The following is a 55,459-nucleotide window of genomic DNA, read 5'->3' as shown; positions in this document are numbered from 1 at the left end:
GGGTCTATCCGAAGGCCGATGGTGCCGCCGCCGCACCGCCGTGTAAGATCCCTTCGCAACGGCCCGGGGTACCGCTGAAGGGGAAGATGCATGGAGATGGCGACGTCCATCGTCGCTCGGCGAGAGGAATTGGCCAGGACCGCTGTGGACCGCCAGTTCGCGCGGCGGCCGGAGCTGTACGCGCGGTACGGCGCGACCGGCCGGAACAAATGCGTTGAGGACGTCGGCTACCATCTGCTGTATCTCGGCGAAGCGGTGGCGGTGGACAGCCCCGCGCTGTTCCGCGAGTACATCGCCTGGGTGAAGGTGCTGTTCGCCGGCCTCGGCATCCCTTCCGACGAGCTGGCCGACAACCTCGTCCTCCTCGGCGACGTGGTGGCTGAGACGGTCGGCGGCGAGGCGGCGGCGCGCACGCGGTCCTGCGTGGCGGCGGCGCTCGCGGTGCTGCCGGCGGCGCCCGACGATCTGCCGTCGCTGATCGTCGCCGAGGCTCCCCATGCCGACCTCGCCCAGGCCTTCCTGGCGGCGCTTCTGGCGGGCGACCGCCGGCGGGCGACGGCGCTGGTGCTCGACCGGGTCGACGCCGGGCTGACCGTGCGCGACGCCTACGTCCATGTCTTCCAGCCGGTGCTGCGGGAGGTCGGCCGGCAATGGCAGACCGGGCGCATCACCGTCGCCCACGAACATTTCGCGACCGCTGCGACCCAGGCGACGATGGCGCTGCTGTACCCGCGCATCTTCGCCTCCGCGCGCGTCGGCCGGTCGATGGTCGCGGCGTGCGTCGGCGGCGAGCTGCACGAGGTCGGCATCCGCATGATCGCCGACTTCTTCGAGATGGAGGGCTGGGACACCTACTACATCGGCGCCAACGCGCCGCCGGCGTCGGTGGTGCGGGCCGTGCGCGAGCGCAAGGCCGACGTCCTCGCCGTGTCGGCCACCATCACCGGGCACATCGGCAAGGTGACCGAGCTGATCCGCGCCGTACGTGCCGACGCCGGAGGGCATCGGCCCTGCGTCCTCGTCGGCGGCTATCCCTTCAACATCGATCCGGATCTGTGGCGCAAGGTCGGTGCCGACGCCTCGGCCGCCGGGGCGGCGGAAGCGGTCGACGCGGCCGGCCGCCTGGTCGCGTCGGCGGCCGCCGGGAACGGCCGGCCGTGAGGGCACGGAACGGCGGGGTGTCCGTTTCGCCCGACGGCGCCGTCCTGGTGTGCGACCGCGACGGCCGGGTGCGCGAGGTGCACGGGGTGGGCGCCGGCGTTCCCGGTCTCGCCGGGCGCCGGGACGTGCCGTTTCCCGTGCTGTTCGGGCTGGAGCCGTTCGGCCGGGCGCTCGACCTGTTCGCGGCCCTGCGCCGCGACGGCGTCGTCACCGACTGGCCGCTGGACGTACGGCTGAACGGCGCCGAGCGGCCGCTGTACGTGTCCGGCCGGGCGCTCGGCAGCACCATCGTCCTGGCCGCCTGCGAAGGGCCGGCGTGCGCCGACCGCCTGTGCGAAGCCCTGAGCCACGACCGTCCGGATCTGGCGGCGGTGCTGGGCGCCCTGCGCGACGCGCCGCCGGCGCCGCCGATGGCGGCGCTGTTCGAGGAGATGGCCCGGCTCAACAGCCAGCTCGCCACGACCCAGCGCGAGCTGGCCAAGGCCAACGCCGAGCTGGCGGCCAGCAACGAGCAGAAGAGCCGCTTGCTGGGCATGCTGGCGCACGATCTGCGCACCCCCCTCCAGGTCATCGCCGGCTTCGCCTGGATGCTGGTGCGTCGTCTCAAGGGAAGGGTGGAGGAGCGCGACCTGGCCGGGCTGGAGCGCATCCGCGAGTCGAGCCAGTTCATGCGCCACCTGATCGAGGACGTGCTGTCCCTGTCGGCGCTGCAGGCCGGCCGCCTGACCCTGTCGCGCCGGCCGGTGGACATCGGCGCGCTGGTGCGGGGGAATGTCGACGGCAACGAGATCCTCGCCCTGGGCCGCGGCGTCGTCATCGACTGCACGGTGGCGGCCGGCCTGCCGCCGGTGCCGATCGATCCGCCGCGCATCGAGCAGGTGATGAACAACCTGCTGTCCAACGCCGTCAAGTTCTCGGACGCCGGCGGGCGGGTCGCCGTGACGGTGGAGCGCGCCGGCGGCGGCGTCCGCGTCGCCGTGGCCGACCAGGGCAAGGGCATTCCGGCCGACGAGATGGATCACCTCTTCCAGCCCTTCTCGCGCACCTCGGTGAAGGCGTCGGCGGGGGATTCCTCGGTGGGGCTGGGGCTGTTCATCTGCCGCAGCATCGTCGAGGCCCACGGCGGCACGATCGCCGCCGAGAGCGCGCCCGGCCGCGGCAGCACCTTCGCCTTCGAGCTGCCGGCGGACGGGCGGGACGCGGCGTGACCGGGTGCGCGCCGGCGCGCCGCGCACGGCGACGCCCGCCCGGCCTCAGCGGCGCACCTCGATGACCAGGTTGAACGGCGTCTCGGCGGCCCGCCGCAGCCGGCGGAAGCCGGCCTGGTGGAAGATTTCGGCCAGCCGCCCTTCGCCGGCCTGGGCCCCGAGGACGTGCGTCGGCTCCTCCGAGATGGCATGGGCGCAGCACATGGTCGTCGACGCCGCGTAGTACAGCCGGCCCACCGGGTTGACGTTGTCCTCGACCCGGTCGCCGGCGAAGGGCTCGATCAGCATCACCGTGCCGTCGGCGGCGAGCGCCCGCGCCGCGTGCTCGGCCGCCTTCACCGGGCGGCCCATGTCGTGCAGGCAGTCGAAGAAGCAGATCAGGTCGTAGCCGCGCTCGGGATAGGCGTCGGCCCCGGCCACCTCGAAGCGGACCCGGTCCGACAGGCCGGCCTCGGCCGCCAGGCGGCGGGCGACGGCGATCGATCCCTCGTGGGTGTCGAAGCCCCAGAACCGCGCGTCGGGGAACGCCTGGGCCATCAGCACCGTCGAGTGGCCGTGCCCGCAGCCCACGTCGGCGACGGTGGCGCCCTCCCGCAGCCGTTCGACCACGCCGTCGAGCGCCGGCAGCCAGGCGCCGACCAGGTTGCCGCTGTAGCAGTTGCGGAAGAAGCCGGCGACGCCGCACAGCAGGCGCTCGTCGTGGTCGCCCCAGGGCACGCCCCGGCCGGTGCGGAAGGCCTCCAGCGTCTTCCCCTCGTCGGCCCACATGGAGGCGACGACCTGCCAGCCGTAGGGCAGGTAGTAGGGGCTGCCGTCGTCGGCCAGCACCGTGGCCTGCTCGGGCGTCAGCTCGTAGGTCCGGCTGCCGGCGTGGTAGGCGACGTAGCCGCCGGCCACCTGGGAGTTCAGCCATTCCCGCACGTAGCGCTCGGCGCAGCCCGAGCGGCGGGCGACCTCGGCCGAGCTGAGCGGCCCCGCGCCGGCCATCGCCTTGTACAGCCCGAGCTTCGTGCCGATGCTGACCATGACGCCGCCGTACCCGGCCGAGAGGTCGCCGAACAGCCGGCCGGCAAGCGCGTCGAGTTCTTGCTGGTTGATCCGCATGATGGTCTCTCCGATGATGTGCAGGCCGGCGCACCGTCGCGCCGGGACCCGGAGAGTGCGCGCGCACTCCCGGGGGCGCGAGAGCGACACCGGCCAGCACCGGTCCGTTCGTGCCATCCGTTCCTTCGTGACGAGGCGCCGCGACGATGGAAACCGCCCGGCCACTGCGCGTCAGCCTGCTCGCATTCCCCGATGCCGTGGTCTCGACGCTGACCGGCATCCACGACGTGCTGGGCGCGTTCGGCATGCTGGCCGGGCTCGACGACGCCATCCCCGACCGGCCGCCCTTCGCGGTCGAGATCGTCGGGGCGGCGCGGGGACCGGTCGGGCTCGCCAGCGGCATGCCGCTCACGGTGCAGCGCGCCGTCGCCGAGGTCGAGGCGACGGACATCCTGATCGTCCCCTCCGTCCTGGTCGGCCAGGCCGGCTGGCGGAGCGGGCGCTACCCCGAGCTGGTCGCCTGGGCGGCGCGCATGCACGAGGCCGGGGCGGTCCTGTGCTCGGCCTGCTCGGGCGTGTTCCTGCTGGCCGAGACCGGGCGGTTCGACGGCCGGCCGGCGACCGTGCACTGGGGCTACGCCGAGCACTTCCGCCGCGCCTTTCCGCACGTTCCGCTGTTCCCGGAGCGCGTGCTGGTGGTGTCCGGCGACCGCGAGGACCTGGTCTCCTCGGGGGCGTCGATGAGCTGGCACGACCTCGTCCTGTACCTGATCGCCCGCCACGTCGGCACGACGGCGGCGCAGGCGGTGGCCCGCTTCTTCGCGCTGCAGTGGCACCACGAGGGGCTCACGCCCTACATCGTCTTCCGCGGGCGCACCGACCACGGCGACGCCCTGGTGGCGCAGGCCCAGGCGTGGCTCGCCGGGCACTTCGCGGTGGCCAACCCGGTCGAGGAGATGGTCCGGCGCTCGGGCATGGCCGAGCGCACCTTCAAGCGCCGCTTCACCCGGGCGACCGGCCACGCGCCGCTCGACTACGCCCAGCGCCTGCGGATCGAGGACGCCAAGCGCCGCCTGGAGCGCACCGAGGCGTCGGTCGACGAGATCAGCTGGAACGTCGGCTACGAGGACCCGGCCTTCTTCCGCCGCCTGTTCAAGCGCACCACCGGCCTGGCGCCGGGCGCCTACCGGCGCAAGTTCCGCATGCCGCCCTTCGCCGGCGGCGCGCCCTGACGCTCCCGGGCGGCGGACGCTGCGGGCCGTTCCCGGGCGGCGGACGCCGCCCAGCGCTCAGACGTCGCCGACGCCCGAGCGCGGAATGCGGATCTCGCGGTGGACGGAGACGCTGAGCAGCAGGCCGACGCCGATCAGCAGCGTCAGCATGGCGGTGCCGCCGTAGGACACCAGCGGCAGCGGGATGCCGACCACCGGGATCAGCCCCATCACCATGGCGACGTTGACGAACATGTAGAGGGCGAAGGTCGTGGTCAGGCCGACGCCGACCAGCCGGCCGAACTGGTTGCGGCACGACAGCGCGATCACGTAGCCGTAGATCAGCAGCAGGCAGTACAGGCACAGGAGCGCCACCGCGCCCGCCATGCCGAACTCCTCCGCCAGCACGACGAAGATGAAGTCGGTGTGCTTCTCCGGCAGGAACATGAGCTGGCTCTGCGAGCCCATCATGAAGCCCTTGCCGAACAGGCCGCCCGAGCCCAGCGCGATCTTCGACTGCAGGATGTTGTAGCCGGCGCCGAGCGGATCGGTCTCGGGATCGAGGAAGGTGTAGACGCGCTGCTTCTGGTAGTCGTGCAGGAACTCCCAGCCGATGGGGATGGCGGCCAGCCCGCTGCCGATGGCCAGCGCGAACTTCCACAGCCGCACCCCGGCGGCGAAGAAGATCGCCCCGCTGCCGAGGATCAGCAGCAGCGCCGTGCCGAGGTTGGGCTGCAGCAGCACCAGTCCGACCGGCATGAAGATGAGGATCAGCGGCGGCACCAGCACCAGCGGCTTGCCGATCTGGTCGAGCGTCAGGCCGTGGAAGTAGCGGGCCAGCACCAGGGTCAGCGCCGGCTTCATCAGCTCCGACGGCTGCAGCACGAAGAAGCCGAGGCTGATCCAGCGCTGCGCCCCCATGCCGATGTGCCCCATGATCTCCACGGCGATCAGCAGCAGCAGCACGCCGAGATAGATGAAATAGGCGAAGCGCATCCAGATGCGCACGTCGACGAGCGCGATGCCCAGCATCAGCACGAAGCCGGGGATGAAGCGGATGAGCTGCGACTTGGCCCAGGGGTCCCATTCGCCGCCGGCCGCCGAATAGAGCAGGGCGATGCCGATCCCGGAGATGATGCAGACCAGCAGCACCAGGCCCCAGTTGATCATGCGGATCTTGGTGCCGAGCGTGAGGTGGGGCCGCTGCGGCGCCAGCCCTCCCGACCCGTGCTGAAGAACGGCGACCATGTCCTGCGCTTCATTCCCTGTCCAGACCGGCGGCGATACTGCACCACCCGGCTGGCCGCGGTAAAGGCGCCGTGCCGGCCGGGCCCACGAAGGACACGGGCGCCGGCGTTCAGCCCCCCACCGCGTGCCCCGCCATGAAGAGGGTCACCGCGCCGTCGATCTGGCGCTCCACCTCGGCCGGCGCGGGCGGCGCGTCGAGGCCGAGGACGAGGCGCAGGTGGAGGTCGCCCTTGAGCATGGCGAGGAACCGCTCGGCCGCCGGCCGCGGCTCCGGCACGCGCAGGCGGCCGCGGCGGTCGGCGTCGGCGAGGACCGCCGACACCAGGGCGAGCCATCCCGCCGGTCCGGCCTCGTAGAAGAGGCTCGCGAGTTCGGGGAAGCGATGCGCCTCGCCGATCACGACGCGGTGCGCGGCCAGCGCCTTGGGCGACAGGATGAGGGCGAGAAAGCGCCGGGCGATCAGGCGCAGCGCCGCGCCGGCCTCCATCCGCCCGACCTCCTCGACCGACAGGCTGGCCATGTGGTGCCGGCACTCGCCGGTGATCATGGCGGCGAACAGCGCTTCCTTGCTGTGGAAGTGGGCGTAGAGCGTGGCCTTCGAGACGTTGGCGGCGCGCGCCACCGCGTCCATCGACACCGCACCGTAGCCCGCCTCCAGGAACAGCGTCCCCGCCGCCCGCAGGATCTGCGCCGGCTTGGAGCCCGCCTCGGGGGCGGGGTCCTGCCCGTGCGTCATCGCCGACCTCCCTCTCGCTCGTCCGGGCACGATGGAAGCACGCTGTCCTCGTCCCGGCGGTCCCCGTCGCCGGTCCAGCCGCACGCCCGCAGGGCCGCCGCCATGTGCGCCGGCGGCGGCGCGGTGGCGGCGGTCTCCGGGCCGTCGGGATCGAGGCGGAAGGCGATGGCCCGCGCCAGCAGGTGCAGGTTGCCCGGCGGCTGCCGCTCCGGGCCGTAGTAGGGCTCCCCCACCAGCGGGCAGCCCACGGCGGCGCAGTGGACGCGCAACTGGTGGGTGCGCCCGGTGTGCGGCGTCAGCTCCAGCCAGGAACGGCTCCCGTCGCTGCCGAGCACCCGGTAGCCGGTGCGCGCCGGCTGGCCGTCGGGATGGGGGACGATGTTCCAGGAACCGGGGACCTTGAGCTTGAGCAGGGGGAAGTCGATGACCCCCTCCGCGGCCTCGGGAATCCCCTCCGCCACTGCCCAGTAGGTCTTGCGCACCTGGCCGGTGGCGAACAGCCGGCCGAGCCGCGTCGCGCCGTGGGCGGTGCGGCCCAGCGCCAGGCAGCCGGCGGTGTCGCGGTCGAGGCGATGGGACAGGCGCGGCGGCTCCGGGGCGCCGAGCGCCAGGACGTCCATGTACTGGCCGAGATGGTGCTCGATGCGGTGCGCCGCGTGGACGGCGAGGCCGGCCGGCTTGTCGAGGATCAGCACGTCGGCGTCGCAGTGGAGGATGCGCGCGCGCAGCTCATCGACGCTGTAGGGGAGGGTGGGGGACGCCATGGCGGCACCGAAGCACGCCGGCCCCACCCGGTGCAACGGTTGCCGTCACTTCATGCGGCGCAGCACGGTGTCCAGCTTGGCGGCGCTGGTGCGGTCCTCCCAGGTCGCCGCCATCCGGCCGTCGTAGCGCAGCCGGTAGCGCAGCACGTTGAGGCCGGGCTCGTCGAAGACGATGCCGTCCTCGACCAGCCGTCCGGTGCGGCGCACCCGCTCGAAGCGCTGGTCGGGCTCGACCCCCGGGCCCAGCACGTACTCCGCCTGGACCCGGCCGTTCGCCACCCGCTCGATGTCGAGCATCACCTCGCGGCCGTTGACGTAGGTGCCGTACCACTGGCCGAGGTAGCTCCGGCCCGGCCCGGCGGTGCCGCGCGGCGGCTCGCCGCGCGAGGAGCCGAGGGCGGCCTCGAGGAAGTCGGTGGTCGGGCTGCGGCCCCAGGCGCCGTCGCAGGGCGGGTCGTCGGACCGCGGCGGCGCCTCGGCGAAGCGGACGATGCAGGCGGCGAAGCGGCGCACGAACAGGCCGGAGCTGGCGGCGCCGTGTCCGGTCAGCGCCGCGGGCTGGTCGATCACCAGATGGCCGAGGCCGCGCGCCGCCAGGATGGCCTGCGCCGTCTCGCCGCGCCCGCCGGGATCGAAGTCGTCGCCGTGGAAGAAGAACAGCATCACCCGTGCCGAGCGGACGTTGCGCAGGATGCGCCAGAGCTGGCGCGCGTTCTCGCGGAAGCTGTCGTAGCTCTCGGTGAAGTTGCCGTAAGCCGCCGGTGCGGTGCCGATCACCGCGTCGGCGGCGTCGGTGCTGCCGGCGGCGATCAGCGAGATGAAGGCGCCGAAGGACTGGCCGGCGAACACCACCCGGCGGTAGCCGCGGCCGCGCAGGGCCTCGGCGTGGCCGACCAGGGCGGCCGCGCTGTTGGAGAGGGTGTCCGACACCCGCATGCGGTCGAGGCGGTAGACGTCCCAGCCGGCCTCCCGCATGGCCCGCAGATAGGTCGGGGTCGGCGCCTGGGAATCCTCGGAATCCACCGAGCGTCCGTGGCTCCACACCACGGCGCCGGCCGCCCTCTGCGGCCCCTGGAGGGAGGCCTCGCCGTAGGCCGGCACCAGGCGGATCTGCGCCGCCGCCGGCAGCGCGGCACAGGTCAGAAGGAACAGCAAGGCGAGCCCGAGGGTGCGAATCATCCTGTCACGCTCCGAAGGTCTGTGGCCGAAGGTTGCGGTCGTCCGATCGCGCCGGTCCAGGTTTTTTGAGGCGTGCTTAATGCGAACTTTATGGGCGTCCCCGGTCTCAAGTTTGTCACCGGCCGCGCTCACGCCGGTGCGCGCGGATTGCGACGCGGTGCCGCAATCATGCAAATGAGAATGACTCGCAATATTGGCGGGAACGCGCTAGGATGCGCCATCACCGGATTGGGGAGGACGACGATGAACCGGACGAATCGGTTGACCGTGGAGGCGATGAGCGAGGGCGAACGGGCTCTGCTGGCGGCGGTGCGCCTGTGGTTCCGCTCCGGCACGGCCAAGGCGATGATGCCGATCCGGCTGTCGCTGGCGGCGGCCCGCATCCCGGCCGACGCCCTGCTGCCCCTGTTCGCCCTGCTGGGCGTCTTCGCCTCCGACTTCGACAGCGGCCGGCGCCTGCGTGTCGAGCGCCCGGGCGCCGACGACGTGAACGCCGACGAGCGCCATCTCCTGGAGGCGCTGGGCGCCTTCCAGCACGGCGAGGACGCCGCCGGCATGGACATGCTGGACCGCTGGCTGCCGCTGGTCGCCCTGTGCATGGCCTCGGCGGCGGCGCGCGACCTCGGCCGCGTCCTCGGCGCCGCCGGCGTGTTCCTGCCGTGCCGGGCGGCGGCCTATCCGGTCGCTGCGGAGTAGCGGGAGACGCCGCTGCGCACGGCGGGCGGGGCGCCCGCGGACGTGCGCCCCGGGCGGGACGACCGTCGCGCGGCGGGCGGCATCACTTCCGGTCCGCCACCAGCCGCTCGGTGAGGCGCTCGAACTCGCGCTCGAGCTGGGCGTTCTCGAAGGCGCGGGGCGGCGGCAGGTCGAGGGTCATCAGGGTCTCGAAGGTGCGGCCGCTCTCGCTCATCATCGCCAGCATGTCGGCCGAGGCGCGCACGGTGCGCCAAGTGTTGACCGCGACGTCGCGCTGCCGGGCGACGCGCTGCCACGCCGCCGACACCGCCGCCGCCTGCTCCTCCAGCGTGCGGCGGTAGAGGGCGGCGGCCTTCAGGGTGGTGTCCAGCGCCGCCAGGTTGGCGTCGAGCTGGGCCGTCAGCGCCGGGTCGCGCTCGCGGGCCTTGAGGCGCGCCGCCTCGTCGCGGGCCTGGCGGGCGTCGGCCTCGATGGTCGCCAGATGCGGCAGGTGCTCGTAGCGCACCGTGTCGACGAAGCGCTCGTGCATGTGGAGCGCCACCTCCAGCAGCACCGCGTAGGTGCCGTAGTAGCGCCGCGCCACCTCCAGGGATTCGTCGCTGGCGACGGTGGCGCGCTGCAGCTCCTCGTTCAAGTGGCGCAGGTTGTCGTAGACGGTGTGGGCGGCGACGATGTCGTCGGCGGTGGCGAGGCGCATCAGCCCGTCCACCTGCTGCGGCGTCAGGTCGATGCCGATGGCCTGCAGGGAGGCCGCGAACTCGCCGGTCAGCCGGTCGATCTCGGCGCCGAGCCGGCCGATCTCGCGCTGGGCGTCGGCGATGCGCGCGACCTGGTCGTCGCGCGAGGTGGCGAACAGGCAGGCGACCTGCCGCGCCATGAACGAGGCGTCGGCGCCGGCGGCGTCGCAGCGCTCCGCGGGCAGGGCGGCCAGCTCCGCCCGCAGGCGGGCGACCTCGGCCTCGCGGCCCTCCCGGTCGCGCCGCAGGCCGGCGATGCGGCCGCGCAGCTCGGTCGCCCGGCCCTGCGACAGCCGATCGACCGCCTCGTCGAGCAGGCTGTTGAGCGAGTACGAGCGGCCGCCGGCCGGCTCGTAGCGGGAGCCGGCGGCGCGCCAGTCGCTCTCGCGCTTGTCCAGGATCGCCTCGGCGGTGCCGTCGACGTCGGCCCACAGCTGGTCGACGCGCTCGCCGGCGCCGGTGGCGCCGCGGGCGCTCAGCGCCAGCATCACCCCGCCGGCCACCAGCCCGACGGCCAGGATGGTCCGCACCATCGCTCTCTCCTCGATTGCGCACTGCTAACGGAAGGTGGGGACGCCGGCCGCCGCGTCGCCTGCCCGGATGGAGGACCGGCCGGCCTCTTCCGACGCAGCGCCGCCGCACCGGGCGGCGGCGGCGGACCACTTTCGAATTTGCCTGTCACCCCCGGGTCACAACGCCATTGCGGCATATGGGGAAAAGCGCCTAGAACTTTCCGGCGAGCCCGCTGCGCTTGACGGAATGTTAACCCTGACGCGGCATCGTCGGGCACCCGCGGCGCTTTCCGTCGCCCCGCGGCGGCGTCGTTCCCGCCACGCGTCACTCCTGAGCAAGGCACAGCCGAGGACCCGAAGCGCATGACCCATTCCTCCAGCGACCGCGCCGGCGACACGGTCGTCATCTTCGACACCACCCTGCGCGACGGCGAGCAGTCGCCGGGCGCCTCCATGAACCTGGAGGAGAAGCGGCGCATCGCCCTGGTGCTGGAGGAGATGGGGGTCGACGTCATCGAGGCCGGCTTCCCCGTCGCCTCGCAGGGCGACTTCGAGGCGGTCCAGGCGATCGCCGGAACGGTCACGCAATCCACCGTCTGCGGCCTGGCCCGCGCCACCCGCCGCGACATCGAGCGCTGCGCCGAGGCGCTGGCGCCGGCCCGGCGCAAGCGCATCCACACCTTCATCTCCACCAGCCCGCTGCACATGAAGTACAAGCTGCAGATGGAGCCGGACGCGGTGCTGCAGGCGGTGGCGGACAGCGTCACCCTGGCGCGCTCGCTGGTGGACGACGTGGAGTGGTCGGCCGAGGACGGCGCCCGCACCGAGCCCGACTTCCTGTGCCGCTGCGTCGAGACGGCGATCGCCGCCGGCGCCCGCACCGTCAACATCCCCGACACGGTCGGCTACGCCGTGCCCGACGAGTTCGGCGCGCTGATCGCCATGCTGTTCGACCGCGTGCCCAACATCGACAAGGCCATCGTCTCGGTGCACTGCCACAACGACCTCGGCCTCGCGGTCGCCAACTCGCTGGCCGGCGTCGCCGCCGGCGCGCGCCAGGTGGAGTGCACGATCAACGGTCTCGGCGAGCGCGCCGGCAACGCCGCGCTGGAAGAGATCGTCATGGCCCTGCGCACCCGCGCCGACCGTCTGCCCTACCGCACCAACGTCAAGTCCGAGAGCATCATGAGGGCGTCGCGCCTGGTCTCGGCAGTGACCGGCTTCGTGGTGCAGCCCAACAAGGCGATCGTCGGCGCCAACGCCTTCGCCCACGAATCGGGCATCCACCAGGACGGCATGCTGAAGCACGCCCAGACCTACGAGATCATGACGCCGGAATCGGTCGGCCTCAACCGCTCGACCCTGGTGATGGGCAAGCATTCCGGGCGCAACGCCTTCCGCTCCAAGCTGCGCGAGCTCGGCTACGAGCTCGCCGACGCGGCGCTGGACGAGACGTTCAAGCGCTTCAAGGATCTGGCGGACAAGAAGAAGGACGTCTTCGACGAGGACATCGTGGCGCTGGTGGACGACGGGATCGGCCACGAGGACGACCGCATCCGCTTCGTGTCGCTGGAGGTCATCGCCGGCTCCAAGGGGCCGCAGACGGCGACCCTGGAGCTGGAGGTCGACGGCGCGCCCAAGGCCACCACCGCCACCGGCAACGGCCCGGTGGACGCCACCTTCAACGCCGTCGCCGCCCTCGTCCCGCACGCCGCCCGCCTCCAGCTCTACCAGGTGCACGCGGTCACCGCCGGCACCGACGCCCAGGCGGAGGTCACCGTGCGGCTCGAGGAGAACGGGCGCACCGTCAACGGGCAGGGGGCGGACAGCGACACGCTGGTCGCCTCGGTCCGCGCCTATGTCCACGCCCTGAACAAGCTTCTGGTCAAGCGGCAGAAGGCCGCACCGGATGCACTCTCCGCTTGAGCGGAAATCGACGTTCGTCTATGGAACCGGGGACCGCAGCGGTCGATCCCAATCGTCTCCGGTCAGGCCGTCTCAACATCAAGAGCTAGTCGGGTCCATGCTTTCCAAACTGCTCGGCGTTCTGTCCGCCGACATGGCAATCGATCTGGGGACGGCCAACACCCTGGTCTACGTCAAGGGCCGTGGCATCGTCCTCAACGAGCCCTCGGTGGTCGCCATCGCCAACGTCCGCGGCAAGAAGCAGGTGCTGGCCGTCGGCGACGAGGCCAAGATGATGTTGGGCCGCACGCCCGGCAACATCCAGGCGATCCGCCCCTTGCGCGACGGCGTCATCGCCGATTTCGAAGTCGCCGAGGAGATGATCAAGCACTTCATCCGCAAGGTGCACAACCGGCGCAGCTTCGCCAGCCCGCAGGTGATCATCTGCGTGCCGTCGGGCTCCACCGCGGTGGAGCGCCGGGCGATCCAGGAATCGGCGGAAGCGGCCGGCGCCCGGCGCGTCTTCCTGATCGAGGAGCCGATGGCCGCCGCCATCGGCGCCGGCCTGCCGGTGACCGAGCCGACCGGCTCGATGGTCGTCGACATCGGCGGCGGCACGACCGAGGTGGCGGTCCTGTCGCTGGGCGGCATCGTCTACTCGCGCTCGGTGCGCGTCGGCGGCGACAAGATGGACGAGGCGATCATCGGCTACATCCGCCGCGCCCACAACCTGCTGGTGGGCGAGGGCTCGGCCGAGCGCATCAAGAAGGAGATCGGCTCCGCCTGCCCGCCCGAGGACGGCGAGGGCCGCATCCTCGAGATCAAGGGCCGGGACCTGATGAACGGGGTTCCCAAGGAGCTCATCATCTCCGAGCGCCAGATCGCCGAATCCCTGGCCGAACCGGTCTCCGCCATCGTCGAGGCGGTCAAGGTCGCGCTCGAGCACACGGCGCCGGAGCTGGCGGCCGACATCGTCGACAAGGGCATCGTGCTCACCGGCGGCGGCGCCCTGCTCGGCAACCTGGACTTCGTGCTGCGCCACGCCACCGGCCTGCCGGTGTCGATCGCCGACGACCCCTTGAGCTGTGTCGCGCTCGGCACGGGACGCGCGCTCGAAGAGATGAAGACCCTGAGAAACGTCTTGGTCAGCGCCTATTGATCGTGTAATTCTCGGGTGTGATACCTCCGGTCTTGCGGTTACAACGCCGCCGCAAGATCAGAGGAGGCCGCATTCCTGGACGGGATCATCCAGTGAAGCCACGAACCTCCGGATCCGTTGTGCGTCTTGCGGCACCGCTGCGGGCCCTGGCCCAGCGTTTTTCTTTCCTTCTCCTTCTGCTCGCCTCGGTGGCGCTGATGATGACGGGGAAGGTGGACGCGGTGTTCGTCGACAATCTGCGCACCCGCGTGACCGACGCCTTCGCGCCGATCCTCGAGGCGCTGTCGCGGCCCGCCGCGACGGCGGCGCGGGCGGTGGAATCCGTCGTCGAGATCCAGAACGTCTTCGAGGAGAACCAGCGCCTGCGCGCCGAGAACGCCCGCCTCCTGCAATGGAAGCAGGCGGCGCTGCGGCTGGAGAGCGAGAACAACAGCCTGCGCGGGCTGCTCCGCTTCGCCCCGGAGCCGTCGGCGTCCTACATCTCGGCGCGGGTGATCGCCTCGCCCGGCGGCTCGTTCTTCCGCACCCTGGTGGTCACCGCCGGGCGGCGCGACGGCGTCAAGAAGGGCCAGGCGGCGATCGCCGGCCCCGGCATGGTCGGCCGCGCCGTCGAGGTGGGCGAGTGGTCGTCGCGGGTGCTGCTGATCACCGACATCAACTCGCGCATCCCGGTGACCTTGGAGAGCTCGCGCCTGCGCGCGGTGCTGGCCGGCGACAACACCGACCAGCCCAAGCTCATGTACCTGCCGCCGGAGGCGCCGGTGGCGACGGGCGAGCGGGTCGTCACCTCGGGCCACGGCGGCCTGTTCCCGCCGGGCATCCCGATCGGCGTCGTCGCCTCGGTGGGCGAGCGGGGCGTCAAGGTCACGCCCATCGCCGACCTGTCGCGCGTCGAGCATCTGCGGCTGGTGGAGTTCGGCACGCCGGCGGCGACCGACGCCTCGGGCGGCGGCATGGAAGGTCCGGCCGAGTGGAAATGACGCTCACCCTGTGGCAGCGTCTCGACAAGGCAGGCCGCAACCTGGCGCCGTTCGCGGTGACGGTGATGCTGGTGCTGGCCGGCATGGTGCCGCTGCACATCCCGGCCTTCAGCCAGGTGGCACCGGCGCTGACCCTGATGTCGGTGCACTACTGGGCGATCCACCGGCCCGACCTGCTGCGCCCCTCGGCGGTGTTCGCCATCGGCCTGCTGCAGGACCTGCTGAGCGGGGCGCCGCTAGGCATGAACGCGCTGGTGCTGGTGTCCGCCTACTGGCTGGTGCTGAGCCAGCGCCGCTTCTTCCTTGCCAGCACCTTCGCGCTGATGTGGTTCGGCTTCGCCACGGTGGCCCTGGGGGCGGCGGTGGTGCAGTGGGCGGCCTTGAGCGCCTACTACGCGACGCCGCTGCCGTTCGAGGCGTCGTTCTTCCAGGCGCTTTTGACCCTGATCCTGTTCCCGGTGTTCGCGTGGCTGTTCATCCGCATCCACCGCGCCTTCCTGCAGCCGTGAACGCCGGGGAGGGAACCGCGCCGTGAAGGGAAGCTCGTCGATGGACCGCGACACCGACCGCTACCGCAGCCTGACCCGGCGCACCCTGGTGCTGGGCGGGCTGAAGGTCGGCCTGATGTCGACGCTGGTCGGCCGGCTCTACTACCTCCAGGTCGTCGAGTCCCAGAAATACACCATGCTGGCCGAGGAGAACCGCATCAGCCTGCGGCTGGTGGCGCCCTCGCGCGGGCCGATCGTCGACCGCTTCGGCATCCCGCTCGCCATCAACCAGCAGAACTACCGCGTCGTCGTCGTCGCCGAGCGCACCCCCAACGTCTCGCACACCCTGGACAAGATCGCCCAGATCGTGCCGCTGACCGAGGCCGACCGCCGGCGCGTCCTGCGCGAGATCCAGAAGAAGCGGCGCTACGTCCCCGTCACGGTGCGCGAGAACCTGACCTGGGAGCAGGTCGCCACCATCGAGCTGAACACGCCCGACCTGCCCGGCGTCTCCATCGAGGTCGGCGAGATCCGCTATTACCCCTACGCCGATTCCATCGCCCACGTGCTGGGCTACGTGGGGGCGGTGTCGGAGTCGGAGCTGAACGGCGACCCCGTGCTGTCGCTGCCCGGCTTCCGCATCGGCAAGAGCGGCATGGAGAAGTACCACGAGAAGGCGCTGCGCGGCACCGCCGGCACCAGCCAGCTCGAGGTCAACGCCGTCGGCCGGGTGATCCGCGAGCTGTCGCGCGACGAGGGGCAGCCGGGCCGCGAGGTGCAGCTCACCGTCGACATCGGCCTGCAGCAGTTCGTGCAGGCGCGGCTGTCGCAGGAGCAGAGCGCGGCTTGCGTGGTGATGGACGTGCACACCGGCGGCATCTACGCCCTGGCCTCGCACCCCAGCTACGACCCCAACCAGTTCCCCATGGGCATCAGCGCCGAGCTGTGGGAGGAGCTGCTCGCCAACCCCACCAACCCGCTCTCCAACAAGGCGGTGGCCGGGCAGTACGCGCCGGGCTCCACCTACAAGACGGTGGTGGCGCTGGCGGCCCTGGAGTCCGGGCTGATCAGCCCGCGCCACACCGCCTTCTGCCCCGGCCACATGGACCTCGGCGACCACCGCTTCCACTGCTGGAAGCGCGGCGGCCACGGCACCGTCGACATGGTGGGGGCGCTGCGCCATTCCTGCGACGTCTTCTTCTACGACATCGCCCGGCGCATCGGCATCGACCGCATCGCCGAGATGTCGAACCGCTTCGGCCTCGGCCAGCCGCTCGGCCTCGACCTGCCCCACGAGCGGCCGGGGCTGATCCCGACGCGGGACTGGAAGCTGGGGCAGATCGGCTCGTCCTGGCAGCCCGGCGAGACCCTGGTGGCGTCGATCGGCCAGGGCTACGTGCTGACGACGCCGCTGCAGCTGGCGGTCATGACGGCGCGCCTCGCCAACGGCGGCTACGCCGTCAAGCCGCACCTGACCAAGCAGATCAAGCTGGGGCCGCACGAGCAGACGACCTGGCCGGCGATCGGCGTCAAGAAGGAGAACCTCGACGTCGTGCTGCGCGGCATGTACGAGGTCTCCAACAGCGCCAACGGCACCGCCTACCGCGCCCGCATCACCGAGGCGGGCTACGAGCTGGCGGGCAAGACCGGCACCGCCCAGGTGCGCCGCATCACCATGGCCGAGCGCGCCGGCGGCGTCCTGAAGAACGAGCAGCTCCCCTGGCGCGAGCGCGACCACGCCCTGTTCATCGCCTACGCCCCGGTGCAGGCGCCGCGCTACGCCTGTTCGGTGATCGTCGAGCACGGCGGCGGCGGCTCGGCGGTGGCGGCGCCGATCGCCCGCGACATCCTGCTGGAATGCCAGAAGCGCGACCCCGGCCGCGCCACCGTCGCCGACGCGCCGCGGCCGATCGGCCTGCCCGGCACGCCGGGCTGAGCGCGGCGGAAAAAGCCGCGCCGCGCGAGTTTTGCTGTCGACAAGCGGTAACCGCTTCGCTATAACGCGGGCCTCGCCGGTCGGGACGTCTGGACCGATCGGGTCGGGGAAGGGTGCATAGCTCAGTTGGTAGAGCAGCTGACTCTTAATCAGCGGGTCCAAGGTTCGAGTCCTTGTGCACCCACCAACTTCCCGGGCCAGGACGAGACCCACGGTGGCGACATCGGGTGCATAGCTCAGTTGGTAGAGCAGCTGACTCTTAATCAGCGGGTCCAAGGTTCGAGTCCTTGTGCACCCACCATCGCCATCCCAAGCGGATCGACGCTTTCGCGAAGCCCGGCCCTCCAGCCGGGCTTCTCGCGTTGGGGCGGCGCGCGGTCGGCTTGACGCCGCGGCCTACCCACGTGGCCGAGCCGCAGGCTCAGGCCGCGGCTTCCGCCAGCAGCCAGTCGCGAAACACGGCGACGGGCTCGCGGTCGAGCGCGCCCGGGGGATAGACCAGGTGGTAGGCGAGGTCGCTTGCGCAGCCCTGCGGGAAGGGCGCGACGAGGCGCCCGTCCGCCAGTTCCTGCCGGACCATCGAGCGGCGCACGAGCGCCACGCCGCAGCCGGCCTTGGCAGCGTCGGCGGCGCCGGCGCCGTCCACGAAAACCGGCCCGGCCGACGCGTCGATGTCCGGCGCTCCGGCGGCGGCCAGCCAGAGCGCCCAATCGTGGCGATGCTCATCGTGCAGCAAGGTGACACGACCGAGATCGGCCGCGGCCGCGAACGGCCCCGCGTCCTGCGCGAACCGGGGGCTGCACACCGGGGTCAAGTCGTCATCGACGAGGCGTTCGCTGATCAGGCCGGGATCACGGCCGAAGCCGTGACGGACGGCGCAGTCGATGCGATCCCGCGCGAAATCCATGATGCGGTTCGATGCGCTGATGCGCACGTCGACATGGGGATGCAGGCTCTCGAACCTCGAGAGGCGCGGCAGAAGCCACTGGCTCGCGAAGCCGGACGTGCAGCTCACGGTCAGCACGGCCGGACCAGGCCGGGCCCTGACCTGCGCCGAAGCCTCGCGCAGCATCCTGAAGGCGCTCCGCACGGCGGGGAACAGCCGCGCCCCCTCGTCCGTCAGGGCGATGTGGCGTGTCTTTCGGGTGAAGAGCGGGGTGCCGAGATGCCGTTCCAGTTCCTTGATCTGCTGGCTGACCGCGCCCGCGGTGACGTGCAGTTCCTCGGCGGCCAGCGACATGCTGCCGTGCCGGGCGGCGGCCTCGAACGCCCGCAGCGCGTTCAACGGCGGAAGCGACCCGCCCATGGTTTAGATTTCCTCGATCATTTTGAGAGAACGTCTCGCTTGTTGCCGCGCTTCCTCAAGCAGTAATTCTGCAGCGCGGGCGCCAGAAGTCCGCTCGGCGATGCAGATTTTTTAATGTACGGCGAGAATGGAAACGTCACAACAGCCATCCATGGGGACCGTCGACTGGGCGCTGCTGCTCCTGCTTTCGGTGCTGTGGGGCGGGTCGTTCTTCTTCTCGAAAGTGGCGCTGCACGATCTGCCGCCGCTCACGGTAGTCCTGTTCCGGGTCTCGCTGGCGGCGCTGGCGCTGTTCGTCTATCTCCGCGCCACCGGGCAGCACATCCCCGGGACACGCCTCGTCTGGGGGGCGTTCTTCGGCATGGGGGTGCTGAACAACATCGTTCCGTTCAGCCTCCTGTTCTGGGGGCAGACCCAGATCGCCAGCGGGCTCGCGTCGATCCTGAACGCGACGACGCCGGTCTTCGCCATCGTCGTCACGCGGCTTCTCGCCCCCGACACCGAACTGACGGCCAACCGCATGGCCGGGGTGGGCCTCGGCGTCGCGGGCGTCGGAGCGGGCGTGACGGCCGCCCTCCTGCGCCGGAGCGGCATCGCGGTTTTTGCAGAGGCAGAGATCGACGCGCTGCTGTCCCGCCTCCCGGACTGACGTTGACGCCGTCCAGCACCAAGCTCTTCCTCTTCGGCGCCGGTCAGGCCCGCCGTACCGCCCCGTCGCCGGTCACCACGGCACGGTCCGGCCGAGATAGTCGAGATACTCCAGGCCCGGCCGTCCCCGCTTGGCGAGCAGCACGTTCACCAGGTTGGGAACGCTCTCCTCGATGGAGAGCCGGGCCTCCGGACCGCCGAGCGCGGTGCGCACCCAGCCCGGAGCCATCAATACCATCGGGCGCGACGTCCCGGCCCGGCGGGCCGCGAAGCTTCGCATGAACATGTTGAGCGCCGCCTTGCTGCCGCGATAGACCTCGCGCTGGCCGGTCTCGTTGTTGCCGACGCTTCCCTGGCCGGACGACATCACGCCGATCAACCCCGTCGCCGACACGTTGCCCTCCAGGCTCTCGATGACGCGCATCGGGCTCAGGGCGTTGGTGATCATGACGTGGACGAAATCGTCGGTGGAGACCTCGCCGATCGTCTGCGTCGGGTCCCGGTTGGCCGTGCCGGCGTTGACGAACAGCATGTCGAACACCCGGCCGGACAGGCGCTCGCGCAGCGCCGCGATCTGGTCGGGCCGGCAGATGTCCAGGGTCTCGATCTCGACCCGGCCGGGGTGCTCGTCGGCCAGGTCGTGCAGCAGGGTCCGGGTTGCGCCGCCGCGCACCGTGCCGACGACGGTCCATCCCTTCTTCAGGAACTCGGCCGCGATGGCATGGCCGAGGCCGCGGGACGCACCGACGAGCAGAAGGGAGGGGCAGGACGGACGGGCTTCGTGAGAGGGCATGGGCTTGGCGCTTTCGCTGAGGGGTCCGGTCCCCACTGTGGCGCGCCGCACCGGCTTGCGCCAGACGCACAGGATGCAATAGATGTTTGCATCGAACGCCATGCCTGGGCGGGCTTGCGGAGTGTCCCGAGGCCATGCGGACCGTGGATCTGAACCTTCTCCTCTCGCTGGACGCGCTGCTCGCCGAGCGCAGCGTGACCGGAGCGGCGCGCCGGCTCGGCCTGAGCCCCTCCGCCATGAGCCGGACGCTGGCCCGGCTCCGCGCGGCGACGGGGGATCCGCTGCTCGTGCAGGCCGGCCGTGCCCTCGCCCCCACGCCCTACGCCGAAGAGCTGAGCGGGCGCGTCCATGCGATCACCCGGGACGCGCAGGCGGTCCTGCGGCCCAGCGCCGGCCGGCTGGACCTCGCTTCGCTCGACCGGACCTTCACGGTCCGCGCCGGCGAGGGGTTCGTCGAGCTCGTGTCCGCGCCGCTGGCGGCGGCGGTCACCGCGGCGGCACCGCACGTCCGCCTCCGCTTCGTGCCGAAGCCCGACAAGGACGCGCAGCCGCTTCGCGACGGGCTGATCGACCTGGAGATCGGCGTGCTCGGCACCGCGGCGCCGGAACTGCGCACCCACCTGCTTCTCCGGGACCGCTTCGTCGGCGTCGTCCGGACCGGCCATCCGCTTCTCGGAAGCGACGGGGTGACGCCGGAACGCTACGCGGCCTGCCGCCACGTCGTGGCGTCGCGGCGGGGGGAATTCCACGGGCCGGTCGACGACGCCCTGGACGCGTTGGGCCTGAAGCGGACGGTGTCCCTGGTGGTTCCGGCCTATCCCGACGCGATGCGGATCGCCCGCAGCTCGGACCTGGTGGCGCTCGTGCCGCGCTCGTGCCTCGGCAACGCCCTGGTCGCCGATCACGCCGCCGTCCTGGGGCTGGCGAGCTTCGAGTTGCCGGTCCCCACCCCCGGGTTCACCATATCCCTGATCTGGCACCCCCGCCTGGATGCCGATCCCGCCCACCGCTGGCTCCGCGACACCGTGGTGGCGGTGTGCAGGGAGGCCTACCGATGACGGTGCCCGCGAGGCGCCGCCGGCCGGGCGCGGCGCGCGGTGCGCCTCACCCGCCGGTGCGGGCGGGGCGGGACGCGGCCGTGGCGGCGAGTGCGGCGACCGCCACCGCCAGGGGCACGAACGAGACCCAGAGGACGCTATCCCAGCCGTAGGCCGTCAGCAGGCCGCCGGACGCGAAGGAACCCAAGGCCATCGTCCCGAACACGATGAAGTCGTTGAGCGACTGCACCCGTGTCCGCTCCTCGGCGCGATGGCACTCCAGCACGAGGGCCGACGCGCCGAGAAAGCCGAAGTTCCAGCCGACGCCCAGCAGGATCAGGCTCAGCCAGAAATGCGCCACGTCCACCCCCGCCAGCCCGGCCGCGGCGGAGGCGGCGATCAACGCCAGTCCGGCGGTCACCATGCGGGGGGCGCCGAAGCGCGCGATCAGCCGCCCGGTGACGAAGCTCGGCGCGTACATCGCGATCACGTGCCACTGCAGACCGAGGTTGGACGCCTCCTGCGACAGGCCGCACAGCCGCATCGCCAGCGGAGCGGCGGTCATGATGAAGTTCATGAGCAGGTAGGAGACCAGCCCGCAGAGCACGGCGGTGACGAAGCGGGGCTGGCGCGCGATGGCGCCGATCGGCCGGCCGCCGGCGACCTCCGCGGCCGTCGGCATCGGCAGCCGGACGCCGAGCAGGACGAGGGCGGACACGGCGGCCACGGCGGCCTGCGCCAGGTAGGTGGCGGCGAACAGGTGCGGCGGCGACAGCTCCATCGTGAGGGTGACGAGCTGCGGGCCGATGACCCCGGCGAACACCCCGCCCGCCATGACGGCGGACATCGCCCGCGCACGCCGCTCCGGCGGCGCGCAGTCGGCGGCGGCGAAGCGGAAGGACAGGACCACCGCGGCGTACGCCCCGCCGAAGACCATCGCCGCGCAGAACAGCCAGAACGAACCGAGCACCACCGCCAGGGCCGACAGCAGGCCGACGAGGACGCCGCATCCGGTCCCCGCCAGGAACGCGGCGCGGCGACCGTGGCGCCGGGCGATGGTGCCGGCCGGCAAGGTGCACACCGCCATCCCCACCACGAAGACGGAGATCGGCAGCGTCGCCAGCGCCGGGCTGGGCGCGAGCGTGCTGCCGATGATGGCGCCCGTCGCGTACACGACCACCGCGTTGGCGCCGGCGAGCGCCTGCGCGATCGCCAGCCGCAGGACATTGGCCAGCTCGTGACCGTACGGGCGCGCGGACGGGAGCCCGGCCTCGGAGCTGGCGTCGGCTTCGGACATGGGATTCCTCTGGCTGTGCGTCGACCGTGCCGGCGCACCGTCGATTGGTTGGTCCCGCTGCGGCCGCTGGGGACGATCGATCCAGCCTTAGCGATGGTTCGTCATGAATGGAAATGGTTTGTTCTCATGACCGCATGAACGGGAGTTCGACTCTGCGCATTCAGGGTCCGTTGTCCCTTCAGGCACGGTTCCAGAGGATCGGTCCTTCGGTGATGAAGGCATGAGCCTCGTCGAGATCGAAGATGCCATCGTTGGGCGTCCCGCTGAGCGGCCCGGTGGCGGCGCTGAGGCGTCGGATGGAGTTGGGCCGCTGTTTCGCCGCATCGCCCGCGACGGGAAGCGGGTCCTAGCTGTCCGACAGGCTTGTTGCCCGCTCGGTGCAGGCCACGGCACTCGCCGCTGGCCTGCGGGGCGCCCTGCCGGAGGGTGAGCGCCGCCATCGCTTTGCCGGCCACTTCCCCGCGCGCCGGGCTAGCACCACCGCCAGGCGGAGGAGGGTTTCGCCCAGCGTCATCTCGGCCATGCCTCCGCCGAGATGACCCGGCGCTACCAGCGCCGCCGCGACCGCGTCCGCGTCAGTCTCGCGCGTGCGGCCGGATTGTAAGGCTGGTTCGAAGCAGGGTCAGCATCGTATCAGGACACCGTCCCGACCGTATTCCACCGGACGGAACCGGCTTTGGACAGCACGTGGTCCTCCACGAGAGACATTTTTTGGTTAGAAAATATTAACCATATAAGCCGATCTTGCCGAGAGCTCCGGTTATGCGAAACAGGGCGATGACGGCGACAGCCTCCCTGAGGCTGGCAGAGGCTTCCAACAGTTTGCACGAACCGTCGCGGCGAGCCGCGTTGTTGCGCGCCCCTGAACGATCCTGGGGGCCGCCATGCAGGCATTTTGTCGATGCGGCTGCCACAGTCCTCAGAACAAAGGGTGAAAAGCAGGCATGAGCGTCCTCCACATCGACCAGACAGATACGGCGTGCGTCCCCACAGAGGCTGAAACGGACAGACAGCTCACCCTGCTTGGCCGCTATCTGTCCTACGCCAAGACACTGGAAGACGTCATGGATTTGGTCATGGAGACCGCGCGCCACCTGCTCAGGGCCGACGGGATCACCTTCGTGCTGCGTGAGGGCGACCGCTGCCATTATGCGGACGAAAAAGCGATTTCCCCATTGTGGGCGGGCAAGCGGTTTGCCATGGACGACTGCATTTCCGGCTGGGTCATGCGGGCGGGCGAGGCGGTCAGCATCGACGACATCCGTCGCGACACCCGCATTCCTCAGGACGCCTACCAATCGACCTTCGTCCGCAGCATGGCTATGGCGCCGGTTCGCAAAGACGACCCTCTGGCGGCGTTGGGCGCCTACTGGCGTGACTGCCGGTCGGTTTCGGCCGCCGAGGTGGCGTTGCTTGAGCAGATTGCCGACGCCTGCGCTCTGGCCATCGCCAATCTGGGGCTTCGCCGCGACCGGGAACAGCTCCGCGCAGAGAAGGACGCGGCAGAGCGCGCCGGTCTTTCCCGCTCCCGCTTCATGGCGGCACTCAGCCACGACCTCCACCAGCCACTGCAGTCGCTGATGTTCCTGGCGAGCATTCTGGAGCGGCAAGTGGTCGACACGGTGGCGCATTCCACGGTCGGCCGTATCGACCAGGAACTGGCCTCAGTGCGCTCGATGCTCGACGATGTGCGGGCGCTGTCGAACCTGGAATGTGGCGGGGCAATCATCCGATCCAACGATGTCCGGATCGACGACGTCCTTCAGCGGGTCGAGACGCTGCAAGCCGGGCTCGCCCAGGCGAAGGGGCTGCGCTTGACAGTTGGCCGGTCGGATGCCCGAGTCAGCAGTGAACCGAACCTGTTGGCCCGGATGATCGGAGCGATCGTCGAAATGGCGGTCCGTTGTACCGATCAGGGCGAGGTTCGGGTCGGGTGCAGGAAGGACGCCGGCATGTTGGAAATGATCGTGGAAGGCGCCGGGCCGGGAGTGCCACCGGATGGGCTCGACCTCCTGGAGACGATCGGGACACAAGAGGCGGCAGGGCGTCGTCATCCGCTGGCGTTGCGCTTGGTCATCATCAAGAGCCTGGGTGCCATGCTCGGCCATGGCGTCGAGGTGTGTTCCCGGGCGGGTGATGGTATCCGCTTCACGGTCACCGTGCCCTTGACCGACGGGAGACCATAAGACCTTTGATTCGACTCATTGATTGGACCGGAGTTGATTTTGGTTTAGAACCTTAATCGGTTGAAAAAACGCATTTAGGTTGCATTGACGACGAGGGGCATGGGGTGGCTGTGACGACCGAACCAAGTGCGTTGAAGCGCTTGCCCACCGGGGTGCCGGGACTGGACAGAATCCTGCACGGTGGCTTTCCAGTCGGATCGCTCTTCATCGTGCAAGGTTCCCCCGGCGCCGGAAAAACAGTACTCGCCAACCAGATCTGTTTCGAGCATGCCCGGCGCGGCGAGCAGGCCGTCTACGTGACCTTATTGGCGGAAAGTCACGATCGCCTGTTGAAGAATCTCAGCACCATGGATTTCTACGACGGCAACCAAGTGCCGTCGAACATCTATTATGTCAGCGGATTCGACCGGCTGGTGAGCGACGGCCTTCCCGGCATCCTCAACTTTATCGCGTCCGAGGCGAAGGCGCGCCAAGCGTCTCTGCTCGTGCTTGACGGGCTGTTCGTGCTGGAGGAGTCGGTTGAGTCCAGCCGCGACTTTCGCAAGTTCATCAATGACCTGTCCACACTCGCCAGCTTGATGGGCTGTACGGTCCTGTTGCTGACCAACAGCGCCCGCGAGCCATCCAGCCCCGAATACACGATGGTGGATGGCTGGATCGAGTTGAACGTGCGCTGCAGGGAATACCGGTCCTATCGCACCTTGACGGTCCATAAGGTCCGGGGCAGCGATTTCATTTCGGGTTTCCACCTCTTCACGATTGCGCAGAATGGCATCACGGTGATGCCGCGCTTCGAAAGGATAGAAGGGGAATCCGACGAGTTGGACGTGCCGCTGAAGCGCATAAGCACCGGTGTGCCCGAATTGGATCGGATGATCGGAGGTGGGGTCCCCTACGCCTCCACAACGCTGATGCTTGGTCCGACCGGGATTGGAAAGACATCCCTTGGCCTACATTTCATTTCCCAGTGCACACCTGCCCATCCAGGATTGATTTTCGGCTTCTACGAGAACGCGTCACGACTGAAACGACGCGCCCGCAACTACGGCATCGATCTCGACGGCTTGCTAAAGTCCGGCGCTGTTGAAATCGTCTGGCATCCGTCGACGGAAAATCTTCTGGACGATCTTGCCTACGAACTGTTGGCGGCCGTGCGGCACCGGAAGGTGGCGCGCCTGTTCGTGGACGGCATCGACGCCTTCGCACAGTCGATCATCTACAAGGATCGCCTGCCGTCGTTCCTGACCGCGATGACCAACACGCTGCGGGACGAGGGCGTGACGGCGCTGTACTCCATGGAGTTGCCGTTTTTGATGGGGGGTGAACATCGCGTTTCGCTCGGCAGCATTTCGGCGGTGGCGGAGAACATCGTGCTGCTGCGCTACGTCGAGAACGGCTCCCGTCTCCACCGCACGCTCTCCCTGGTGAAGGTTCGCGAAAGCGACTTCGACCCGTCGGTCCGCGAGTACCAGATCACGGAGCGCGGCATTCGGATCGGCGGCCGCATCTCCGCTCTGGCGAGCAATCCCGCCGGAACCGATCCCATCGTTCCTGACAGTCGGTAGGCGGGGGCGATGACAACGCAACCCTTCCCTGCTGGGCGCGGCCACGTCCTCGTTGTCGAGGACGAAACTGGCATCAGGACGGCGATGTCGCTGGTATTGGAAATGGAGGGCTATCAGGTTTCGCAGGCTGGCGACGGCCGCAAAGGCCTCCACTGCCTGCTGCAGACCGTTCCGGACCTTGTCATCACCGACTATATGATGCCTTCAATGAGCGGTCTGGAGATGATCCGGGAGATCCGGGCCAAAGAGGAATTCCGGGCGCTCCCGATCATCATGCTCACAGCCGCCTTTCCATCCGAGCCGGACTGCAAGACCCTTGTTGATGCATGCCTATCGAAGCCGGTGGATGTTCCGACCCTGGTCAGAACCATTCAGACCCTGCTCGACCGTCGAAACCCAAGCGACTGAAGGGCGGAGCCGCTGGGAACCTGTCCTGGAAGACGTTTAATCGTATGAATCGATTGTGATTCAAAGCGGCCTCCATGCCGGAGGTTCGACTGTGCGCATTCTGGGACGGTCGTTTTGCCGGGCGTGGATCCAGAAGGCTGGTTCTCCAGTGATGAAGGGGAGAGCCTCGTCGGGATCGAAGACGGCGCCGAAGACTCCAACCGGTCCCTGTGCGTCTCACCGCCGCCACAGGATTCCGCCCGCTCATCATCGCCGCAGGGTCGCAGGCGAGCGGCCGGCGCATCGGTACGTACCGCTGAGCGAGGGAGGAGCCGCGGTCACACGGTGGGTCTTGATGCCGCCACGCGGCCATGTACAAGCGGCGATCCGCTCCAGGACAGGGACGACATGCACCGGCATCGCGGTCGCGTCGGTGAAGGGCTGTTGGCCGGTCAACACCCGACACACTACAGGTGCCCCCATGGCACGCCCCGTCGTCCCGCCTCCCCGAAAGAACCGTTCCGGCTGATCGCGGCGTCCCCGCTTCCTCCGCCCTACACGAACCACCACGCCGCCACCTGGCCGGCGCCGATCCCCGCCAGGGTGACGCCGGCGCCGCCACCCAGGTCGATGAGCGCGCCGTCGGCGGTGGCGGCGACCGTCCAGCCCTGGCCGGGCGTCAGCTCCAGGCGGTCGCCGGCGGCGGCGTCGAAGTCGGTGACGGTGTCCCGGCCGCCGCCCGGGCCGAACTGGAAGCGGTCGGCCCCGGCGCCACCGGTCAGGCGGTCGTCGCCCCGGTTGCCGGCCAGCACGTCGTCGCCGGCACCGCCGTCCAGACCGTCGTCGCCCTGGCCGCCGAACAGGCTGTCGGCGCCGTCGCCGCCCCACAGCATGTCGGCGGCGAGGTTGCCGTAGAGGAGGTCGGCCCCGGCCCCGCCGCCGGCGGCGTCGAAGTCCTGGCCGCCGAACAGGGTGTCGTCGCCGTCGCCTCCCTCCAGGGAATCGGCGCCCCAGTTGCCGTAGACGACGTCGTCGCCGGCCAGGGCGCTGACGAGATCGTTGCCGGCGTTGCCGCGCAGCGCGTTGACGGCGGCGTTGCCGAACAGGGTGTCGGAACCGGAGCCGCCGTCGGCGTTCTCGATGACGGCGCCGAAGGCGATGGCGACGTTGGCCTCGCTGGGGCTGCCGCCGCGCTCGACGCCGATGCTGCTGAAATGGCCGTCGCGCAGGTCGACCCACAGGCCCAGCGTCTGGTTCGACAGGTCGAACGCGTCGACGCCGCCGCCGTCCCAGACGGTGAGCACCTGCTCCTCGCCGGCGCTGAAGCGGTAGACGTCGTCGCCGGCCCGGGTCGCGGTGTTGGCGCCGTAGAGGTACTGCACCGCGGCGACGTCGTAGAGCTGCGGCGTCGTCGGGTTGTAGCCGGTGGTCGGGTGGGCGTTGTAGGACATCACCGTGTACTGGTAATTGTCCTGCGCCGCCGGGAGATAGGGCGCCTCGTTGACGTCGTAGGGGCCCGGATGCTTGAGGCCGAGCGCGTGTCCCGTCTCGTGGATCAGGCGGCGGTAGGCGGTGAATCCGGGTGTCGGGTTGGCGTTGTCGGCGACCGCGTGGTTGAGATAGACGTCGCCGGCGCCGTTCCAATCGCGCCCGGGCGCGAAGGCGAAGCCCGCGGGGCCGGTGCCGGCGGTGCCGAAGGCGATGTCGCCGCCGCTCGCCACCTCCGTGAAGGTGACGTCGGCGACGTCCGACCACAGGCGCAGCGCCTCGCGCGCCGCCTCCATCTGCGCCTCGGACATCGGCCGGACGTCCTCGATCCCGTAGGCGGCGGCGTAGTCCGGGGCGGCCTGCAGGAAGCTGTAGGTCAGCGACACCGGCTGGCCGACGATGCCGGGCTCCGCCTGCCAGGTGTCGCCGCGCAGCCGGCCGTCCGGGTCCATCAGCAGGGCGTCGATGTGCTCCGGCAGGCCGGACGGGCGCGTTCCCGTCACCGCCGCCACGGCGAGGCTCCCGGCGCCCTCTCCGGCGCGACGGCGGGGTAGGGCGGGGGCGGCGGGGACGGGCCGGCGGCGGGCAGGGGCGGCATGGCGACTCCGGAGGACACGGCGGCGTCGGCAGGCATGTCCGGATCGGGCCTCCTATGGCCCGGCCTGGGCTGTCCTGCCGACGTCCGCGCAGCGTACCACAGGGAGGGCGCGCAGAGGGACCGCCGGGCCCGCCGGCCGGGCGCCGGACTCTCAATCCTTCTTCGGCACCAGGGTCAGCTTCACCAGCACGGCGCCGTTGACGGCGGTGAGCAGCACCACCAGCCAGACGGTCGCCACCGGGTCGACCAGCAGCGTGCCGACGAGGGCGCCGACGGTGAGGACGAGAAGGACGAGGGCGGTGAGGGTGTCGCCGGTGGATTCCATGGTTCCTCTCCCAAGGATGCGGGGATGTCTGTGGAACCATCCTTGCGGCATTCGCCGGACGGGGCATTGCGATCCGTCAGCGGTGCGATCCGTCAGCGGTCGCCGCCGCCCGCGTCGGAGGCCGTGCGGCCGTGGCCGGCATCGGCACGCCGTCGAGGCGTCACGCCCCGGCGGTGCGCCGCCTTTGTGAAAATTTCGAGACGAATCGGCGTGCCAAGGCCGCGTCCGCGGCGCCGTTCACTCCGCCGGGCCGTTCACCACCCGCGGCCGCTGCGGCGCGGCGGGCTCGTTGTTGCGGTAGTCCTGCAGCCGCGTGGCGCGCAGGCCGCGCATGCCGTGGCTGTCGATCAGCCGCTGCCAGGACAGGAACTCCTCGACCGAAAGGGTGTAGCGGCGGCATGCTTCCTCGAGGCTGATGAGGCCGGAGCGCACGCCCGCGACCACCTCCGCCTTGCGGCGCATCACCCAGCGCTTGGTGTCCGGCGGCGGCAGATCGTTTTCGCTCATGGGCCGGCCGATGGGACCGACGATCATCGCTCCACTGGAGCCATCGTCGCTCTGTTCGTGCTCGCGAGATGACATGCGCGGACGCTCCACCACTTCTCAGTACCGTTCAGCGCCGCGAGTGTAACCGCAGGCACTTAAAAAATGCCTAATCGATAGGGTTAATGCTTTATACGTGAAATAACATGACCACCCCGTGGATCGCTTCTGTCGGCGGCGTGCCGCCGGGGGCGGGGAGGGGCGCCGGGCGTTTCGCGCGGGGGCCGACCGACCGCCTCGCGCCGCTCGGCGGCGTCAGTGGATGCGCTTGATGCTCGACACCGGGATGTTGAGGTCCTCCGCCACGGCCAGCATCGGCTCGCCGTCCTTGGAGTAGTCGACGCCGGCGACGTAGCCGTAGGTCGTCGTCGTCGCCTTGATGATGTCGTCGGGCTTCTCGCCGCGCGGCGCCACGTTGATGCGGTAGTTGCCGGGCTGCACGGCGTTGCCCCGGTCGTCCTTGAAGTCCCAGGTCACCGTGTTGGGCTTGCCGGCGTCGGTGCCGCCGTTGAAGGAGCGGACGATGCGCCCGGCGGAGTCGAGGATGTCGACGCGCACCTCCTTGGCCGCGTGGTCCAGCTCGTAGGACAGCTCCGCCGTCTCCATCCCGGAGATGTAGGGGAAGGTGTCGCCCTCGTACTCGACGACCTTGCCGAGGTAGGAAAGGCCGCTGGCGGTGGCCGCGGTCTGCTGCGACTTGAGGAGCTTGTCCAGCCGGCTGTTGGTGGCGATGTTCTGCTCGACGTTGGCGAACTGCACCAGCTGGTTGGTCATCTCGTTGGTGTCCATCGGCTTCAGCGGGTCCTGGTTCTGCATCTGCGTGGTCAGCAGGCGCAGGAAGCTCTCGAAATTGTCGCCGAGGCCCTTGAGCGCGACGTCGGTCTTCTTCTCGTCCTCGGTCTTGGCGTCGGCCTTGTCCGAGGTCTTCGTCGTGCTGGTCTGCTTGGCCGTGCCGTAGGGATTGAGCGTGTACTGGCCGGAGGTGTCGGTGGTGAGGCTCATGGTCCGGGTCCTCTCGCGCGCCGCCGCGGCGGCTCGGGGGTCGTCAGGGGGTGGGGTCCGGGGTCAGACGCGGAAGTCGACCCGCCCGGGCGCCAGGGTCAGGGAATAGTGGGCGGCGGCTTCCGGAACGTCGTCGCCGCCACCGAAGCCGCGGCCGCGCCGCGCCGCGCCGCCGCGGCGGTCGTCGCCGCCGCCGTGCGCCGGCCCGCCGTCACCGCGCAGGTTGAAGCTGAGGCTGCCGGAGTCCGCCTTCAGGCCGGCGTCCTGCAGGGCGCGCTCCAGCGAGCGGGCGTCGCGCATCAGCAGTTCCAGCGTCTGCGGCTTGTCGGCCGCGACCACCGCGTGGACGCGGCCGTCGTGGGCGAACTCCAGCTTGATCTCGATGCGGCCGAGTTCGTCGGGGCGCAGGTTGATGGTGAACTGGTCGTTGCCGTCCCGGACGTTCTTCTGGACGTGCATCGAGATCTGGTCCGGCACGCCCATCGGCATGTTGGGATGGGCCCGCGTGGCGCGCAGATGGCTGAGCGACGCCGCCGGATCGGCCCCGTTCAGCCCGCGCACGCCGTCGAGCGGCAGGACGCCGGCCTGGCCGAGGTCGCCGGCGTGGGGGCCGGCGGCGCCGGGCCGGCCGGCCGCCGGGTCGGCATCGCCCGTCGCCGCGGTCCCGGCCGCCGGGGCCAGCGCGTCGAGCGTCTCCTTGGCCGCGGCGGCGGCGGTCCGGACCTCCGCGGCGGCGGCGGTCTGGGCCTGCGCCTGCGCCTGCTGCTGCTGGGCGTCGGGGTTGGTCTGGCCGTTGCCGGCGCCGTTGGCGGTGTTCTCCGCCGTCTTGCGGCTCGGCGCGCTGGCGATGTCCGCCAGGGAGTCCGGCAGATCGATCTCGTCGTCGTCCGGCAGCCGGTCCGCCGCGAGGTCGCCGGTCGCCGGGTCGGCGCTGCGCACCACCGCGCCGCCGCCGTCGGGCGCGGCGCCCTTGCCCGGCGCCGCGGCGGCTTCGCCGTCGGCCGCCGGGGCCGATACCGGCGTGGCGGCCGGCGCCGCGGCCAGCGTGCCGTCGGCCGCGCCGGGCGTGTCGCCCGCCGCCTCGGCCGGCGCGACGGCGTCGCCGTCCGTACGCTCGCCGTCGCTCTCCCCGGCCGCGGCGTCGGTCTGTCCGGCGCCGCCCGCGGGCACCGGCAGCGCCGCCTCGACCGCCGCCTCGACCGCCGCCTCGACCGCCGTGGCGGTGTCGGTGGCGGGGAGGGGGGGCGTGGCGGCGGCGTCGGTCGCTTCGGCCGGCGTCGCGCCGTCCGCGTCCTCGCCGGTCTCCGCGACGGCGTCGTCTCCGGCGGTCTCGGCCGACGCGTCCGCCTCGGCGGCGGCGTCGTCCGCGGCGGGCGCGGCGTCGGTCGCTTCGGCCGCCGCCGCACCGTCCTCGGCGCTCGCCTTGGCGCCCTCCTTGGCGCCTTCCTTGGCGGTGGTCCTGGCGTCGGCCTTGGTCCCGTCCCTGGTCTCCCCCTTGGCCGCGGAGCGGGCCGGCTCGCGCCCGGACTCCCCGGCCGGCGCGGCCTCGGCGCGATCGTCGCGTTGCGCCGCCGCACGGCGCACGTCGTCGCGGCTTTCGGCCGGCGGCGCGGCGTCCTCCGGCCGCGGCTCGCGGGCCGGGCGGGGGTCCGGCCGCTCGGCGGCGGGGCGGACGGAAGGGCGGACCGGCGCCCGCGCCGCCGCCGCCTCCCGCGCCGCCTCCCGGGCGTCGGCGGCGGCGGCGTCGCGCTTGCGCTCCGCGGCGTCCGCCATCAGTCGGTCCATCATCTTGGCGAACAGGTCGTCCGTGCCGGCCGTCGGGGCGGTCTGGCCGATGGCGTCGAGCGACGCGGACGGGAGAATGGACCGGATATCCATGGGACGCATTCCTGGCTGGGTGACCGCTCTTCCCTAAGCAAGTCCCGGGCCAACCGCCGGGCGGCCCGGCGCGCCGGAAATCCGCGGGAGAGCCGGCGGGCGGCGGCAATTCCCGCCGCGGGGCGGCAAATTTGGCCGGGGGTGCGGGCGTTCTTGCCGGGACCGCACAACGAAACGGGCCGCCCGTGGCGGCCCGTCGCGTCGGATCGGCAGGGGGCGCCGCAGGCGGCCCCGGGGCATGGCGGAGGGATGTGCCCGGCTACAGCCGGGTGTTGAGCGTCGCGGCGGTGGCCGGGCCGTGCGCCGGCGGGCCGTAGCCGCGGGCGACGGGGCCGTAGCCCTTGACCGGGCCGGCCGGCCCGTAGGCGACGCCCGGCTGCGCCTGGCGGCTGCGGTTGACGGCGCCGACCACGGTGTCGACCAGGATCTGCTGGGCCGTGTTGGTGACGCGCAGCGCCTTGGCGTTGGCGGCGGCGCTGGCGGCCAGCGCCCCGTTGGCGTCGCGCAGGCGGCGCTTCAGCTCCGGCGGCAGGCTGCGCAGGCCCTCGGGATCGATGCGCATGAGGCGCGACACCTCCTCGTAGACCAGCACCATCGGCTGCTTGTCCTTGGCCAGGGCGGCCACGGCGGCGGCGCTGAGGCGGCCCTGGACGGCCGCCGTCTCGCGCTCGAGGTGGGCGGTCAGGCGCTCCATCAGCCCGGCCAGCGCGGCGGCGCGCTCCTCCGGGGTGGTGGGCAGCGCGGCCCCCTTGGTCGTCTTGGCCTGGGGGAAGCGGACGTCAACCTTGTCCATGGGACATCTCCTGTGCGCGCAGAAGCTCGCGATACACCTGGTCGGCGAGGCCGAAGCCGCCGCGGGCCATCATCTGTTTGCCGTATTCCTGGACCAGCAGGCCGCGGAACATCTCCTCGCCCTTGCCGCCGCCGAACTCCTCGTTCACCGGCACGCTCTCGAACAGCGGCGACAGCATCTGGCCGATGAACATCGCCTCGAACTCGCCGGCCTTGCGGCGCAGCTTCTCGCGCGTGGCGGGGTCGACGCGGCTCTCGTCGGCGTCGCCCGGCGGCCGGTCGCCCTGGCGCAGGCGGTCGACCAGCGGCGACGGGCGGGGGGCCGGCAGCGGCGGGGTGGGCAGGGCGGCGTCCATCAGATCACCTCGATCTCGGCTTGCAGCGCCCCGGCGGCCTTGATCGACTGGAGGATGGCGATCATGTCGCGGGGGCCGACCCCCAGCGCATTCAAACTCTGTACCAACTCCTGCAGGGTGACGCCGGACTGCATGACGGCGAGGCGGCGGTCGGACTGTTCGTCGACCTGGATGTCGGTGCGCGGCACGATGGCGGTCTCGCCCTCGCTGAAGGGGCCGGGCTGGCTCACCTGCGGCGTCTCGGTGACGCGGATCGTCAGGTTGCCCTGGGCGATGGCGACCGTGGAGATGCGCACGTTCTCGCCCATCACGATGACCCCCGACTTCTCGTCGACGACGACGCGGGCCACCTGGTCGGGGACGACCTCGAGCTGCTCGATCTCGGTGACCAGGCCGACCACGTCGCCGCGCCGCGTCTCCGGCACCCGCAGCAGCACCGAGGAGGGGTCGGTCGCCTGGGCCAGGTTGCCGCGGAGCTGGGTGTTGATGGCGTTCGCCACCCGCTGGGCGGTGGTGAAGTCGGGATTGCGCAGGGACAGGCGCAGCACCGGCAGCTCGGCCAGCGAGAATTCGATCTCCCGCTCCACCAGGGCGCCCGAGGCGATGCGGCCGGAGGTCGGCACGCCGCGCGTCACGCTGGCGCCCTGGCCCTGGGCGGAGAAGCCGGAGACGGCGATCGGCCCCTGGGCGACGGCGTAGACCTCGCCGTCGGCGCCCAGCAGCGGCGTCACCAGCAGGGTGCCGCCGAGCAGGCTCTTGGAATCGCCCATGGCGCTCACCGTCACGTCGATGCGCGTGCCCTGGGCGGCGTAGGGCGGCAGGGTCGAGGTCACCATCACCGCCGCCACGTTCTTGGTGCGCAGGTTGGCGCCGCGGACGTTGACGCCCATCCGCTCCAGCATGCCGGTCAGGCTCTGCTCGGTGAAGGGCGAGTTGTTGAGGCTGTCGCCGGTGCCGTTCAGGCCGACCACCAGGCCGTAGCCGATCAGCATGTTGTCGCGCACGCCCTCGACGTCGACGACGTCCTTGATGCGGGCCGACGCCGCGCCGGCCGGCAGCGGCAGCACCAGCGCCAGCGCCACGCCCAGCGCGCACAGGGCGCGGCGGGCGGAGCGCAGCGGGCGGAGGGTCGGTTCGGTCATCATGGCGGTCCTGCTCGAACGAAGCGTTGCCAGCCCCTTGCGATTCCCGTGCCACTCGCTCCGATGCGGCCGCGGGCTGCAACAAAAGCCGAGTTTACCTCGAATGATCGGCGATCGTGTCCGGGAAAACACGCGTCCGCACCGGCAAAATTTGCCCGATTGCGGCAAGCCTTGACCGGATGTTAAGGTTTATCCACCATTTATATCCGCGTTTCAGCGAATTCGGTTGCGCAGATCATGAAAGTCGAAGGCTCCGGCAATCTTCGCGGCAGCTCCACGGTGCGGCGCACCGGCCGGTCCGAAGGGACGGGCGGCGGCTCCTTCGCCAAGCAGCTGACCAACGAGGCCGAGACGACCCCCGCCCAGGGCGTGGCGCCCACCGCCGCCGCCCACGGGGTGAGCGGCGTGCTCGCCCTGCAGGAGGTGGACGACGCGACGGCCCGCGCCTCGCGCGGCAAGATGCGCGCCCAGGAGATGCTGGACAAGATGGAGGAGATCCGCCACGGCATCCTGTCCGGCGCGCTGCCGCGCGACAAGGTGATGGAACTGTCGCGCATCGTCCAGAGCCGCCGGGTCCACGTCGACGACCCGCGCCTGGCGGAGATTCTCGACGAGATCGACCTGCGCGCGCAGGTTGAGCTGGCCAAGCTCCAGTCCTGACCGCCGGGCCGCCGCGCGCGGTCACGGAAAGGTCACGTTTTCCGCCATCCCCGGGGCATTGTTCCTGCACCGCACCATCGTTCGGCAGGGTTGCGGCAGGATCGTCGCGTCCATATACTCCGCGCCGCTTTGATTACCCTAAACGAGTTTGGAAGTCCTCGGATGTCCTCGCCGCTCGTGTCACCGGACTACAAGCCGTCGGAAGACGAACCGTTCATGAATCCGACCATGCGGGAGTACTTCCGCCAGAAGCTGCTGCGGTGGCGGGCGGAGTTGCTGGCGGAGTCGACGGAAACCCTCGCCAGTCTGCAGGAGGGCGGGATACTGGAACCGGACATCGCCGACCGCGCCTCGGCGGAGACCGACCGGGCGCTGGAGCTGCGCACCCGCGACCGCGAGCGCAAGCTGATCGCCAAGATCGACGCGGCGCTCCAGCGGATCGCCGACAGCAGCTACGGCTATTGCGAAGAGACGGGGGAGCCGATCGGCGTCCGTCGCCTCGACGCCCGTCCCATCGCCACGCTCAGCCTCGAGGCGCAGGAGCGCCACGAGCGCATGGAGCGCACCCAGCGCGACGACTGACGGCCGAATCGGCGGGGGCGCGACGCGCCCCTCCGGGCGAGGGGGGCGCCGCTCACGGCCGTGCGCGACGGTCCGGCGCCGCGGGTGCCCGGCGTCCCGTCGCGGACCCGCGCCCGCCGTCGACCCGCCGCATGCCGCGGCCGGCGCGCCGTCCCCCGGCGCGGCGCGTGGGGGCGCCGATCCGGCTTTCCGGCATGCGGAATGGTTTTCGGTCTCTGGTCGCCGGCCGGCGGCGGACCGGGTAAGGTCCTCCCTGCCGATTGGGTGCGTCCAATTCGGAACGTTTTTCCCTAGCCTTGGCCCGCCGCTCCGCGGCGGGCCTTTCTTTTTCGGGCCGGGGCCAACGACGATTGCCCGGCAGATCCTGCCGGGCAAGGCCGTTCCGGTGATGGCGGTGGTCGCCGGGTCAGAAGGGCATCAGGACGTCGAGGACCTGCTGGCCGTAGCGGGGCTGCTGCACGTCGGTGATCTGGCCATGGCCGCCGTAGGCGATCCGCGCCTCGGCGATCTTCTCGTAGCTGATGGTGTTCTGGGCGGTGATGTCCTCGGGCCGGATGACGCCGGTGATCACCAGGTCGCGGCGCTCGAAGTTGACTCGCACCTCCTGGCGCCCCTGGATGACCATGTTGCCGTTGGGCAGGGCCTGCGTGACCAGGGCGGCGACCTTCAGCTCGATCTTCTCGTTGCGCTTGATGCCGCCCTTGCCGGTCGAGCCGCTGGTGCTGTTGGCCTCGACCAGGCTCTCGGGGTCCACCTCGTCCGGCAGGATGCCGCGGAGCTGGCTCTCCAGGCCGAAGAAGCTCGGCAGGCCCATGCCTTCGCTGTTGTCGCGCGAGCGGTTGCTCTCGTTGTTGATCTGCGCCTCGTCGTCGATCTCGATCAGCACCGTCAGGATGTCGCCGACCTTGCCCGCCCGCTGGTCCTTGAAGAAGGCCTTCGCGCCGGTGCGCCACAGGGAGTTCGGGTTGCGCTCCGCCGGCAGCGGCGTCGGCATCGGCAGGCTGACCGGCTGGTAGCCGGGCGTCGCCTGCGGGTCCTGGATCTTGGTGAGCTGCGGCGCCTGGCCGACGTCGGAGAGGCGGGACATGGCGCTGCAGGCGGGCAGACCGGCGGCGACGGCGGCGAGCAGGGCGGCGCGGGCGAGCGGACGGGCGAGGCGGCGGCGCGGGGCGGACATCGGAGCTTTCTCCTTACTGGATCAGGGTGGTGCCGGGCTTTGCCACGGCCACGACGTTGGGGCCCGCGACCGTCGCTTCGACGATGCGGTTGGACTGGGTGTTGACGACGCGGATGGTCTCGCCCTTGCCGCCGTCCTGCAGGGCCTTGCCCTGGGCGGTCAGCGTGAGGTTGGCGGAGACCAGGGTGATGGTGACCATCGAGCCCTTGTCGACCAGGCGCGGCGACTGCAGGTCGCGCAGGCGGACTGGCTGGTTGACGGGGACGCCGCGCTTGGGCGTCATGCCGACGACGTCGGCCTCGGTGGCGGCGACGTCGCTGCCGGCGTATTCGGCGCGCACCTCGATCCAGGCGACGTCCTCGGCGCCGATGAGGTCGCCCGGCAGGACGCGCCGCGCCAGCACCGGCACCTCGACGACGCCGAAGGCGCGGCCGGACACCGGCAGGCGGACCTCCGGCCGGGTGCCGGGGATCACCAGCTCCGCCGCGAAGCGGCCGCCGACCGGGCTGTAGTAGAGGTTCTCCACCATCAGGCCGCCGGCCGGCGCCGCCCCGGCGGGGGCGCGCAGCTCGACCGCGCGGGCGTCCAGCTCGACGTGGATGCGCCCGATCGGGATCTGGCTCGTCAGCGCCTCGGTCAGCGCCCCTTCGGCATGGGTGGTGCCGTAGACGATGGCCGGCGCCTCGGCGGCGGCCGTGGCGGCGACCGCCGGAGCGGCCAGCGGCGCCAGGGCGAAGGCGGTGCCGAGGAGAAGGGCGGAGACGGTGCGGATCATGGCGGTTGCTCCCTAGACCGGGCCGGCGTCAGCGCAGCTGGCTCGCCTGCTGCATCATTTCGTCGGTGGTCTTGATGATCTTGGAGTTCATCTCGTAGGCGCGCTGGGCGGAGATCAGGGTGGTGATCTCCTGGACGATGTTGACGTTGGACGTCTCCAGGGCGCCCTGGACGACCTGGCCGAAGCCCGGCGCGCCGGGGTTGCCGGCGACCGCCTCGCCCGAGGCCGGCGTCTGCATGAACAGGTTGTCGCCGACCGCTTCCAGCCCGGCCGCGTTGGGGAAGGCGGCGAGCTGGATCTGCCCGACGTTCTGGCTGTCCACCTGGCCGTCCAGCTTCACCAGCACCTCGCCCGAGGCGTTGATGGCGATGTCCGTCGCCTCGGTGGGGATGGTGATGGCCGGCTGGAGCTGGTAGCCGTCGGCGGTGACGATGATGCCCTCGGGCGAGAGCTTGAAGTTGCCGGCCCGGGTGTACGCGGTGTCGCCGCTGGGCAGCAGCACCTGGAAATAGCCGGAGCCGTTGACCGCGACGTCCAGCTTGTTGTCGGTGACGGTCAGGTTGCCCTGCTCCATCAGGCGGCCGATCGCGGCGACCCGCACGCCGGCGCCGATCTGCACGCCGGTCGGCACGATGGTGCCGGCGTCCGACGAGGTCGAGCCGATGCGGCGGAAGTTCTGGTAGAGCAGGTCCTGGAATTCGGCCCGCTGCTTCTTGAAGCCGGTCGTGGTCGCGTTGGCGATGTTGTTGGAGATCGTCTCGACGTTGATCTGCTGGGCCAGCATTCCGGTGGCGCCGATGGCGAGGCTGCGCATGGCTGGTTCTCCCTCTTCTTCCGGCTCAGACCGCGCGGCCGAGGCGCTGGATGGCGGTGCGCATGCGCTCGTGCTCGGTGGAGATCATCGATTGCGCCTGCTGGTACTGGCGCGAGACGTCGATCATCGAGGTCATCTCGAGGATCGCGTTGACGTTGGAGCCTTCGAGCATGCCCTGGACGACCTTGGTGTCCGGCGGCGCCGGCTGCGGCTCCTGGTCGCTGACGTAGAGCCCGCCGCCGACCTCGGTCATCAGCTGCTCGTCGGCGAAGGTGACGACGTTGAGACGGCCGATCGGCCCGAGCTCGGTGGCCACCGTGCCGTCGCCCGCCACCTTGACGGTCGTCGTGCCGGCCGGCAGCGTCAGCGGCTGGCCGTTGTCGGCCAGCACCGGCAGGCCGCCGGCGTCGACGACCTGGCGGGCGTCGTTGAGCTGGAAGGAGCCGGCGCGGGTGTAGCGCTGGCCGGCGGCGGTATCGACGGTGAAGTAGCCGGGCCCGGTCAGCGCCAGGTCGAGCTCGTTGCCGGTGGCGGTCAGGCCGCCCGGCCGCAGGTCGCGCACCACGGCGCGGTCCTGGACGAAGCTCACCTGCTCGTGCATGGCCGGACGCTCCAGGAACTCCGTGAACAGGACGCGCTGCTGCTTGAAGCCGGTGGTGTTCATGTTGGCGATGTTGTTCGCCACCACGTCCATCTGGCGGCGCAGCGCGGTCTGGCGCGACAGGGCGACGTAGATCGAGTTTTCCATCGGCGGCCTCTTGCGACGTCTCTGCCGGGGCGGCCTTCCGCGACCGGCGCCAAAGGCATTGCAGGAGGCGTGCCAACCGAGGCGCCGTGCCGGTTTCCGGGCCCCGCCCGCCGCTCGGCGGGGCGACGGCGGCGCGATGCCGGCGGCCGGCGGGAGCGACCCGGCAATTCCTGCCCCCGTCCGGGCGGAAGCTGCCGGTCCGGGGCGGCACGAACACCCCCGTCCCGCGCCCGGTCGGGCGCAGGGGGGCGGGGCGCCGGCGCGCCACGGGGGATCGGCCGCGCCCGGAGCGGACTCCGGGCGTTCGGGCGACTCGGGTTGAATCAAGAAGCGTGCCGCGGCCACGCGGTGCGGTGCGTCGTCGGCGGAAATGCGCAACTGAAAGGACTTATTAACTAACGCGAAGATAGTTTGGGGCTTGCCGGTTTGGCCTGATTGTCTCGATGGCGCACGACGGATCCCATGAGCGCGGATGTAGAGGACGGCGGCCTTTCCGAAGGCCTGCCGCGCAAGAAATTCAGCGGCAAGAAGCTTGTCCTGTTCGTCATCCTGCCGCTGGTGCTGCTGGTGGGCGCGGGCGCGGGGATCTATTTCTCCGGCGTGCTCGACATGCTGACCGGGGCGGGCGACGCGGAGCATGCGGAGGCCGGCGGCGAGCCCGGCGCGGAGGCGGGGGCCGACCCGCACGCCGCGCCGATCTTCTACGACCTGCCGGACATGCTGGTGAACCTCAACTCCAGCGGCCGGCGGCCCGCCTTCCTGAAGATCAAGATCTCCATCCAGGTCGCCAAGCCCGAGGACATCCCCGCCATCGAGCACGTGCTGCCGCGCATCGTCGACAACTTCCAGGTCTATCTGCGCGAGCTGCGGCTGGAGGACCTGAAGGGGTCGGCCGGCATGTACCGGCTGCGCCAGGAACTGCTGATGCGCATCAGCGCGTCGGCCCATCCGGTCAAGGTGAAGGACGTGCTGTTCCGCGAGATGCTGGTGCAGTGACGGGCGACGGAGGGCGCGCATGAGCAACGCGGAAGAGCTGAGCGAAGAGGAACGGCTGGCGGCGGAGTGGGCGGCACTCGCCGAAGACAGCGGCGACATGGGCGAGGTGGCGCCGGGCGGCTCGACGCGGGTTCTCAACCAGGACGAAATCGACAGCCTGCTCGGCTTCGACCAGGGTGGCGCCGGCGACGGCGACAACTCGGGCATCATGGCCCTGGTCAACTCGGCGCTCGTCAACTACGAACGCCTGCCCATGCTGGAGGTGGTCTTCGACCGCCTCGTGCGCATGATGTCGACGAGCCTGCGCAACTTCACCTCCGACAACGTCGAGGTGAGCCTCGACCAGATCTCCTCGGTGCGCTTCGGCGACTATCTCAACTCGATCCCGCTGCCGGCCATGCTGTCGGTCTTCAAGGCCGAGGAGTGGGACAACTACGGCCTGATGGTCGTCGATTCGGCCCTGATCTACTCCATCGTCGACGTGCTGCTGGGCGGCCGGCGCGGCACCGCGGCCATGCGCATCGAGGGCCGCCCCTACACCACCATCGAGCGCAACCTGGTGGAGCGCATGGTGCACGTGGTGCTGTCGGACCTGTCGGCCGCCTTCGACCCGCTGTCGCCGGTCACCTTCCGCTTCGACCGGCTGGAGACGAACCCGCGCTTCGCCACCATCGCCCGCCCCGCCAACGCCGCCGTGCTGGTCAAGCTGCGCATCGACATGGAGGACCGCGGCGGCCGGCTGGAGCTGATGATCCCCTACGCGACGCTGGAGCCGGTGCGCGAGCTGCTGCTGCAGATGTTCATGGGCGAGAAGTTCGGCCGCGACAGCATCTGGGAAACCCACCTGGCCTCCGAGCTGCTGGTCACCGACGTCGACATCTCCGCCGTCCTCGACGAGGTGACGATGACCTTGCACGACGTGCTGAACTGGCGCGTCGGCACCCGCATCCTGCTGAACGCCACCCCCGACGGCGCCATCGAGCTGCGCTGCGGCGACGTGTCGATGTTCCAGGGGCGCATGGGCCGCAAGGGCGGGCACATCGCCGTGCGGATCGAGAAGGAACTGCCCAAGCAGGAGGTCATGCGCCTATGAGCCCCACCGTTTCCCTGGTGCTCGATCTCGTGCTGGTGGGCCTCCTCGTGGCGACCATCGCCTACGCGATCATCCTCAACAAGCAGATCGTCCGCCTGCGCGACAGCCGCAGCGAGATGGCCGGCCTGATCGCCGGCCTGAACGAGGCGATGGAGAAGGCCGAGCTCGGGGTGCGCGGCATGAAGCGCACCGCCGCCGACACCGGCGAGGGGCTGCAGCGCACGATCGACAAGGGGGCCGCGCTGCGCGACGAGCTGCAGTTCATGATCGAGGCGGCCGACGCGCTCGCCAACCGGCTGGGCGGCATCTCCAACACCGAACGGCCGGCGCGCTCGCAGCCGCCCGCCGTCGCCCCGGCACCCGCCCGCCCCGCCGTCGCCCCGGCGCCGGCCCGGCCGTCCACCGGCATTGCCGTCCGCCCGGCCGCCGCCGCCGCCGCCGCCGCGATCTTCCGTCCCCACGACGCCGACGTGGTCGGGGACGAGCCGGCCCCGGCGTTGCCGCCGCGCCGCGCCGCCGCCGAACCGCCGTCCGCCGACGAGGCGCCGCGCGACGGCGAGGAGAACCTGTCGCGGGCCGAACGCGAGCTGCTGCGCGCCCTCGAGAACCGTCGGTGACCGCCGCCATGACCGTGCCCACCGCCCCGCCGCCCGCCCGCCCCGCCGTCCGGCCGCCGCCCAAGGGCGCCGGCCCCCGGAAGGCCGGGAGCAAGGCCAAGGGCAAGGCCGCGCCCCGCGCGCCCGCCGCCCCGCGGCCGTCGCTGCGCCGCCGCCTGGGCGAGCGGATGCGGGGCTTCCGGATGCGCCTGCTGCCGCTCACCATCTTCGTCGCCGTGCTGATGCTGGGCGTGCGGATCGGCGATCTCTGGCGGGTCGCCAGCCGCGACGCCCGCCTGCCGGAGTTCCCGGTCACCCTCGCCGAGGCCCCGGCCAAGCCGCCGGCTCCGGCCGGTGCCGCCAGGCGCACCCAGGTCGCGGCCGCCGACGCGACGGCGCCCGAGCCGCCGCCGCCCGCCGCCGCCGGAGCGATCCCGTCCGCCTCGCCGGCGGCGTCGGGCGAGCCGCTCGGGCCGGTGAACGCCCAGGAGGTGCTGCAGGCGCTGGCCGAACGGCGCGCCGAGATGGACCGCCGCACCAAGGAGCTGGAGCAGCGCGAGGCCCTGCTGGCCGCGGCGGAGCACCGCATCGACCAGAAGCTCCAGGAGCTGGAGGCGGTGCGCACCGACATCCAGGGGCTGCTCAAGGTCGGCGACGACCGCCAGAGCGCCCAGCTGGAGAGCCTGGTGAAGATCTACGAGACCATGAAGCCGAAGGACGCCGCGCGCATCTTCGAGGAGCTGGACATGCCGGTGCTGCTGGACGTCGTCCAGCGCATGAAGGAGAGCAAGACGGCGCCGATCCTGGCGGCCATGGATCCGCTGAAGGCCAAGGAGGTCACCTCCGCGCTGGTCGAGCGCCGCGCCCTGCCGGCGATCCCGCAGTAGGTGTGACCGGTCAGGCACAGACCGCTCCGCTTCGGCGCTTTCCGTTTCCCGAGTCGATCGCGGTTAACCGTCAATTAACGGAGCGAATCTAGGTTAAGGCGCGGACGCAAGCCGCAAGTCGCCGGACCGCGTCCGGGGCCCGGCGTGCGTGTCCGGGCAAGGCGCGATCGTCGGGAAGCGATCGGCGTGCGGCCCGTGCCTCCCCGCTGCCCCTTCCCCGCCACTGCCGGACCCGCGCCATGCCGCCCTCCTTCGCCTCGTCCCTCACCGAACAGAAGCAGCTGCACCAGCGGCTCGACGCCGCGCGGCTGGAGGCGGCCCGGCCGCTGTCCCGCGACGAGGTGGCGGAGATCGTGCACGGCATCCTCGGCAGCCTGGGCGGCGACATGTCGACCGACGACCTGCGCCTCTACAAGGAGCTGGAGGGGCTCGCCCGCTACATCCAGAACGCCAAGGCCGAGCTGGCGGCGCTGCGTCCCGACGACATCCGCGACCAGCACATCCCCACGGCGACGGACGAGCTGGACGCCGTGGTCGGCGCCACGGAGAAGGCGACCTTCGCCATCTTCGACGCCTGCGACGCCGTCGGCGCCGTGGCCGCCGCCGTCGCGCCCGACGAGGCGGCGAAGCTGAACAACGCGGTGACGGCGATCTACGAGGCCTGCAACTTCCAGGACATCACCGGCCAGCGCATCTCCAAGGTGGTCCGCACCCTCAAGCACATCGAGGCGAAGGTCGACGCCCTGCTGGTGGCCTTCGGCGAGGAGGCCCGCCACGCGGCCGCGCCGGAGGGCGCCGCCCCGGCCGGTGGCGATCCCGATTCGAGCCTGCTGCACGGCCCGCAGCTGCCCGGCAACGCGATCGATCAGGACGAGATCGACCGTCTGCTGGCGAGCTTCGACTGAACGCCATGGCGTCCCCCGGCAAAGCGGCCCCGTTCGCCGGCCACGCCGGGATTCTGCTGTACCTGTCGCTGTTCCTCCTGCTGCTTGCCTTCTTCATCGTCCTCAATGCCATCTCGGTGGACAGCGTGCGCCGGGCGCGCGCCGTCCTGAAGTCGGTGGAGCAGAGCTTCACCATCGATCCGCGCCTGCTGTTCGGCCGCGATCCCGTCGCCTCGCGCGCCGGCACGGTGCTGGCGGTGCAGCGCCTGGACACGCTCGGCGACCTGTTCGCCACCACGGTCGCCGTCGACAAGGTCGAGGTGGTGGCGCCGGGCCGCCAGCTCGAGGTGCGGCTGCCGGCCGACGGCCTGTTCGAGCCGGGGACGGCGCGCCTGCGCCTCGACCGGACCGGGCTGCTCGACCGGGTGGCCGCGGCTCTGCGCCAGCCGCTGCCCGGCGAGCGCATCGAGGTCGAGTTCCTGGTCGCCCTGTCGAGCACGGTGGCGAGCCAGCCGCCGAGCCCGATCGACCGGGCCGGTGCGCTGGCCCGCGACCTGGTGGCGCGCGGCGCCCCGGCCGAGGGCGTCAGCATCGGCATCGAGCGGGGCGCGCCGGGCACGGCGCGCTTCGTCTTCTCCGTGCGCGCCGACTACGGGGGCGAGCGATGACCCGGCTGCCGCGCATCGCCGCCGCCCGGCCGCCGCAGACCCGGGCCGGCACGGGAGCGCCGGGGTGGGGCGGGTCGTGGCTGCTGACCTTCACCGACCTCGTCTGCCTGATGCTGACGTTCTTCGTCATGACCTACGCCATGCGCGAGCCCGAGGTCGAGCGCTGGGCCGTGCTGGCGCGGTCGCTGTCGCTCTCCGCCCGCTCCACCGCCGCCGCCCCCAGCGAGCGGGCGCCGACGCCCGCCGCCCCCTTCAACGCCGCCACCCTGGAGACGCACGCCGCGGTCAACCTGGACTATCTCGGCGTGATCCTGCGCACCCAGGTGGCGGGGGCGCCGGAGCTGTCCGGCATCGTCGTCCGGCGCCAGGACGACCGGCTGGTGATCGGCATCCCGGGCGACCTGCTGTTCGACGCCGACGGCACCGCCTTCAGTGACGCCGGGCGCCGTGCCCTGTTCCTGTTGGGAGCGGTGGTCGGCCGCATCGGCAACCGCATCGAGGTGGTCGGCCGCGCCGAGGACGAGGACGCGCCGGCCGGCCGCGCCTGGGACCAGGCGCTCGGCCGGGCGGCGGCGGTGGCGATGGCGCTGCGCGAAACCGGCTATCGCCGCGATCTGGCGGCCCGCGCCACCATGCACGGCGCCGACGGAGCGGGCGGCGGGCCGCGCGTCGACGTCGTCGTGCGCGACCAGTGGGAGGGATAGGGATGACCGGGACGGCACGCTGGAGGCGTCGGCTCGGCGGCCTGCTGGCCGCCACCGCCCTGCTGACCGTCGTCCCCGTTGCCGGGGCGGCGGCGGTGACGGTGCCGTTGCGCGCCGCCACCCACCCCAGCTTCGGGCGCATGGTGTTCGACTGGCCGCAGGCCGTCGACTACAGCACCCGCATCGACGGCGACCGCCTGATCGTCACCTTCGGCCAGCCCATCGAGACCGCGCCGGCCGAGGCGGCGCGGCGCCTGCCGGCCTATGTGGCGCAGGCGCGGATGGGGGCCGACGGGCGCAGCGTCGAGTTCACGCTGAAGCGGCCGGTCACCCTGAGCGCCTTCCGCGACGGCCACCACGTCGCCATCGACCTGCGGCCGGCGGCGGCGCCCGCGGCGGCCTCCGAACCAGCCGCGGCGGCCGCCCCGGACACCGCTCCGGACATTGCCACGGGGGCCGCGTCGGCGGGTGCGCAGCCGCCGGCCGACACCGCGTCGGGCGCGACGCGGCCGTCCGCCGGAACCATCAAGGTGCGTGCCGCCGACCACCCGGACCACACCCGTCTGGTGTTCGACTGGCCGTCGCCGGTGGACTACTCGGTGCAGCGCGACGGCAAGGCGGTGACCGTGCTGTTCGACCGCCCGGCCGGTGCCGACCTGTCCCAGGTCGACCGGTCCCGCCTGCGCAACGTCGGCAATCCCGAACAGTTCACGGCGAGCGGCGGCGGGCTGGCGGTCACCTTCGTCGCCCCGGTGGACGGCGACGTCCGCGATTTCCGCAACGGCAACGCCGTCGTCGTCGACGTCTACAACGCCGGGACCCGCACTCTGCCTGCGCCGGCGGCACCGGCCGCGCCGGACGAGGCACCCGCGCCGGTCGCCGCCGCCGCGCCGCCGCCGCCCGCCGCCGCGTCGCCGCCGCCGGCCCCCGGGCAGTCCACGCCACCGGCGCCCCCGGCCGGACGCCCGCCGCCGACGGCCCGCCTGCCGGTGCCGCCCGCCGCCTCGCCGACGGCCCCGCCGCCGCCGCCCGGCGCGACCACGACGACGGTGCGCCCCGAGCCGTCGGGCGGCTCCGCTCCGGTCCCGCCGGCGCCGCCCGCTCCCGCCTCGCCGATGGCCCTCGAATCGGCCCGGCTCGCCGAAACGCCGTCCGGCGCCGCGGCGGCGGAACGGCCGGCGGCGGTCGCCGGGCCGACCCTGGTGTTCGACGCCCAGGGGCCGGCGGCGGTGGCGGTCTACCCGCGGGCCGGCCATCTCTACGTCGTCTTCGACAAGGCCCTGCCGATCGGTGCGGGATCGGTGGTCGGGCCGAACGCCGACCAGGTCGGGTCGATCGAACCGGTGCCCGCCACCGGCGGAACCGTCTTCCGCACCCGCATCGGGCCGTTCGTCTGGCCGCGCGTCGAGCGCCAGGGCACGGTGTGGCGGATCACGCCGATGACGCGGCTGACGGCGGCGCCGCCGCAGAGCCTGCGCATCGAGGCCGAGCCGGACTTCCTGCTCGGCGCCCGCATGGTGGTGCGGGCGGGCGATGCCGCGTCGGTGGTGCAGCTCACCGACCCCGACGTCGGCGACCGCCTGCAGGTGGTGCCCCTGCCGACCCCGGGCCAGGCGGTCACCGAGCCCTACCGCATGGTCGATCTGGAGGTGCTGCCGTCCTTCCAGGGCGTCGTGGTGCGGCCGATCGCCGACGCCGTGACCGTGCGTCCGGTCAAGGAGGGGGTGGAGCTGACCGCGGCCGGCGGCCTGCATCTGTCGCCGATGGCCGACCTCGACCGTCCGGGCGAGGTGGCGGACGGCGACGGCACGGCCCCCGGAGCGCCGGCCACCGCCCAGGGCGGGGCGTCGGCGGGCCCCGGCGACCCGATGGCGGAGGCGCCGGCCCAGGGCGGCCGGCTGTTCGCCCTGGACGATTGGCGGCACGGCGGCTTCGAGCACTTCACCGAGGCCCGGCAGGAGCTGCAGATGAACGTCGCCGAGGCGCCGGACGGCGAACGCGCCCGCGCCCAGCTCGACCTCGCGCGCTTCTACTTCGCCAACGGCTTCGGACCGGAGGCGCTGGGCCTGCTGGAGGTCCTGCAGTCGGGCCAGCCCGACCTGGAGGGGTGGCCGGCGTTCAAGGCGCTGCGTGGTGCCGCCCGCTTCCTCGCCGGCGACCGGGCCGGCGCCGCCGCCGATCTGGCCGATCCGGGCCTCGCCGGCAATCCCGAAGCGGCCCTCTGGCGCGCCGCGGTGGCGGCCGAGGACGGCGATTGGGGGACGGCGGCGCAGGGCTTCAAGACCGCCGGAGCGCTGCTGCGCACCTATCCGGAGCCGCTGCTGTCGCGGATGTCCCTGCTGGCCGCCGAAGCCGCCCTCAGGAACCAGGACGTGGCCGAGGCCAAGCGCCTGCTCGACCGGGTCGAGCAGCGCGTGGGCACCGAGGCCAACGAACGCGCCGACATCCAGTACCTGCGCGGCGAGCTGTACCGGCAGACCGGCGACACCGACCGCGCCCTGGAGGAATGGACGGCCGCCTACAACGGGCTCGACCGCTACTACCGCGCCAAGGCGGGCCTCGACCTGATCAACCTCGAAGTGCTCGAGGGCCGCATGTCGCCGGCCTCGGCGGTGGAGAAGCTGGCCGGCCTGACCTACACGTGGCGCGGCGACGATCTGGAGTTCGCCATCCGCCAGCGCCTGGGCGAGATGCAGATGGCCGCCGGCCAGTACGCCGAGGGCTTCGAGACGATGAAGGAGACGGCGGCCCTGGTCGCCGACACGCCGCGCGCCGAGCGGATCGGCGCCGAGATGCAGCGCCAGTTCGCCGAGCTCTACAAGGACGGGGCGTCCCATCTGCCGACGCTGGAGGCGCTGCAGCTCTACGACCAGTTCCGCGAGCTGACGCCGGTCGGCGCCGAGGGCGACCGGATCATCCGCCAGCTCGCCGAGCGGCTGATCGACATCGACCTGCTGGGGCGCGCCGCCGACCTGCTGCAGCACCAGGTGGAGTACCGGCTGTCCGGCGAGCAGAAGGCCGACGTCGGCACCCGCCTGGCTTCGGTGCGCCTGCTGGACGGCAAGCCGGAGCTGGCGCTCAAGGCGCTGGAGATGAGCAACGTTCCCGGCATGCCGGCCGAGCTGCAGGCCCAGCGCCGCAGCATGCAGGCCAAGGCGCTGGCCGAGATGGGGCGGGCCGGCGAGGCGCTGCAACTGCTCGCCGAGGACGACAGCGAGGAAGCCAACCTGCTGCGCGTCGACATCGCCTGGCGGGCGCAGAACTGGAACCAGGCGGCGGTGGCGCTGGGCAAGGTGATCGGCCCGGCGCCGGGCGAGGACAAGCCCCTCGATGGCGATCGCTCGCAACTCGTGCTGAACCGGGCGGTGGCGCTGGCGCTGGCCGGCGACGCGATCGGCCTCAGCCTGCTGCGCAAGGAGTTCGGCCCGGCGATGGAGAAGAGCACCGACGCCGACGCGTTCCGCGTGCTGACGCGGCCCGACCAGGCGGCCGGCCTGATCGACGTGAACACCATCCGCTCGCGCGTCGCCGAAGTGGACGTGTTCCAGAAATTCCTGAAGGGCTACAAAGGCCGCCAGTCGGCCCAGGCGACTCCGATGAACTGATCCCCGCTCCGGGCATGATCATCGGGTCGGCGGCGGCCCGCGGCCGGCTCTCCACCGCATGGCGACGGCCGGCCGGGCGACGGCTGAGCCTCAGCGCCCCTCGCGCCGGGCCAGGAAGGCGAGGCGTTCCAGCAAATGGACGTCCTGCTCGTTCTTCAGGAGCGCCCCGCAGAGCGGCGGGATCACCGTGCGGGCATCCTTGGCGCGCAGGGTCGCCGGGTCGACGTCCTCGACCATCAGCAGCTTGATCCAGTCCAGCAGCTCCGAGGTCGACGGCTTCTTCTTCAGCCCCGGCACCTCGCGCAGCTCGTAGAACAGGCCGAGCGCCTCGCGCAGCAGCGCCGGCTTCAGGCCGGGATAGTGGACGTCGACGATCCGTTCCATGGTCTGGGCGTCGGGGAAGCGGATGTAGTGGAAGAAGCAGCGGCGCAGGAAGGCGTCGGGCAGCTCCTTCTCGTTGTTGGAGGTGATGACGACGATCGGGCGCTGCCTCGCCTGGACCACCTGGCGCGTCTCGTAGACGTGGAACTCCATGCGGTCGAGTTCCAGCAGCAGGTCGTTGGGGAACTCGATGTCGGCCTTGTCGATCTCGTCGATCAGCAGGACCGGCGCCTGGGGCGCCTCGAACGCCTCCCACAGCTTGCCGCGGACGATGTAGTTGGCGATGTCGTGCACCCGCGCCTCGCCGAGCTGGCTGTCGCGCAGGCGGCTCACCGCGTCGTACTCGTAGAGGCCCTGCTGCGCCTTGGTGGTCGACTTGATGTGCCAGGCGATGAGCGGCCGGTTCAGCGCGCGGGCGATCTCGACCGCCAGCACCGTCTTGCCGGTGCCGGGCTCGCCCTTGACCAGGAGCGGGCGTTCGAGCGCGATGGCGGCGTTGACCGCCACCATCAGGTCTTCGGTGGCGACGTAGCTGTCGGTGCCGGTGAAGCGCATGGGACCGCTCTCGCTGGTGGAAACGCGACGGCGGGCGTCGGGGACCGCCGGGTGGTTGCGCGGGGCCCCCTCCCGGCCTCCCCCCACGTGGCGGGGGGAGGGTTGGGTGGGGGGCCGACGCGACCGCTTGGATCACCCCGCCAGCACGCTCTCCAGCGCGGCGACGGCGGCGTCGGCCTTGGCGCCGTCGGGGCCGCCGGCCTGGGCCATGTCGGGGCGGCCGCCGCCGCCCTTGCCGCCCAGCGCTTCGGAGGCCGTGCGCACGAGGTCGACGGCGCTGAAGCGGCCGGTCAGATCCTCGGTGACGCCGACCACCACGGAGGCCTTGCCCTCGTTGACGGCGATCACCGCCACCACGCCGGAGCCGACCTGCTTCTTCAGGTCGTCGGCCAGCGGCTTCAGGTCCTTGGCGGGCAGCCCCTCGGCGACGCGGGCGAGGAACTTCACCCCGTTCACCTCCTTGGCGCCGCCGCCGGTCTGGGGGCCACCGCCGCCCATGGCGACCTGGCGGCGCAGCTCGGCCAGCTCGCGCTCCAGCTTGCGGCGCTCCTCGACCAGGGCGGCGACGCGGGCCGGCACCTCGGCCGGCGCCACCTTGAGGGCGGACGCCGCCTCGCTCAGCAACTGGTCGCGGTGCTCCAGCCACTCGAAGGCGCCGCGGCCGGTCAGCGCCTCGATGCGGCGCACGCCGGCGGCGACGGCGCCCTCGGCCACCACCTTGAACAGGCCGATGTCGCCGGTGCGCCGCACGTGGGTGCCGCCGCACAGCTCGATGGAGTAGTCGCGCTGCAGCTCGCCGTGCGGGCCGCCCATGGAGACCACCCGCACCTCGTCGCCGTACTTCTCGCCGAACAGCGCCATGGCGCCCATGGCCTTGGCCTCGTCCGGGCTCATCAGGCGGGTCACCACCTCGGAGTTGGCGAGGATGCGGGCGTTGACCACGTCCTCGACGGCCTCCATGTCGGCGGCGCTGATCGGCGTCGGCTGCGAGATGTCGAAGCGCAGCCGGTCGGGGGCGACGAGCGATCCCTTCTGCGTCACGTGCTCGCCCAGCCGGTCCTGCAAAGCCTTGTGCAGCAGGTGCGTGGCGGAGTGGTTGGCGCGGATGGCGGCGCGACGCTCGCCGTCGACCCGCAGCTCCACCACGTCGCCGACCTTCAGCGTGCCCTTGGTCACCGTGCCGACATGGGCCCACACCGCACCCAGCTTCTTCTGGGTGTCGGACACCGCGACCTCGGCGCCGTTCGGCGAGAAGATGACGCCGGTGTCGCCGACCTGGCCGCCCGACTCGGCGTAGAAGGGGGTCTGGTTGACCACCACCATCACCTGGTCGCCGATGCCGGCCTGCTCGACCCGGGCGTCACCCTTGACGAGCGCCACCACCTTGCCCTCGGCGACCTCGGTGTCGTAGCCGAAGAACTCGGTGGCGCCGAACTCGTCCTTCAGCTCGAACCACAGCCGCCCGGTCGCCGCCTCGCCGGACCCCGCCCAGGAGGCACGCGACAGCTCGCGATCTCTCTGACGCTCCTCCTCGTACCCTTCCATGTCCACTTGGAGGCCGTGCGGCCTCAATATGTCCTGGGTCAGGTCGACGGGAAAACCATAGGTCCCATGCAGCACCCAAGCCACCGAGCCGGCAAGCGTCTTGCTGTCCTTCATGCCCGGTGCGTGCGTCCGGCCGAAGTTGCCGGTCATCTCCTCGACCAGCTTCAGGCCGCGCTCCAGGGTCTGCTTGAAGCGGGTCTCCTCCAGCTTCAGCGTCTCGACGATCAGCGCGCGGGCGCGCACCAGCTCGGGGTAGGCGTCGCCCATCTGGTTGATGAGCGCCGGCACCAGGCGGTGCATCAGCGGGTCGCGGGCGCCGATCATGTGGGCGTGGCGCATGGCGCGGCGCATGATCCGGCGCAGCACGTAGCCGCGGCCCTCGTTGAACGGCAGCACGCCGTCGGCGATCAGGAACGCGCTGGAGCGCAGGTGGTCGGCGATCACCCGGTGCGACACCGCGTGCGGCCCGTCCGGCGCCGTCGCGGTGGCGTCGGCCGAGGCCAGGATCAGCGACCGCATGAGGTCGATGTCGTAGTTGTCGTGCTTGCCCTGCAGCACCGCCGCCAGCCGCTCCAGCCCCATGCCGGTGTCGATGGACGGGCGGGGCAGGGGGACCAGGTCGTCGGGCCCGCGCTGCTCGAACTGCATGAACACGAGGTTCCAGATCTCGACGAAGCGGTCGCCGTCGGCGTCCGCGCTGCCCGGCGGTCCGCCGGCCACCTCGGGGCCGTGGTCGTAGAAGATCTCCGAGCAGGGGCCGCACGGCCCGGTGTCGCCCATCCGCCAGAAGTTGTCGTCGGTCGGGATGCGGATGATCCGCTCGTCCGGCAGGCCGGCGATCTTGCGCCACAGGCCGGCCGCCTCCTCGTCCGAACTGTGGACGGTGACGGTCAGCTTGTCCGCCGGCAGCCCGAACTCCTTCGTGATGAGGTTCCAGGCCAGCTCGATCGCCCGGTCCTTGAAGTAGTCGCCGAACGAGAAGTTGCCCAGCATCTCGAAGAAGGTGTGGTGGCGCGCCGTGTAGCCGACGTTGTCCAGGTCGTTGTGCTTGCCGCCGGCGCGCACGCACTTCTGCGAGGTGGCGGCGCGCTGGTAAGGCCGGGTCTCGGCGCCGGTGAAGACGTTCTTGAACTGCACCATGCCGGCGTTGGTGAACATCAGCGTCGGGTCGTTGCGCGGCACGAGCGGCGACGATTCGACGACCTGGTGGCCGTTCTTGGCGAAATAGTCCAGGAAGGTGGCGCGGATGTCGTTGGCGGTCTTCATAGGATCGTCGGGCTCCGGAACGCGTCTGCCTCAAGCGGCCGAACGGGTGCTTTTAGCTTGAGTTGGTGTCTCTGTCCACCCGAGGCCAGTCTTCCGTAGGTTGGGCGCCCGCCGATTACGCCGCCTTCACGCCGGCCAGGAAGCTCTCCACCTGGCGGCGCAGGGATTCGGCTTGGCGGGCCAGATTGCCCGAGGTGGCGCGCATCCGGTCGGCGGCGGAGCCGGTGTCGCGGGCGGCGTCGGCCACGGTGGCGATGTTGGCCGAGACCACCCGCGTGCCGGTCGCCGCCTGCTCGACGCTGGCGCCGATGGTGCGGGTCGCGGCGCTCTGCTCCTCGACCGCCGCGGCCACCGCGCCGGCGATGCGGTCGATCTCGGCGATGGTGCTGCCGATGGCCTGGATGGCGGCGACGGCGCGGCCCGTGGAGGTCTGGACCGCGGTGATCTGGCCGGTGATCTGCTCGGTGGCGTCGGCGGTCTGGTTGGCGAGGTTCTTCACCTCGGCGGCGACCACGGCGAAGCCCTTGCCGGCGTCGCCGGCGCGCGCCGCCTCGATCGTCGCGTTCAGCGCCAGCAGGTTGGTCTGCGAGGCGATGTCGTTGATCAGGCCGATCACTTCGCCGATGCGCTGCGCGCTCTCGAAGAGGCCCTGGACCAGGGTGTCGGCGTCGTTGGCCCGCTCCACCGCGGTCCGCGAGGCGGTGGCGGTGCGCTCCACCTCGCGGCCGATCTCGTCGATCGAGGCGCTGAGCTGGTGGGCCGCGGCGGCGACCGCGTCGACGTTCTCGGCCGCCTGGCCGGCGGCGGCGGCGGTCTCGTCGATGCGCCGGCTGGCATCCCCGGCGCTGGCCGCCAGGCTGCCGGCGGTGTCGGTCATCTGCTCCACCACCGCGCCGACCGCCTGCAGCACCCCGGTCACCTCGGCCTCGAAGCCGCCGGTCAGGCGTTCCAGCGCCAGGCGGCGGTGCTCCTTCGCCGCCATCTCGTCCTGTTGCAGGGCGGCGTAGCGGTCGGCCTGGATGCGGTTCTCCTTGAACACCTCGACGGCGGCGGCCATGGCGCCGATCTCGTCGCGGCGGCCCACGCCGTCGATGGCGACCGAGGTGTCGCCGTCGGCGAGGCGCGTCATGACGCCGGTCAGGCGGCGGATCGGCCGCGAGATGCCGCGGGCGATCCTGACCGCCAGGAGCACCGTCACCAGCAGGCCACCGACGACGGCGGCCGCCTCGACGATCAGCACGGTGCCGGCGTCGGCGATGACATCCTCGGCGAAGGCGCGGATATCGCCGGCGACGGCGTCCTCCACCTCCTTGAGGCGGTCGATCCGCTCGGTCGTCAGGGCGAACCAGTCCGGGGCCGTCAGCGCGTCGAAGTCGTAGGCCCACAGCCACTCCCGCGCCGACAGCAGGCGGTCGGCCGGGATGCGGGCGAAGATGGCGTCGTAGCGTGTCGCCGCCGTGTCGCCGAGGGTCCGCCGGAAGCGGTCGAGAGCGGCGTCCTGCCGCGCCTGCAGGCCGACGAAGCGGCGGAAGGACTCGCCGTCGAACGCCTTGCGGGCGAGCGCGCCGGCGCCCAGCGCCCGCTCCAGCCCGGCGCTTTCCTTGGCCTCCATGAGATCGACGTAGGCCATGGTCATGCGCGACATGCGGGGGTGGCGGGTCTGCGCCGCCATGTCGCCGACGGTGGCCAGCAGGCGCCGGACGGCCTCGGTGTAGGCCGACAGGACGACCGCCGGAACGAGCGTGCGCTGGTCGGCGTCCGCGCGCAGCGCCGTTGCCGTGCGTGTCGCCGTCGCAGCATCCGCGAGCAGCGGCGCGATTTCGGCGTCGGCCTCGTCGGCGCGCGACCGTTCGAAGGTGGCGAAGGCCGCGTCGGTGCGCAGCCGTTGCGCCGCCAGCTCCCGGCCGAACGATTCACCGCGGCTCGACAGGAACAGCACGGTGGCGCCGCGTTCACGCTGCAGCTCGTGCACCAGGGCGCTGGTGTCGGCGGCGATGGCGGCGGTCGACCGCAGGGCATGGGTCTCGCGCAGGACGACGGCCTGTTCGGCGACGAGATAGCCGGAGAAGCCGATCAGACCGAGGATGGGCAGCAGGAACCCGAGGGCGATCCGGGTGCCGATGGTCGCGTCCTTCGTCCAGGCAAGCATGCGTCCGTTCCGTTTTGCGACAGTCTATGACGATAGTAATACTCGTTCCGGTCGTGCTCGCAAGCGCAATCGCCGCGGACGTTCCGCACGACCCGCCGAAATGACGACGGCCGCCTCCCGGAGAGGGGAGGCGGCCGCCGGATGAGGGCCCGCATCGGACCTATGTCGGGGGCGGGCCCCCGATCCATTCGTAGACCTCGGCGGCGGTCGCGTCGCCGCAGCAGGACTTGCCGCACCGCCCGCCGCACGCCTCCTCGACGCGCCGGACCCTGGCCTTGGCGGCCCAGTGGTCCAGCAGCGCCCGCGTGGCGTCGGCGGAACTGTCCACGCCGAGCGCGATCTCGGCGAGCGACGCACGGTGGCGTGCGCTCAGGAACGTGCGGACGTCCGACAGGGTGGCCATGGCAACCTCCCTCATTCGGCCGGGACGGGCGGGGTCGCCGACGGCCGCCGGTTGCCGACCACCCACAGGATCATGGCGGCCGCGGCCACCGCGGCCAGGGCGACGGCGATCCGCGTCGCGGCGGCGGCGGGTGCCGTCGCGAGCTGGCTGGCCTGGTAGAAGACCACCGACGTGCAGTAGCCGAGCCCGGTGGTCCAGGCGGCGCTGAACAGGGCCCAGCGCCAGCCGACCTCGTCGAAGATGGCGCCCATGGCGGCGACGCAGGGCATGTAGAGCAGGATCAGCAGCATGTAGGCGAAGGCGCCGGCCGCGCCGTCGAACCCGGCCGCCATGGCGCCGAAGGCGCCCTCGCCGACCTCCAGCTCCTGGGCCGCCGCGCCGCGGTCGGCGACGTAGGAGACGTCGATCCCCAGCGGGTCGCCGAGGTGCGAGGCGACGTCGGCGAGGTTCTCGGGGATGGTCCGCACCGCCGCCAGCAGGGCCGTGCCGAGGTCCGTCTCCTCCTCGGCCGCCCCCTCCTCGCCGCCCATCTGGCTGTACAGGGTGTTCAGGGTGCCGACGACGGCTTCCTTGGCGAAGATGCCGGTGAACAGGCCGACGCCGGCCGGCCAGTTGTCCTCCTTCAGGCCCATCGGCTCGAAGATCGGCATGATGCCGCGGCTGG

The 55,459-nt window shown here is 71.5% G+C and carries 50 protein-coding genes and 2 tRNA genes (1 of these 52 only partly in view); 26 read left to right on the top strand and 26 right to left on the bottom strand.

Annotated elements, in window-relative coordinates; genetic code table 11:
• Positions 1–90: 90 nt before the first annotated feature.
• A complete protein-coding gene (locus ACSBPG_RS06765) occupies positions 91–1,161 on the top strand; it encodes a cobalamin-dependent protein (RefSeq protein WP_435536366.1) in 1,071 nt (356 codons plus the stop codon).
• A gap of 17 nt (positions 1,162–1,178) precedes the next feature.
• Positions 1,179–2,369, top strand: a complete 1,191-nt coding sequence (locus tag ACSBPG_RS06760; RefSeq protein WP_435536365.1) for a sensor histidine kinase — start codon at positions 1,179–1,181, stop codon at positions 2,367–2,369.
• 45 nt (positions 2,370–2,414) lie between these two features.
• Here ACSBPG_RS06760 and ACSBPG_RS06755 read toward each other — a convergent pair whose 3' ends face one another.
• Complete coding sequence (locus tag ACSBPG_RS06755) at positions 2,415–3,473, bottom strand: class I SAM-dependent methyltransferase (protein ID WP_435536364.1); 1,059 nt, start codon at positions 3,471–3,473, stop codon at positions 2,415–2,417.
• Positions 3,474–3,619: 146 nt separating this feature from the next.
• Between ACSBPG_RS06755 and ACSBPG_RS06750 the strand changes: the two genes are divergently transcribed.
• Positions 3,620–4,645, top strand: coding sequence for a GlxA family transcriptional regulator (locus ACSBPG_RS06750; RefSeq protein WP_435536363.1), 1,026 nt, complete (start codon positions 3,620–3,622; stop codon positions 4,643–4,645).
• 57 nt (positions 4,646–4,702) lie between these two features.
• Here ACSBPG_RS06750 and rodA read toward each other — a convergent pair whose 3' ends face one another.
• From rodA to ACSBPG_RS06730, 4 genes are all read right to left on the bottom strand, one after another.
• Positions 4,703–5,872, bottom strand: coding sequence for a rod shape-determining protein RodA (gene rodA, locus ACSBPG_RS06745; protein ID WP_435536362.1), 1,170 nt, complete (start codon positions 5,870–5,872; stop codon positions 4,703–4,705).
• A 109-nt stretch (positions 5,873–5,981) separates the two neighbouring features.
• The gene (locus tag ACSBPG_RS06740; protein WP_435536361.1) at positions 5,982–6,608 is read right to left on the bottom strand and encodes a TetR/AcrR family transcriptional regulator; all 627 of its coding nucleotides are present in this window, start codon (positions 6,606–6,608) and stop codon (positions 5,982–5,984) included.
• Complete coding sequence (locus tag ACSBPG_RS06735; RefSeq protein ID WP_435536360.1) at positions 6,605–7,372, bottom strand: RluA family pseudouridine synthase; 768 nt, start codon at positions 7,370–7,372, stop codon at positions 6,605–6,607. Before ACSBPG_RS06735 ends, ACSBPG_RS06740 begins: the two co-directional genes overlap by 4 nt.
• Positions 7,373–7,417: 45 nt before the next feature.
• The gene (locus ACSBPG_RS06730) at positions 7,418–8,551 is read right to left on the bottom strand and encodes an alpha/beta hydrolase (protein WP_435536359.1); all 1,134 of its coding nucleotides are present in this window, start codon (positions 8,549–8,551) and stop codon (positions 7,418–7,420) included.
• A 243-nt stretch (positions 8,552–8,794) separates the two neighbouring features.
• On the opposite strand from ACSBPG_RS06730, the gene ACSBPG_RS06725 reads away from it, so the two are divergent.
• On the top strand, positions 8,795–9,247 hold the full coding sequence (locus ACSBPG_RS06725) for a hypothetical protein (RefSeq protein ID WP_435536358.1): 453 nt from the start codon (positions 8,795–8,797) through the stop codon (positions 9,245–9,247).
• An 82-nt stretch (positions 9,248–9,329) separates the two neighbouring features.
• Here the strand turns inward: ACSBPG_RS06725 and ACSBPG_RS06720 are convergent, their stop codons facing one another.
• The gene (locus tag ACSBPG_RS06720; RefSeq protein ID WP_435536357.1) at positions 9,330–10,517 is read right to left on the bottom strand and encodes a hypothetical protein; all 1,188 of its coding nucleotides are present in this window, start codon (positions 10,515–10,517) and stop codon (positions 9,330–9,332) included.
• 342 nt (positions 10,518–10,859) lie between these two features.
• Between ACSBPG_RS06720 and ACSBPG_RS06715 the strand changes: the two genes are divergently transcribed.
• The 7 genes from ACSBPG_RS06715 to ACSBPG_RS06685 all read left to right on the top strand — a co-directional run bounded on the left by ACSBPG_RS06715 (position 10,860) and on the right by ACSBPG_RS06685 (position 17,265).
• A complete protein-coding gene (locus ACSBPG_RS06715; RefSeq protein WP_435536356.1) occupies positions 10,860–12,422 on the top strand; it encodes a 2-isopropylmalate synthase in 1,563 nt (520 codons plus the stop codon).
• A gap of 97 nt (positions 12,423–12,519) precedes the next feature.
• Positions 12,520–13,560, top strand: coding sequence for a rod shape-determining protein (locus ACSBPG_RS06710; protein ID WP_435536355.1), 1,041 nt, complete (start codon positions 12,520–12,522; stop codon positions 13,558–13,560).
• A gap of 92 nt (positions 13,561–13,652) precedes the next feature.
• Positions 13,653–14,540: a rod shape-determining protein MreC gene (gene mreC, locus ACSBPG_RS06705; protein ID WP_435536354.1), complete on the top strand. Its 888-nt coding sequence runs from the start codon at positions 13,653–13,655 to the stop codon at positions 14,538–14,540.
• Positions 14,537–15,049 (top strand): rod shape-determining protein MreD, encoded by a 513-nt coding sequence (mreD, locus tag ACSBPG_RS06700; RefSeq protein WP_435536519.1) that lies wholly within the window; start codon positions 14,537–14,539, stop codon positions 15,047–15,049. Before mreC ends, mreD begins: the two co-directional genes overlap by 4 nt.
• Before the next feature lie 40 nt (positions 15,050–15,089).
• Complete coding sequence (gene mrdA / locus ACSBPG_RS06695; protein ID WP_435536353.1) at positions 15,090–16,964, top strand: penicillin-binding protein 2; 1,875 nt, start codon at positions 15,090–15,092, stop codon at positions 16,962–16,964.
• Between the two features lie 111 nt (positions 16,965–17,075).
• Positions 17,076–17,151 (top strand) — tRNA-Lys (locus ACSBPG_RS06690).
• A gap of 38 nt (positions 17,152–17,189) precedes the next feature.
• Positions 17,190–17,265, top strand: a tRNA-Lys gene (locus tag ACSBPG_RS06685).
• A gap of 120 nt (positions 17,266–17,385) precedes the next feature.
• Here the strand turns inward: ACSBPG_RS06685 and gcvA are convergent.
• Positions 17,386–18,270, bottom strand: coding sequence for a transcriptional regulator GcvA (gene gcvA, locus ACSBPG_RS06680; RefSeq protein ID WP_435536352.1), 885 nt, complete (start codon positions 18,268–18,270; stop codon positions 17,386–17,388).
• A gap of 151 nt (positions 18,271–18,421) precedes the next feature.
• On the opposite strand from gcvA, the gene ACSBPG_RS06675 reads away from it, so the two are divergent.
• On the top strand, positions 18,422–18,919 hold the full coding sequence (locus tag ACSBPG_RS06675) for a DMT family transporter (RefSeq protein WP_435536351.1): 498 nt from the start codon (positions 18,422–18,424) through the stop codon (positions 18,917–18,919).
• 72 nt (positions 18,920–18,991) lie between these two features.
• Here the strand turns inward: ACSBPG_RS06675 and ACSBPG_RS06670 are convergent, their stop codons facing one another.
• The gene (locus tag ACSBPG_RS06670; RefSeq protein WP_435536350.1) at positions 18,992–19,711 is read right to left on the bottom strand and encodes an SDR family oxidoreductase; all 720 of its coding nucleotides are present in this window, start codon (positions 19,709–19,711) and stop codon (positions 18,992–18,994) included.
• 134 nt (positions 19,712–19,845) lie between these two features.
• Here ACSBPG_RS06670 and ACSBPG_RS06665 point away from each other — a divergent pair, with 134 nt between their 5' ends.
• On the top strand, positions 19,846–20,769 hold the full coding sequence (locus ACSBPG_RS06665) for a LysR family transcriptional regulator (RefSeq protein ID WP_435536349.1): 924 nt from the start codon (positions 19,846–19,848) through the stop codon (positions 20,767–20,769).
• Between the two features lie 46 nt (positions 20,770–20,815).
• Here ACSBPG_RS06665 and ACSBPG_RS06660 read toward each other — a convergent pair whose 3' ends face one another.
• Complete coding sequence (locus ACSBPG_RS06660; RefSeq protein ID WP_435536348.1) at positions 20,816–22,045, bottom strand: MFS transporter; 1,230 nt, start codon at positions 22,043–22,045, stop codon at positions 20,816–20,818.
• A 944-nt stretch (positions 22,046–22,989) separates the two neighbouring features.
• On the opposite strand from ACSBPG_RS06660, the gene ACSBPG_RS06655 reads away from it, so the two are divergent.
• From ACSBPG_RS06655 to ACSBPG_RS06645, 3 genes are all read left to right on the top strand, one after another.
• A complete protein-coding gene (locus ACSBPG_RS06655) occupies positions 22,990–24,231 on the top strand; it encodes a sensor histidine kinase (protein WP_435536347.1) in 1,242 nt (413 codons plus the stop codon).
• Positions 24,232–24,335: 104 nt separating this feature from the next.
• Positions 24,336–25,796 (top strand): RAD55 family ATPase, encoded by a 1,461-nt coding sequence (locus tag ACSBPG_RS06650; RefSeq protein ID WP_435536346.1) that lies wholly within the window; start codon positions 24,336–24,338, stop codon positions 25,794–25,796.
• 9 nt (positions 25,797–25,805) lie between these two features.
• The gene (locus ACSBPG_RS06645) at positions 25,806–26,204 is read left to right on the top strand and encodes a response regulator (protein WP_435536345.1); all 399 of its coding nucleotides are present in this window, start codon (positions 25,806–25,808) and stop codon (positions 26,202–26,204) included.
• Between the two features lie 533 nt (positions 26,205–26,737).
• Here the strand turns inward: ACSBPG_RS06645 and ACSBPG_RS06640 are convergent.
• The 8 genes from ACSBPG_RS06640 to ACSBPG_RS06605 all read right to left on the bottom strand — a co-directional run bounded on the left by ACSBPG_RS06640 (position 26,738) and on the right by ACSBPG_RS06605 (position 34,307).
• On the bottom strand, positions 26,738–28,183 hold the full coding sequence (locus tag ACSBPG_RS06640; RefSeq protein WP_435536344.1) for a M10 family metallopeptidase: 1,446 nt from the start codon (positions 28,181–28,183) through the stop codon (positions 26,738–26,740).
• 237 nt (positions 28,184–28,420) lie between these two features.
• Entirely contained in the window at positions 28,421–28,594 is a 174-nt protein-coding gene (locus tag ACSBPG_RS06635) for a hypothetical protein (protein WP_435536343.1), read from the bottom strand.
• Positions 28,595–28,831: 237 nt separating this feature from the next.
• The gene (gene sciP, locus ACSBPG_RS06630; RefSeq protein WP_435536342.1) at positions 28,832–29,176 is read right to left on the bottom strand and encodes a CtrA inhibitor SciP; all 345 of its coding nucleotides are present in this window, start codon (positions 29,174–29,176) and stop codon (positions 28,832–28,834) included.
• Positions 29,177–29,392: 216 nt separating this feature from the next.
• Positions 29,393–30,139, bottom strand: a complete 747-nt coding sequence (locus tag ACSBPG_RS06625; RefSeq protein ID WP_435536341.1) for a flagellar hook assembly protein FlgD — start codon at positions 30,137–30,139, stop codon at positions 29,393–29,395.
• A 63-nt stretch (positions 30,140–30,202) separates the two neighbouring features.
• Positions 30,203–32,017 (bottom strand): flagellar hook-length control protein FliK, encoded by a 1,815-nt coding sequence (locus ACSBPG_RS06620; RefSeq protein WP_435536340.1) that lies wholly within the window; start codon positions 32,015–32,017, stop codon positions 30,203–30,205.
• Positions 32,018–32,276: 259 nt separating this feature from the next.
• On the bottom strand, positions 32,277–32,810 hold the full coding sequence (locus ACSBPG_RS06615; protein ID WP_435536339.1) for a flagellar basal-body protein: 534 nt from the start codon (positions 32,808–32,810) through the stop codon (positions 32,277–32,279).
• Entirely contained in the window at positions 32,797–33,165 is a 369-nt protein-coding gene (locus ACSBPG_RS06610) for a rod-binding protein (protein WP_435536338.1), read from the bottom strand. Before ACSBPG_RS06610 ends, ACSBPG_RS06615 begins: the two co-directional genes overlap by 14 nt.
• Positions 33,165–34,307 carry a flagellar basal body P-ring protein FlgI gene (locus ACSBPG_RS06605; RefSeq protein ID WP_435536337.1) on the bottom strand — a complete coding sequence of 381 codons (1,143 nt, stop codon included), beginning with the start codon at positions 34,305–34,307 and terminating at the stop codon, positions 33,165–33,167. The genes ACSBPG_RS06610 and ACSBPG_RS06605 overlap by 1 nt, the downstream gene beginning before the upstream one ends.
• A 237-nt stretch (positions 34,308–34,544) precedes the next feature.
• On the opposite strand from ACSBPG_RS06605, the gene ACSBPG_RS06600 reads away from it, so the two are divergent.
• The gene (locus ACSBPG_RS06600) at positions 34,545–34,967 is read left to right on the top strand and encodes a flagellar assembly protein FliX (RefSeq protein WP_435536336.1); all 423 of its coding nucleotides are present in this window, start codon (positions 34,545–34,547) and stop codon (positions 34,965–34,967) included.
• Between the two features lie 162 nt (positions 34,968–35,129).
• Positions 35,130–35,549, top strand: coding sequence for an RNA polymerase-binding protein DksA (gene dksA, locus ACSBPG_RS06595; protein ID WP_435536335.1), 420 nt, complete (start codon positions 35,130–35,132; stop codon positions 35,547–35,549).
• 406 nt (positions 35,550–35,955) lie between these two features.
• Here dksA and flgH read toward each other — a convergent pair whose 3' ends face one another.
• Genes flgH through flgF form a run of 4 tightly spaced genes read right to left on the bottom strand, consistent with a single transcriptional unit; the run spans position 35,956 to position 39,063 of the window.
• Entirely contained in the window at positions 35,956–36,726 is a 771-nt protein-coding gene (gene flgH / locus ACSBPG_RS06590) for a flagellar basal body L-ring protein FlgH (protein ID WP_435536334.1), read from the bottom strand.
• Between the two features lie 13 nt (positions 36,727–36,739).
• Entirely contained in the window at positions 36,740–37,501 is a 762-nt protein-coding gene (gene flgA, locus ACSBPG_RS06585) for a flagellar basal body P-ring formation chaperone FlgA (protein WP_435536333.1), read from the bottom strand.
• 28 nt (positions 37,502–37,529) lie between these two features.
• A complete protein-coding gene (gene flgG / locus ACSBPG_RS06580) occupies positions 37,530–38,315 on the bottom strand; it encodes a flagellar basal-body rod protein FlgG (protein WP_435536332.1) in 786 nt (261 codons plus the stop codon).
• 25 nt (positions 38,316–38,340) lie between these two features.
• A complete protein-coding gene (gene flgF, locus ACSBPG_RS06575) occupies positions 38,341–39,063 on the bottom strand; it encodes a flagellar basal-body rod protein FlgF (protein WP_435536331.1) in 723 nt (240 codons plus the stop codon).
• Positions 39,064–39,525: 462 nt separating this feature from the next.
• Between flgF and ACSBPG_RS06570 the strand changes: the two genes are divergently transcribed.
• The 8 genes from ACSBPG_RS06570 (at position 39,526) to ACSBPG_RS06535 (ending at position 48,496) form a co-directional block, all read left to right on the top strand.
• Entirely contained in the window at positions 39,526–40,059 is a 534-nt protein-coding gene (locus ACSBPG_RS06570; RefSeq protein WP_435536330.1) for a flagellar basal body-associated FliL family protein, read from the top strand.
• A 19-nt stretch (positions 40,060–40,078) separates the two neighbouring features.
• The gene (fliM, locus tag ACSBPG_RS06565) at positions 40,079–41,152 is read left to right on the top strand and encodes a flagellar motor switch protein FliM (protein ID WP_435536329.1); all 1,074 of its coding nucleotides are present in this window, start codon (positions 40,079–40,081) and stop codon (positions 41,150–41,152) included.
• Positions 41,149–41,769: a DUF6468 domain-containing protein gene (locus tag ACSBPG_RS06560; protein WP_435536328.1), complete on the top strand. Its 621-nt coding sequence runs from the start codon at positions 41,149–41,151 to the stop codon at positions 41,767–41,769. The genes fliM and ACSBPG_RS06560 overlap by 4 nt, the downstream gene beginning before the upstream one ends.
• Positions 41,770–41,777: 8 nt before the next feature.
• Complete coding sequence (locus tag ACSBPG_RS06555) at positions 41,778–42,635, top strand: MotE family protein (RefSeq protein ID WP_435536327.1); 858 nt, start codon at positions 41,778–41,780, stop codon at positions 42,633–42,635.
• Positions 42,636–42,874: 239 nt separating this feature from the next.
• A complete protein-coding gene (locus ACSBPG_RS06550) occupies positions 42,875–43,540 on the top strand; it encodes a protein phosphatase CheZ (protein WP_435536326.1) in 666 nt (221 codons plus the stop codon).
• Positions 43,541–43,545: 5 nt separating this feature from the next.
• Positions 43,546–44,187, top strand: a complete 642-nt coding sequence (locus ACSBPG_RS06545; RefSeq protein ID WP_435536325.1) for a hypothetical protein — start codon at positions 43,546–43,548, stop codon at positions 44,185–44,187.
• Positions 44,184–44,891, top strand: coding sequence for an OmpA/MotB family protein (locus ACSBPG_RS06540; RefSeq protein WP_435536324.1), 708 nt, complete (start codon positions 44,184–44,186; stop codon positions 44,889–44,891). Before ACSBPG_RS06545 ends, ACSBPG_RS06540 begins: the two co-directional genes overlap by 4 nt.
• Positions 44,892–44,893: 2 nt before the next feature.
• A complete protein-coding gene (locus ACSBPG_RS06535) occupies positions 44,894–48,496 on the top strand; it encodes a tetratricopeptide repeat protein (protein WP_435536323.1) in 3,603 nt (1,200 codons plus the stop codon).
• Positions 48,497–48,586: 90 nt separating this feature from the next.
• Here ACSBPG_RS06535 and ACSBPG_RS06530 read toward each other — a convergent pair whose 3' ends face one another.
• The 5 genes from ACSBPG_RS06530 to feoB form a co-directional block, all read right to left on the bottom strand.
• Positions 48,587–49,432, bottom strand: a complete 846-nt coding sequence (locus ACSBPG_RS06530; RefSeq protein WP_435536322.1) for an AAA family ATPase — start codon at positions 49,430–49,432, stop codon at positions 48,587–48,589.
• 132 nt (positions 49,433–49,564) lie between these two features.
• The gene (alaS, locus tag ACSBPG_RS06525; protein WP_435536321.1) at positions 49,565–52,243 is read right to left on the bottom strand and encodes an alanine--tRNA ligase; all 2,679 of its coding nucleotides are present in this window, start codon (positions 52,241–52,243) and stop codon (positions 49,565–49,567) included.
• A 115-nt stretch (positions 52,244–52,358) separates the two neighbouring features.
• On the bottom strand, positions 52,359–54,392 hold the full coding sequence (locus ACSBPG_RS06520) for a methyl-accepting chemotaxis protein (RefSeq protein WP_435536320.1): 2,034 nt from the start codon (positions 54,390–54,392) through the stop codon (positions 52,359–52,361).
• Between the two features lie 160 nt (positions 54,393–54,552).
• Positions 54,553–54,795 carry a FeoC-like transcriptional regulator gene (locus ACSBPG_RS06515; RefSeq protein ID WP_435536319.1) on the bottom strand — a complete coding sequence of 81 codons (243 nt, stop codon included), beginning with the start codon at positions 54,793–54,795 and terminating at the stop codon, positions 54,553–54,555.
• Between the two features lie 11 nt (positions 54,796–54,806).
• Positions 54,807–55,459, bottom strand: partial view of a Fe(2+) transporter permease subunit FeoB gene (gene feoB, locus ACSBPG_RS06510; protein WP_435536318.1) — the 3' end only. The gene runs 1,669 nt beyond the window's last position; only the last 653 of its 2,322 coding nucleotides appear in the window; the start codon falls outside the window, past its right edge; the stop codon is at positions 54,807–54,809.

Source organism: Azospirillum sp. ST 5-10, assembly GCF_051225715.1.
GTDB lineage: Bacteria > Pseudomonadota > Alphaproteobacteria > Azospirillales > Azospirillaceae > Azospirillum.
Note: the sequence above shows the minus strand (reverse complement) of the source record. Positions and strands in the feature narration are given on the sequence as shown.

Coding starts and splice junctions, on each gene's coding strand:
- ACSBPG_RS06765 (WP_435536366.1), top strand. CDS start 91: ATGGAGATGGCGACGTCCATCGTCGCTCGGCGAGAGGAATTGGCCAGG.
- ACSBPG_RS06755 (WP_435536364.1), bottom strand. CDS start 3,473: ATGCGGATCAACCAGCAAGAACTCGACGCGCTTGCCGGCCGGCTGTTC.
- ACSBPG_RS06750 (WP_435536363.1), top strand. CDS start 3,620: ATGGAAACCGCCCGGCCACTGCGCGTCAGCCTGCTCGCATTCCCCGAT.
- rodA (WP_435536362.1), bottom strand. CDS start 5,872: ATGGTCGCCGTTCTTCAGCACGGGTCGGGAGGGCTGGCGCCGCAGCGG.
- ACSBPG_RS06740 (WP_435536361.1), bottom strand. CDS start 6,608: ATGACGCACGGGCAGGACCCCGCCCCCGAGGCGGGCTCCAAGCCGGCG.
- ACSBPG_RS06735 (WP_435536360.1), bottom strand. CDS start 7,372: ATGGCGTCCCCCACCCTCCCCTACAGCGTCGATGAGCTGCGCGCGCGC.
- ACSBPG_RS06730 (WP_435536359.1), bottom strand. CDS start 8,551: ATGATTCGCACCCTCGGGCTCGCCTTGCTGTTCCTTCTGACCTGTGCC.
- ACSBPG_RS06725 (WP_435536358.1), top strand. CDS start 8,795: ATGAACCGGACGAATCGGTTGACCGTGGAGGCGATGAGCGAGGGCGAA.
- ACSBPG_RS06720 (WP_435536357.1), bottom strand. CDS start 10,517: ATGGTGCGGACCATCCTGGCCGTCGGGCTGGTGGCCGGCGGGGTGATG.
- ACSBPG_RS06715 (WP_435536356.1), top strand. CDS start 10,860: ATGACCCATTCCTCCAGCGACCGCGCCGGCGACACGGTCGTCATCTTC.
- ACSBPG_RS06710 (WP_435536355.1), top strand. CDS start 12,520: ATGCTTTCCAAACTGCTCGGCGTTCTGTCCGCCGACATGGCAATCGAT.
- mreD (WP_435536519.1), top strand. CDS start 14,537: ATGACGCTCACCCTGTGGCAGCGTCTCGACAAGGCAGGCCGCAACCTG.
- mrdA (WP_435536353.1), top strand. CDS start 15,090: ATGGACCGCGACACCGACCGCTACCGCAGCCTGACCCGGCGCACCCTG.
- gcvA (WP_435536352.1), bottom strand. CDS start 18,270: ATGGGCGGGTCGCTTCCGCCGTTGAACGCGCTGCGGGCGTTCGAGGCC.
- ACSBPG_RS06675 (WP_435536351.1), top strand. CDS start 18,422: ATGGGGACCGTCGACTGGGCGCTGCTGCTCCTGCTTTCGGTGCTGTGG.
- ACSBPG_RS06670 (WP_435536350.1), bottom strand. CDS start 19,711: ATGCCCTCTCACGAAGCCCGTCCGTCCTGCCCCTCCCTTCTGCTCGTC.
- ACSBPG_RS06665 (WP_435536349.1), top strand. CDS start 19,846: ATGCGGACCGTGGATCTGAACCTTCTCCTCTCGCTGGACGCGCTGCTC.
- ACSBPG_RS06660 (WP_435536348.1), bottom strand. CDS start 22,045: ATGTCCGAAGCCGACGCCAGCTCCGAGGCCGGGCTCCCGTCCGCGCGC.
- ACSBPG_RS06655 (WP_435536347.1), top strand. CDS start 22,990: ATGAGCGTCCTCCACATCGACCAGACAGATACGGCGTGCGTCCCCACA.
- ACSBPG_RS06645 (WP_435536345.1), top strand. CDS start 25,806: ATGACAACGCAACCCTTCCCTGCTGGGCGCGGCCACGTCCTCGTTGTC.
- ACSBPG_RS06635 (WP_435536343.1), bottom strand. CDS start 28,594: ATGGAATCCACCGGCGACACCCTCACCGCCCTCGTCCTTCTCGTCCTC.
- sciP (WP_435536342.1), bottom strand. CDS start 29,176: ATGTCATCTCGCGAGCACGAACAGAGCGACGATGGCTCCAGTGGAGCG.
- ACSBPG_RS06625 (WP_435536341.1), bottom strand. CDS start 30,139: ATGAGCCTCACCACCGACACCTCCGGCCAGTACACGCTCAATCCCTAC.
- ACSBPG_RS06620 (WP_435536340.1), bottom strand. CDS start 32,017: ATGGATATCCGGTCCATTCTCCCGTCCGCGTCGCTCGACGCCATCGGC.
- ACSBPG_RS06615 (WP_435536339.1), bottom strand. CDS start 32,810: ATGGACAAGGTTGACGTCCGCTTCCCCCAGGCCAAGACGACCAAGGGG.
- ACSBPG_RS06610 (WP_435536338.1), bottom strand. CDS start 33,165: ATGGACGCCGCCCTGCCCACCCCGCCGCTGCCGGCCCCCCGCCCGTCG.
- ACSBPG_RS06605 (WP_435536337.1), bottom strand. CDS start 34,307: ATGACCGAACCGACCCTCCGCCCGCTGCGCTCCGCCCGCCGCGCCCTG.
- ACSBPG_RS06600 (WP_435536336.1), top strand. CDS start 34,545: ATGAAAGTCGAAGGCTCCGGCAATCTTCGCGGCAGCTCCACGGTGCGG.
- dksA (WP_435536335.1), top strand. CDS start 35,130: ATGTCCTCGCCGCTCGTGTCACCGGACTACAAGCCGTCGGAAGACGAA.
- flgH (WP_435536334.1), bottom strand. CDS start 36,726: ATGTCCGCCCCGCGCCGCCGCCTCGCCCGTCCGCTCGCCCGCGCCGCC.
- flgA (WP_435536333.1), bottom strand. CDS start 37,501: ATGATCCGCACCGTCTCCGCCCTTCTCCTCGGCACCGCCTTCGCCCTG.
- flgG (WP_435536332.1), bottom strand. CDS start 38,315: ATGCGCAGCCTCGCCATCGGCGCCACCGGAATGCTGGCCCAGCAGATC.
- flgF (WP_435536331.1), bottom strand. CDS start 39,063: ATGGAAAACTCGATCTACGTCGCCCTGTCGCGCCAGACCGCGCTGCGC.
- ACSBPG_RS06570 (WP_435536330.1), top strand. CDS start 39,526: ATGAGCGCGGATGTAGAGGACGGCGGCCTTTCCGAAGGCCTGCCGCGC.
- fliM (WP_435536329.1), top strand. CDS start 40,079: ATGAGCAACGCGGAAGAGCTGAGCGAAGAGGAACGGCTGGCGGCGGAG.
- ACSBPG_RS06560 (WP_435536328.1), top strand. CDS start 41,149: ATGAGCCCCACCGTTTCCCTGGTGCTCGATCTCGTGCTGGTGGGCCTC.
- ACSBPG_RS06555 (WP_435536327.1), top strand. CDS start 41,778: ATGACCGTGCCCACCGCCCCGCCGCCCGCCCGCCCCGCCGTCCGGCCG.
- ACSBPG_RS06550 (WP_435536326.1), top strand. CDS start 42,875: ATGCCGCCCTCCTTCGCCTCGTCCCTCACCGAACAGAAGCAGCTGCAC.
- ACSBPG_RS06545 (WP_435536325.1), top strand. CDS start 43,546: ATGGCGTCCCCCGGCAAAGCGGCCCCGTTCGCCGGCCACGCCGGGATT.
- ACSBPG_RS06540 (WP_435536324.1), top strand. CDS start 44,184: ATGACCCGGCTGCCGCGCATCGCCGCCGCCCGGCCGCCGCAGACCCGG.
- ACSBPG_RS06535 (WP_435536323.1), top strand. CDS start 44,894: ATGACCGGGACGGCACGCTGGAGGCGTCGGCTCGGCGGCCTGCTGGCC.
- ACSBPG_RS06530 (WP_435536322.1), bottom strand. CDS start 49,432: ATGCGCTTCACCGGCACCGACAGCTACGTCGCCACCGAAGACCTGATG.
- alaS (WP_435536321.1), bottom strand. CDS start 52,243: ATGAAGACCGCCAACGACATCCGCGCCACCTTCCTGGACTATTTCGCC.
- ACSBPG_RS06520 (WP_435536320.1), bottom strand. CDS start 54,392: ATGCTTGCCTGGACGAAGGACGCGACCATCGGCACCCGGATCGCCCTC.
- ACSBPG_RS06515 (WP_435536319.1), bottom strand. CDS start 54,795: ATGGCCACCCTGTCGGACGTCCGCACGTTCCTGAGCGCACGCCACCGT.